This window comes from Acidiphilium rubrum (assembly GCF_900156265.1).
GTDB lineage: Bacteria > Pseudomonadota > Alphaproteobacteria > Acetobacterales > Acetobacteraceae > Acidiphilium > Acidiphilium rubrum.
This window is the reverse complement of record NZ_FTNE01000014.1, coordinates 1-55,606: the sequence shown is the minus strand read 5'-3', so window position 1 is coordinate 55,606 and position 55,606 is coordinate 1. Positions and strand designations below refer to the sequence as shown.

Here is a 55,606-nt window from a genome sequence, read left to right as displayed (position 1 = left end):
CAAGCGCGCGCGTCGTCTTTCGCTCTGCTTCGGCCGCGAGCCTGCTGGCGGCTTCGGTCGTCGTTCGGGTTTCGCCGCGCGCTCGATCAAGCTGATGATCGGCTGTTTTGCGGGCCGTCCTGGCAAGTTCCTCGGCTTGGCGAGCGGCGTGCTCGGCCTGCTCGGCTTCGATGCGTTCGCGCTTATGCCGTGCCGCTTCAGTCGTCGCGGCGCTGAGGTCGTGTCGGAGTTGGTTCAGTCGGTTCCGTTGCGCGAGCCGGAGTCCCGCTTCGCTCGGCGCGCCGGCGCGCGTTACATAGCCGTCCCAGCGCCACACACCACCCTCGATCGATACCAGAGTTTCGCCGGGTTGCAGGGATTGTTGCAGCGTATCGCCGTCCGCCCCTTCGGGCAGAAGCAGGATATGATCGAGCGCGCGGCGCAGCGCCTCCGGTGCCTCGACATGGGCAGACAGGCTCGGAAGCGAGTGCGCGACGTCGACCGGCCGCAGAGCCCGCCAGTGCCGAGGGGCGGTTGGTTGCGTGCTCGCCGCAAGATCGTCGCGCAAGGCGGCACCCAGTGCGTTTTCGAACCCGATCGGCACAGAAATCTGATCGAGCAGCGGCTCGGCTTCGCGACCGAATTTTTGAGCGAGGACGGCGCCGAGCGCGTCGACTTCGACCTTGATGCGCGCCACGGCAGCATCGGCAGCTAGCGAATCCGTACGGAGCGCTGCCGAGACCACTGCGGCATCTCCGCGCGCCTGCTCGGCGGCTTGCACAGCCGTTTGCGCTTCGCGTTGCGCCGCCTCGGCCTGCTGGTAGGCGGCGACAGCCGCATCACGTGCTGCGTCGAGTGCGGCGGTTCGCTCCGACGGAATCAGCTCCGCCACGGCACGTTGGTGATCGACCGCGGCTTGTGCTGCCCGATTGCGCGTTTGTGTGGCTTGTTCGCGCGCGAGTTTTAGCCGCGCTGTGATGGCTTGATGTGCTGCTGCCAGATGGGCGGCGGCTTCCGTGGCGGATTGGACACGCGCTTCAGCTTCCTGAAGTGCCGCCGCAGCGTGATCGGCCGCCGTGTTTGCCGCCTCTAGACATTCAGGCGCTGCAAGACGCTCGACTTCCAGCCGGCTGCGCTCCTCGATCAGGCGCTGTTTCGCGTCATTCGAATCCGTGGCGGCCCGCTCGGCATGCTGATGATCCCGGATCAACGCGGCCAGCCTTGTCTCGGCTTCGGTGCGGGTCGTCCTGATCCGCTTGATCTCGGAATCGATATGCTCGAGTTGAATGCGCGCACGTTCGAGCGCGGTGCGCGCCTCGCTCTCCCGGGCGCGCAGCGCTGGAAGGACATCCGTTTGACCACGCTCGCTTTGCGTTGCGTCGTCACGCTCACGTTGCGCGACGACAACGGCGGTTTGGGCGGCGGCCAGGGCGGCTTGTGCACCACGCTGGCGGAATTCGGCGATATGGTGCTCGGTTGCCAGATACTCGGTCTCGGCATCGCGGATGGCACCCGACAGGTTTCGATAGCGGTTGGCCTGACGCGCTTGTTTTTGCAGATCAGCAAGCCTTGCTTCCTGCTGCGCCCGCAGATCTTCAGCCCTTGTCAGGTTCTGCTCAGCCGCCCGTAGTTTCAGTTCGGCCTCGTGACGCCGGGAGTGCAGACCCGTGATACCGGCCGCTTCCTCGAGGATCGCGCGCCGTTCATCAGGGCGCGCATTGACCAATGCGGAGACGCGGCCCTGGCTGATCATCGCCGAGTTGCGGGCACCGGAGGCAAGATCGGCAAACAGGGTTGCCACATCGCGCGCGCGGGTTTCGCGCCCGTTCACGCGGTAGGTACTGCCCGAACCGCGTTCGATCTTGCGGGTGATCTGGAGTTCCGCATCGGCCTGAAACGGCGCTGGTGCCAGCCCTGCCGTTTCCGTGAGCGAAATGGCGACTTCCGCCACACTCCGTGCGGCGCGGGACAGCGTTCCGGCGAAAATGACATCGTCCATTTCGCCGCCCCGCATCGATTTGGCGCTGGCTTCACCCATCGCCCAGCGCAGGGCGTCTACCACGTTGGATTTGCCGCATCCGTTGGGTCCGACGATGCCGGTCAGCCCGGGCAGGATTTCGATCGATGTCGCATCGGCAAAGCTTTTGAAGCCGGCAATCCGGATGCGGGCAAACCGTGCGGGCAACGCGGGCCTACGCTTCGTCGATCCAACGCGAGAACTGCTTGAAGTCGACAGCACCCTCGCGTTTACGGCCATTAATGATGAAGGTCGGGGTCGCGTTCACATGGTACTGCTTTTCGCCGACATTCAGCTCGTTCAGAATGAACGCCTCGAGTTTTTTATCGGCGAGAGCCGCATCGAAGGATTTGCGGTCCATACCGGCAAGAGCGGCGAACCGGAACAGGGCATTTGCGTAATCCTGCTTGGTCTTCAGATTGGGATCAAATGCCCATTGATCCTGGGTGCGGAATAATTCCGAGATGAAGGGGAAATATTCATGCGCAGGCAGTGTGCGAGCGACCTGCGCGGCCATCACCGCGTCTTCGTTCAGCGGGAAATCCTTGAAGACGTAGTAGATTTTTCCGGTCTTGATGAAGTTGGTGACAACGTCGGGCAGCACGCGGGTCCCGAAATAGGCACAATGTGGGCAGTTCATCGAAAAATACTCGTGAACGGTCACGGATGCGCCGGGTTTGCCGAGGCTTCGAACGCCGAACGGCGACGATGAGGCCGGCAGCGCCTCGGATGCTGCGGCACGCCCCGTGTCTAAAAGGCCGAGCCCTGCCGATATGCTGAGACCACCAACAAAATGTAGTAGGCTACGACGGTCCATGAGTATTATATCCCCAGATTTAGTGTATCGCAAAACGCGCTGTCAGGTCGAGAAAAAGTCTTTGGGCGATTCGGCCAGCCCCGCCAAGCGTGTCCTACATATCGAACGGATCGCAAACTGACGAGATCAACCGGGTCGATTTGATCACGGTTGCGGGAGGCGTCACGCCACTGGGCACACGTTGGTTGTCCAGCGCTTGCGATTTGCCAGCCGCGCAGCCTCCGCTATACGGGCGGCATGGACCTGAAAGACCACATTCGCGGTGTGCCGGATTTCCCGAAACCCGGCATTTTGTTCTACGATATTTCAACGCTGTTGCGGAATGCCGACGCCTGGCAGGTTGCGATGGGAAGGTTGGCCCGTATCGTCGGTGCCTACCGGCCTGATGTTCTGGCCGGCGTAGAAAGCCGTGGTTTTTTGCTCGCAGCCCCGTTGGCACTGAAGCTCGGCTGCGGGTTCGTCATGCTGCGCAAACGGGGCAAATTGCCCGGCGATACGGTTGGCCTGAACTATGATCTGGAATATGGCTCCGACCGGATCGAAATCCAATCCGATGCGGTCACGCCCGGCCAACGGGTTGTCGTGGTCGACGACCTTTTGGCGACCGGAGGCACCATGGCGGCTGGCATCGCTCTGCTCAAAAACGTGAAAGCAGAGGTCCCGGCGGCAATCGCCCTGATCGAACTCGGCTTTCTGCATGGACGGGATCGTCTCGATGTGCCGTTTGAAGCGCTTGTCCGCTACGACCAGTAAGCTTCGATCGTGCGCGCCATGATGCGACGGCGCGTAGTCCTGGGTGGCCTCGGGATGGCAGGCCTCATGCTGAGGGACGGAATCGCCGCACCACCGATGGTGATCGCGGATCAGGTCGATCGGACAATGCCCGACTACGCGATACTGGTGTGTGGGCCGCACGGCGGAAGGATCGATCGTTGGTCACTCGCATTCGCTCAGGGAATCCGCGGAGCTTTATCTCCACATCGCGCCATTCAACTCCAGCGGGTCGGGGGTGAGGATGGCGTCACCGGTGCGAACCGGCTGCAGACCATGGTTGTGCCAGATGGTCGGACGGCGGCGGTTTTGCCGAACGAGGCGATCATTGCCTTCCTGACCGGCGACCCCCGCGTGCATTTTCAACCTGGTGATTGGATTCCGATCATGGCAGGTGTCACTGCCGCCGTTTTGGTCGTCCGGGGAGGGTTGCCGCGCCTTGCCGATGCTGCACCGATCCGGCTTGCTGCGGCGTCTCCCGAAAGCCCCGATCTGGCGGCGTTGCTGGCGTTCCAGCGCCTTGGCGTCTCGACTGCACCGATTTTCGGCCTGCGCGGGGCCACGGCGATCGCTCGCGCGTTTGCCGCGGGCGAAGCAGATGCGGTTCTGCTGACCGGGGAAGACGTCCCGGCGGATGCCGCCTCGTTGTCGGCTTATGGCGGTGTCGCGATCGGCACCTTGGGCGTGGTCGATGAGCGTGACCGCGTCATGGCTGATCCGTTGATGAACGATCTGCCCACGATTCACGCGATCGCCGAGAAGCGGGGAGGCGCACCGCTGCCGCCGGCGTTGGAGCAGGCCTATCGGGCGGTCGCTGCAGCCAGCCGGATCGACTTCATGGCAGTTCTACCGCATCTGACGACACCGACGACCGTGGCAGCGTGGCGGCAGGCGGCGGAAAGCGCTGGCGACATGCAGGCGATGCAGGCGGCCGCGGCGGCAAGCGCCATCAGCCTGACCGTGACGGGCGCAGCCGCTGCGGCGGCACCGTTCGATGTGGCGGCGGATGGTTTGCTCGCTTTGCGTCAGTTCTTGTTTCAGCACTTCGGATGGCATCCATCCTGACCCTGCACTGGACCGCCACATGAAATCGATCGATCGGGCTTGCTGCTGAATGGCGCGATTGGCAACTCGCTTCGTCTGCACAGAGTGTGGGGCAGCAGCACCCAAATGGACCGGCCGCTGTGAAGCGTGTGGTGCCTGGAACACGCTGGAGGCCGAGGCGCCCAGCCCCGGCGCCGGCGCCCGCAAAGCCGGCCGGGCGGCGGGCCGTGGCGTGGAGTTTGTCGGTCTCGCCGGTGAGACACCGCTGCCCGAGCGGATTCCGGTCGGCATTTCCGAGTTCGATCGAGTGCTCGGCGGCGGCATGGTGCAGGCCTCCGCAATCCTGGTGGGCGGCGATCCAGGCATCGGCAAGTCGACGCTCCTGTTGCAGGCGGCGGCCCGTCTGGCGAATGCAGGCAAGCGCGTCCTTTACATTTCGGGTGAGGAGTCGGTCGCGCAGATTAGGTTGCGGGCCGACCGGCTCGGGCTGCGGGATGCGCCGGTCAGTCTCGCCTCGGCCACCGTGCTGGCCGATATTCTCGGCGCGCTGGAGTCCGAAAAGCACGCGAGCCTGGTCGTGATCGATAGTATTCAGACGATCTGGGATGAGACGATCGAATCGGCGCCCGGTACTGTGGCGCAAGTGCGATCAAACGCGTTCGCGCTGATCAGGGCGGCGAAAACACAGGGGTTTGCCTTGATGTTGGTCGGTCATGTGACCAAGGAAGGCGCTCTCGCGGGGCCGCGGGTGATGGAGCACATGGTCGATGTCGTGCTGCATTTCGAAGGCGACCGCGGGCATCAATTCCGCATCCTGCGCGGCGCCAAGAACCGTTATGGCGCGACCGATGAGATCGGTGTGTTCGAAATGACCGGGCGGGGCCTGGCTGAGGTTGCCAATCCATCCGCGCTGTTTCTAGCAGAGCGACACGGGCATGTAGCCGGAAGTGCCGTGTTTGCCGGGCTCGAGGGATCGCGACCGGTGCTGATGGAGGTGCAGGCGTTGCTCGCATCGAATGCCGGTGGGTCGGCACGACGGTCGGTAATCGGATGGGATTCGGGACGATTATCGATGCTGCTGGCCGTGCTCGATTCGCGGTGCGGCGTAAAGCTGGCAGGTCATGACGTCTATCTGAACGTGGCGGGCGGGCTGCGCGTTTCCGAGCCCGCCGCCGATCTTGCGGTGGCCGCGGCGTTGGTCTCCGCAGCAACCGGCGTGCCGACTGATCCCGAGACGGTATTTTTTGGCGAGATCGGCCTTTCAGGCGAGTTGCGTCAGGTCGCTCAGGCGGACCTGCGCCTTAAGGAGGCCGCAAAGCTGGGCTTTAGCCGCGCAACGCTGCCGCGACGCGTTGCCGGCGGTAATCGCAGGCTCGCTACGCCGGATGGCATTGTGTTGGCCGAGTACGGCCATTTGAGCGATCTGGTGGCCGCCACTGCGGGACGGGCATCCCGCTCAGGAGACGAGATATGACATGGGTCGATGGAATTGCGCTCCTGATTATTGTGCTGTCGGGGTTGCTGGCGCTGGCTCGCGGCCTGGTCCGCGAGATTCTCGGTGTCGGTGCGTGGATCGGCGCCGGCCTGGCCGCGTTCGAGTATTATCCCGATGTCGAGACTCTGTTGGCAGGCTACGTGCACCAACCACTGCTGATCCTGCTGCTGTCGTTCGGGTTGATCTTCATTATCGTACTCATCATTCTGTCGATCCTCAGCGCTTGGCTGGGGTCGATGATGCGGGATTCGGTGCTTTCGGGGATCGATCGCACATTGGGACTGGCGTTTGGCCTTGCGCGGGGCGTGGTCATTGTTTGCTTGCTCTATAAGGGCCTCTCGATGTTTCTCCCACCATCCGAATGGCCTGCCGGTATCAGCAATGCCCGGTTGTTGCCTTATGCCGAAAGCGGGTCGCAGGTTTTGGTGGGCTTGTTGCCGGCGGCCTATCAGCCCCATATCGACCATATGCCGGTTGCGCCTACACCTGCCGTGCAGCCTGCTGCGCCTGCGGCAAAAGGGAGTGGCCAGTAGGTTCAGCCATGTGAAACGATGCTCGACATGCCAATGCGGGCGGATTAGATGACAGGCTCAAGTCGTAAAGGATGCACCGGCGTGACGCAGTCGATGAACACGACGACCGCGATCGATGATGACAAATTCCATGAGGAATGCGGGGTCATCGGGACCTGGAATGTCACTGATGCAGCAGCGATAACCGCGCTCGGCTTGCATGCTCTACAGCATCGCGGCCAGGAGGCGACAGGCATTGTCACCCATGATGGCGTTCGGTTTCACGCGCATAAGGGTATCGGGCTGGTCGGCGATAATTATGGCGATACGAAAGTCATGGCTGGTTTGCCTGGCACCCGAGCCGTCGGCCATAACCGTTACGCGACCACCGGCGCGACACTTTTGCGTAACGTTCAACCGCTATTCGCTGAATTTGAATTCGGCGGATTTGCCGTCGGCCATAATGGTAATCTGACGAATGCCCACACCCTTAAGCGGGCGCTGGTCAAGCGCGGTTGCCTGTTCCAATCGACGACGGATTCTGAGGTATTCGTTCACCTGATCGCGATCAGCCTGTACGCGACCGTGCTGGACCGGTTGATTGATGCACTCAAACAAGTGACCGGTGCGTATTCGCTGGTTGCTCTGACCAACGATATGCTGATCGGCGTCCGCGATCCGCTGGGTGTCAGGCCGCTGATCCTGGGCCAGACCAACGGTGCGGACGGGATCAGTCCCGGCTGGGTGCTGGCGTCGGAGAGTTGCGCGCTTGAAATGGTTGGGGCCGAATTCGTGCGCGACATTGAGCCCGGTGAGATCGTCGCGATCGACCGCAGCGGCGTGCGTAGTCTCAAGCCGTTTTCGCCGCAGAAGCCGCGGTTCTGCGTGTTTGAGTATATTTATTTTGCTCGGCCGGATTCGATTCTCGAGGGCCATTCGGTCTACGCCGCACGGAAGCGGATCGGGCGGGAACTTGCCCGGGAATCCCCGATCGAGGCCGATCTGATCGTGCCGGTACCCGACTCCGGCGTTCCGGCCGCTATGGGGTTTGCCGAACAAAGTGGTGTTCCGTTCGAACTGGGGATTATTCGAAACCACTATGTCGGGCGTACCTTCATCGAGCCGACCGATCAGATCCGACACCTGGGCGTGCGGCTGAAGCACTCGGCGAACCGTGCAATTCTGGAAGGTCGGCGCGTCGTGCTGGTCGATGATTCGATCGTGCGTGGCACGACATCGCAGAAGATCGTCGAGATGGTGCGCGGCGCGGGAGCGCGTGAAGTTCACATGCGGATATCCTCACCGCCGACTACTCATTCGTGTTTCTACGGCATCGACACGCCCGAGCGCGGCAAATTGCTTGCGGCACGGAATAGCGTGGCCGAGATGGCCCAGTTGATCGGGGTCGATAGTCTCGCATTCATCTCGATGGACGGATTGTATCGCGCGCTGGGTCAACCTGGGCGCGACGCGGCGGCCCCTGCGTTCTGTGATGCGTGCTTCAGCGGTGATTACCCGATCGCGCTGACCGATCACGCAGAGCCTCGTCAAGCCCAGTTGTCGTTGCTCGCCGAACTCGCCTAGCTCTTCACGGACCTCGAAACCTTCGAATGTTGCGCTATATCCAGATGATGTTCAGCAAATCAAAATCGACGATGCCGACCGCGTCCGAGGCGTTGCCCGGTCGGGCGGCCATGACCCCGGTACCGGAATTTCATTACGTCAGCGGCGCACGGATGCAGGAACCCTACCCGCCGCATTCCGAAATGGCGCTGTTCGGGCTGGGGTGCTTCTGGGGTGCGGAACGCAAGTTCTGGCAAACCAACGGCGTTTTAGTGACCTCAGTCGGTTACGCCGGGGGGTTCACGCCAAATCCCACCTATGAGGAGGTATGCTCGGGGCGCACGGGTCATGCCGAGGTGGTTTTGGTCGTGTTCGATCCTGCAATCATAAGTTATGAGGGATTACTGAAAATATTCTGGGAAAATCACGATCCTACGCAGGGTATGCGCCAGGGCGGCGATATCGGCACGCAATATCGATCTGTGATTTATACGTTCAACGACCGCCAACTCCATGCCGCAAAACAATCCTGTGCTGCATATCAGAGCCGTTTGAACGATGCCGGATTTGGTACAATCACCACAGAAATCATTCCGGCGCCTCCGTATTTTTTCGCGGAAGCCTATCATCAGCAGTATCTCGCGAAGAATCCGAACGGCTACTGCAACCTCGGTGGCGTTGGTGTTTCATGCCCGATCGGGCTCGCGACGGCCGATTGACCAATCCGCCGTCCGCAGTGGATACACTACGGACGGCATTTTCGCCGGCTAATGAACTGAAACCGGCGCCATTTCGTTTTGGACGATCGCCGCACGTGCCAGATTTCCATCGGTCGCAATCGCCATCGGTGTACCATTGGCCGAAAACACGCCGAAAGCCGGCCCGTTTGGTGTCATGATCGGTCGCACATATGCGATCTGCTCGAGACCGAGGTCGGCGAGTTGTGCTTCGGTCATGTGGTGCGGATCGAAAAAGGCGCGAAGCGGGAATGCATCGGTCGAACCATCATGGGTTTTGACGTTCATGGTCGTTACTCCTGTTCACGGTCGCGTTCGTAAATTCGTGTCGTCACGGCATCGCTATCCAGAGACCGAGCCGGGTTGATCCCAGACGGGCTGGAAGCACCTTTTTTGATCGCGATCGTTTTGATCTTTGCCTCGGGCAACGGTCGGACGAGATCGATATGCAATAATCCGTTATCAAGCCACGCCCCCTTCACCTCGATGCCCTCAGCCAGAACGAAGGCCCTTTGAAACTGTCGCGCGGCTATGCCGCGATGCAGGAATATTCGGCCCTGTGTTTCGTCATTCTGGCGGCCACGTATGACCAATTGGTTATCTTCCTGCGTTATTTGCAGGTCGTCCATTATGAATCCTGCCACGGCGATCGTTATGCGCAAACTCGTCGTGCTGAGTTGTTCGATGTTGTAGGGCGGATATCCCTCGGATGACGTTTTGGCGGCGCGTTCGATAATCTGTTCCAGGTGATCGAAACCGAGAAACAAGGGCGATGTAAACACTCTGGTCGTCATGGCCTCCTCCTTTCGAGCGAGACAAGCGGAGCCCAACAGGCACTCCAGCTTTCGAGAATTGGGCATATTTGGCAGATTTTGCAAGCGGCGATTGATCGCAGCGCGGGGCAGGGGTAAATCGCGCGCATGAGTGATGCGATCGACCTGCCGCTAGGGGCACTGCCTGAGATATTAATCGTGCCGGATAAGCGGTTGCGGGTGAAGGCGCGTCGCATCGGCACCGATGATCGCACCAATGTGGCTCGGCTGGCGGAAACCATGCTGGGCGTCATGTATAAGGCCCCGGGAATTGGGCTTGCCGCGCCGCAGATCGGCGTCTCGCTCAGGTTGGTCGTCATCGATCTGGCACCGGATGGTGCACCTGCGCCGATGGTGATGATCAATCCTGAGATCATGCGGGTCAGCCATCAATTGGTCTCGCGCGAAGAGGGGTGTTTGTCGCTGCCAGGGCAGTATGCCGATGTCACGCGACCGGCCGAACTTGTCGTGGCGTTCGAGAGCGTGACCGGCAAGCGGGAGAGCGTCGAGGCGGATGGATTACTTGCCGCCTGTATTCAGCACGAAATCGACCATCTGGATGGCGTTCTGTTCGTTGATCATCTGTCGGCACTGAAGCGTAACATCCTGCTGCGCAAACTCGCGAAGGAGCAACGTGACAAGCTCAGCGCGGTAAAGCCGGTCCGCTGATGCGACTGGTCTTCATGGGGTCGCCGGCGTTCGCAGTGCCCGCCCTGCGGGCTTTGTGTTCTGCCGGGCACGAGGTCGCAGCCGTTTACTGCCAGCGCCCCAAGCCGGCAGGCCGCGGCCAACGGGTGACGCGATGCGCGGTTCATCAGGTCGCTGATGAGTTGGGACTTCCGGTTCGTACGCCGCAGCGACTGCGCGGCAACACCGAAGAAGAAGATCATTTGCGATCGCTCGGCCTCGATTACGGCGTGGTCGTTGCGTACGGGCTGATTCTTCCGGCCGCACTTCTGCATGCGCCGCGACGTGGATGCCTGAACATTCACGCCAGCCTGTTGCCGCGATGGCGCGGCGCGGCGCCGATCCAGGCCGCGATTCTGGCAGGCGATAGCGAGACCGGCATCACCATCATGCAGATGGATGCCGGATTGGACACCGGTCCGGCCTTGTTTGCCGAGTCGGTGCCGATCGGCCCGGACGACACCTCGGCAACTCTCCATGATAGATTGTCGGAGATTGGCGGCCGAATGATCCTGCTGGCCCTCTCCGGAGAGTGGCCGCGTACCCCGCAGCCGGAGGACGGCACCTATGCGCCCAAGCTGTCGAAGGTCGATTCGGTGGTCGACTGGAGCCGACCTGCCGGCGAAATCGAACGCCGGATCAGGGCGTTCACGCCTTGGCCAGGCACGGAAACTATCCTCGGTGGCGAGGTGTTGAAAATTGTCACGGCGGAGATTGTCGATGCTGGCGGCGAGCCCGGAGTCGTTCTGGATGATAATTTCACCATCGCCTGTGGCGATCGGGCCCTGCGGTTGACGCGCATCAAACGGGCTGGCGGTGCCACAATGGACGGGGCGGCCTTTCTGCGCGGCCACGATGTTCCGATCGGGACAAGATTAGGGTGACACTGTTCGCCCTTAAACTCGAGTATGACGGCCGTGCGTTCGTCGGATGGCAGCGACAGGTAAACGGCGTCTCGGTACAACAAATTGTGGAGCAGGCGGCGGCTCGTTTGAGCGGTGGCCCTGTGGCACCGAGCGTCGCGGCGGGCCGAACCGATTCCGGCGTGCACGCGGCGGGTCAGGTTGTCCTGGTCGATCTGCCTGATCGGTTTAACGTCCATGCGGTGCGCAATGGGCTGAATTTTCATATGCAACCCCACGCGGTCGTGGTCCTCGCCGCCAGCGTGGTCGGCGACCCGGCGTGGAGTCCACGTTTCTCGGCGATCGAGCGGTCCTACCGCTACGTAATTTTGAACCGGCCCGCGCGACCGGCGCTGGTCGCCGGGTTTGTCTGGCATGTACGAGATCCGCTTGATATCGTCGCGATGCAACAGGCTGCCGATGTCCTTGTCGGGCGGCATGATTTTACCAGTTTTCGTGCGTTGGCGTGCCAGGCGGCTTCTCCGGTACGAACCGTCGATCGCCTGAACATCAGCCGTTTTGAAGACAGGGTCATTATAGATGTGGCCGCTCGCAGTTTCTTGCACCACCAGGTTCGGAATTTTGTGGGCACTTTGAAGTTAGTCGGAACCGGGCACTGGTCGGCAGCCCGGGTGACCGACGTGCTGTTAGCGCGAAACCGCGCCGCAGCAGGCCCGACGGCGCCTGCGGGGGGGCTGACATTGATGCGTGTCCGGTATCCGGAGGATCCATTTGCCGACCAGCAATGACGATGCGTGCCTTGTTCTGTTGCTTCAATCGACCGATATCGTCTAGAGGCATCATAAGACAAATTTATTTCGTCACCACGACAGGAGACCGACATAGCCAGACTACCTGCTCCGCCGACCCCGCCAAGCCGCGAAGGGCCGCGCGTCAATGAAGATATCCGTGTGCCCCAGGTTCGATTGATCGACCAGGACGGCGAAATGATGGGTGTTTTGACAACCCGGGAAGCCCAGCGTCGCGCCACGGAAGTGGGGCTCGATCTGGTCGAGATCAGCCCGAATGCCGATCCACCGGTCTGCAAATTGCTCGATTATGGCAAGTTCAAATACGAGCAGCAAAAAAAGAAAAATGAGGCGCGTAAGAAGCAGAAAGTCATCGAGATCAAGGAGATCAAGGTCCGCCCGAACATCGATGAAAACGACTATCAGGTGAAGTTGCGAGCGATGAAAAGCTTTATCGGCGAGGGCGACAAGGTCAAGGTTACATTGCGGTTCCGTGGTCGCGAGATGGCCCATCAGGAGCTTGGCGTGAAGGTTCTGGAGCGAATCAAGATCGACATGGAAACCGAAACCAAGGTTGAGCAGATGCCGAAGATGGAGAATCGCCAGATGGTGATGGTTCTCAGTCCGAAGTGAAGCGACTGGGTTTCGTCGTTTGATCGGCTTTGTCACCGGGCTAAGCGCCGAGGCGCGGTTGCTTACCAGGTTTAATGTGTTGGTCGAAGCCGGCGGCGGCACACCCGGGGGTGCTCAGCAGGCGGCCCTACGGGCTATCGCGCGCGGGGCGACGATTCTTGTCAGTTTCGGACTGGCAGGCGGGCTTGATCCTGGCTTGCGACCGGGCTCACTTCTGATTCCGAACTGGATCGTATCGGGACAGACACGCTATCGCTGCGACCCGGAACTCGTACGCCATATGGGCGGAGCGACGGTCGAGCGACTGACCGGCGCGGATGCCGTTGCCATAACAAGCGCTGAGAAAGCCGTACTATACGAAACGACCGCCGCGGCTGCGGTGGACCTTGAGTCAGTCGGTGTGGCGCGAGTCGCCGCACTTCGCCAGATACCTTTTGCTGCGATGCGTGCAATCGCCGATCCTGCTGATCGGGCGTTGCCGCCGGCCAGCCTTGTGGCATTGGACGATCGAGGGCGGATTGTGATCTCCCGCGTGATCGCCAGCGTTATGCGTCGTCCAGGACAAATCGTGGACCTGATCCGATTGGCCCGCGATGCGTCGGCAGCCAGGCGTACCTTGTCACGGCAAGCTGCTCTATATTGCCAGCGTGAGGACGACGGGGACGTGATCTGAGCCGCGCGGCCAGTCGCGTGCGTCACTCAGAATGCGGTGGCGGGACAAGCATGTCTCGAGATCGCGCGACACCCAGATGTGATCAAGTCTCCGACCTCGGTTCGAAGCGCGCCAGTCGCGGTTGCGGTACGACCACCATGTGTAAAGTTTCTGGTCGTGTGGCACAAAGTAGCGGATTGCGTCGATGAAACCCTGCTCACGCCATTCGTCGAGGCCGGAGGTTTCCGCGGGTGTGTGGCTGACGACGCCAAGAAGTTGTCTGTGGTTCCACACGTCATTCTCAAGCGGTGCGATATTCAGATCGCCCACAAGAACGGTCCGCATAGGTGGGTTGGACGCGAAATGTGCTTTCGCCTCTGCGATGAAATCGAGTTTGTGCCCGTATTTTGGATTTGCCTCCCGGTCGGGGATGTCACCGCCGGCGGGTATGTAGAAATTGTGGACCGTTATCGGATGATCGCCGGTGAGTGCATTGGCGGCTATGTGGCGGCAATCGGATTTGCCACACCAATCTGGCATTGCCTCGATGAGTTGCAGTTCGAGCCGCGATAGAATGGCGACGCCGTTATACCCTTTCATCCCGCGCGTCAGGACGTGGGGTAGTCCCAGTCGGCTACCCAGATCGGAAGGGAACAGGGGATCCGGTGCCTTGGTTTCCTGGAGACACAAAATATCCGGCGCGCCATCGGTCATCAGCGTCGTAAGCAGGTCCTGCCGCAAACGGACCGAGTTAATGTTCCAGGTTGCAACGGTCAGCGTCTTGGTCATACCAGTTCGAACGATACCGCGCCGACACCTTCGACGGATCCATGAATACGACTGCCGCGCTCAACAGCGCCGACACCGTCCGGCGTGCCGGTAAAAATCAGATCGCCGGGCATCAGCGCAACCAGATTGGATAAAAAGACGATAATGTCTGGCACTGGCCAGATCATGTCGGCGAGATCGCCGGTTTGTTTGGTGACGCCATCAACCGACAGCGTGATCTGACCACGCGACGGGTGTCCGGCCGTCGCAGCGGGCGAGATCAGGCCGATTGGAGCCGATGCATCAAAGCCCTTGCTCATATCCCAAGGGCGTCTTAGCGATTTAGCCTCGTCCTGCAGGTCGCGCCGTGTCAGATCAACCCCGGCGGCATAGCCGTAAACGTGGCCAAGTGCTTCACTTGCCGCGATGGCTTCGCCCGCTCGCCCGATTGCGACCACCAGTTCCATCTCGAAATGCAGCGACCGTGTTGCAGTTGGAAATGGCACGTGATCGGACGAAATAACCGCGTCGGCTGGTTTGGAAAAAAAGAATGGAGGCTCGCGGTCGGGGTCTGCGCCCATCTCGCGCGCGTGTGCGGCATAGTTACGCCCAACACAAAAAATCCGCCGCACCGGAAACTTGCCGCCGCCGGCGACAGGGACGCTCGGCAATGCGCTTGGATCGATAACCCAGTCCGACATGTAAAATCCCCCGAAATATTGTTCTGGTGCGTGCCTTAAACACCCCGTACCGCGGCACCAAAGCTCTCAAAAACACGTTGCGAGGCGATATCGCGATCAAAGTCGTACTCCGGGTGCCATTGTACGCCGAGCAGGTACCCTCGGCCGGTTCCCGAAATTGCCTCGATCGTGCCATCGATCGCGCGAGCCTCTACGAGCAATCCCCGCGCCATCCGTTGAATGCCCTGATTGTGCAGCGAGTTGACGGCCAGACGCGTGCTTTGGACGATAGTATCGAGCACACCTCCTGGTCTGATTGCGATAAAATGTGCTTTTCCGACGCGAACAGGCCCATGCGCCTGCATGGGCGTAGAATGATCTATTTTGCCCGGCATTTCTTGCAGGCGCTGATGCAGGGTACCCCCCAGAGCGACGTTTAACTCTTGCAAACCGCGGCAAATTGCTAACACCGGGAGGCCGCGCTCGATCGCGCCGCGAACGAGCGGCAACGTGACCTGATCGCGGGCGGGATCCTCCGGAGCGTCATCGGAGATCTGCGGTGGCCCGCCGTAGAACTCTGCCGCTACGTTGCTGCGGCTACCGGTCAGGATAAGACCATCCAGCCGGTCGAGCAGGGTCGACACGTCGGCGCATTTTCCATTCGCGGGAATCAAGATCGGTACCGCGCCAACCACCTGATCCACAGCGCGGACATACGTATCGGACGCAGCATGATTGACCATCCCGAAAACCCCGAAGGCCTTCTGACAACAAGAAATACCAATCAGTTTTGGATACCTGACAGCCATGCTGACTACTCCCAAATTTCACGCGGCGTGTCACCACCCACACCGCGGCAGTCAGGAATGCGCCACATGCTAGTTTGGTGTGATGCCTTGAATATATTCAAAGTCTTTATTTGGGAACGGCTTGGCGGAATGCAGATCGTAGAGAGTAACCTGGGTTAGTTGGCCCTGAGTATCGGTGACGCGCCATTGACGCAGTTCCATCGGGTCGGTGGAGAATATCAGCGTGATATGACCCTGCTGTGCTTTGCCGGTTCTGATCAGACTTACCTGCACCTCACCCGGTGGCTGCGATACTTTCGTCACCGTCACCTTACCGGACAAGCGAACGGTCTTATCGAGCAGGATCCCGAGTGGGGTGGAGGCAAGCGGGATATTTGTCGTTTGATCGAGTTGCGGATCGTGGTAGACGAGCAGCCCGAATCCCGCGACAAGCAACTGAGCATTCGGCTTGTCATACTGAAACCGCATCTTTCCGGGCCGTTGGACAATCGCCTGACCGGTGCGAACAGAGCCATCGGGTCCGACTTGCATAAATTTCGCAGTTATCGTTTTCAAGCCATTCAGATAGTCGGCGACCTTGGTCAATACAGCGCTATTTGCGCCAGAAGGCGTCGGCGTGGCTGCCGAATACACTGGACCCGCGCCCAACACGAGGCCCAGTGCGACGAACGCGATTCGCAACATGGTCGTCAAAATTGCACCGTAATGATGACCATTCGAACTCAACCAGCTACCGCAGACCGGCGTGGTGCCACATCGACGGGCGCACGGCCGGCCGCGATCAACTCACCCATGACCGAGCGGATTTCCCTGAGAAATGCCGACCCTTTCGTTGTGCGTTGCACCAGGACGCTGCGACGATCAGCGGGGTCTACTTTGCGGCGCGCCAAGTCGAGGTCGGAGAGGCGATCGAGGGCGCGTGTGATTGCCGGTTTCGACACGTTGAGTTGCTGGGCCAGGCCGCGAACGGTGTGCGCTCCTTCGTTGAGATAGCATGTTAGGAAGACACCAAGTTGCCGCGCGGAGAGGTCGACGCCGTCGCGCCTCACCAACGCGACGACCGTATCGCGCAGGACCCCAACAAGGTCATCTGACGTCATTTGTGCTGCCATGAGTTAAACTCCTCTTCATTTGCGAACGGCGGAAATTTCCGAAGACCGCTCACCGGCCTCATACCGTATGGTATCGTAAGATCATTTCTTAACCACCGAGCATTAAGACGTCATGCCGGGTCAACAACGATCGATCCTGCAACAGTTATGAGACTTCACAGGGTAGAACAAGACACCGAAACATGAAAACATTGCAACACCGTTGCAAGGCCGCATGCCGTGATTTTGGCATAATTCAATCGCGGCCCTTTTCGCCGAGGCGTTCAATCGCCGAGACCGTTGCTAAAAGTGATTGAGCTTCGCCGCCTTCTGGCCGCGCGGGCCGGTTCTGGTCGTTCCATGCGTAAGTGTCGATATGTGCCCACGACACATCCCTCGGTACAAAGCGGTTGAGGAATAGGGCCGCAACGATCGCACCGGCCATCGGTTTGGCACCCACCGTGTTGCAATCGGCGATGCTGCTGTCGAGCCACGAATCATAGCCGGACCAAAGGGGAAGGCGCCAAAGCGGGTCGTGTGCTGCGTTGCCGCCCGCAAGCAGGGCGTTGGCGAGACGATCACTGTTGGAAAACAGGGCGGGGATATCCGGGCCAAGAGCAACGCGAGCGGCACCGGTAAGGGTCGCGAAATCGATCAGCCAGTCGGGTTTGGCGGCAGCGGCATCAGTTAATAAATCTGCGAGCACCAGGCGGCCTTCCGCGTCCGTGTTGCCGACCTCGACCATCAGCCCGGCGCGCGTTTTTAGGACGTCGAGCGGCCGCATTGCGTGTCCGGATATGCTGTTTTCTACGCAACCGATCCGGACATCAAGGCGGACCTGCAGGTTCAGCGCCATCACGGCCTGAGCGACGCCGAGTGCAATGGCGGCGCCCCCCATATCCTTTTTCATGCGAAGCATCGCGCCGCTTGGCTTGATGTCGTACCCGCCGGTATCAAAGCAGACGCCTTTACCGCAAAGCGAGATCAACGGCAGGTCCTTGTTGTCGCCCCACTGAAATCGTAACATTTGCGACTGCCGAGACGATCCAGCGCCCACGGCGGCCAACGCCGGGTAGCCATCGTTTAAAGCATCACCGGTAAATCGCTCGATTTTGGCGTTAAAGCGCGATGCAAGGTTAGCGCCGGCGTCTGCTAATTCCGCAGGGCCCAATATGTTAGCAGGCGCGTTAATCAAGTCACGTGCTTCATAGATCGCTTTTGCCAAAACAGATGACCTGGAACGCGAGTTGGGGATAACGATGTGCGCCAATCCTGGTGTCTGTGGTTTGAAACGATTATACCGATACGCACCTCGTTCGATGGCCAGGAAGGCTTGCTCGGAGTCGTAACTCCCGGACACCAAACCCCACCGCGTGTTGGACGGTAAGGCCTCGCTCAATATCCCGAACGTGAAATGCGTGTGATCGTCTCCAAGTCCAAGCAGGGCACAGGCGATGCCGTTTTGACCAGGTATCAGAACAATCCTCCGCTCCTGGCCAGTGAAGCCTTGCGCTGTGATAAACGCCGCGGTGGGACCATCGCAGGTTTTGAGGAAATCTTGCAGTTCGGACGGACGCAGGGGATATATGGGCAACACTGCTGGTTCCGGACTTATGGTTTCGACAGCGATGGTTGAAGCGTTCATGTATTGCCTCTTTTGTGTCAGGGAACTCATAGCGTTTAGCGCTCCAAGCGAAAGCGTGTCGACTGGCACCGATCACGCCTTTCAACCGGGCGCCAGATCGGTAGGCCAAAAAATTGTGGTTAAACACCGGGGATGACGGAAATGGACCGTGCTTTCAGGGACGGCGAGTGGCCGAATTGGGGCGCTTCCTCAAGCGTTAGGAAAAAAGTTGTCCACCAGATAAAATATCGCACAAAATCAGGCCGCTAGCTCACAGGTATGTAACGCCAGTGTCATATATGAGGGATGAAATACCATATGATTCAATATGTTGTGACCATTTTGCTAAAATATTGGTGGATTGGAGGCGAGTCTTGAAACGCGTGCCCGTACAAGGTTGGGTTTCAGTTACGCACAGAGTTATCCACAACAAACAAGCATCGATAACTTGGTGGACTGTCGCGTGACGGAAACTATCACGAAGGCGGGAGTCGAGGTCATTTTGTCTGCGTTGTCGACGCTGCCCGCTGGGCCAGGTGTTTATCGGATGCTTGATGCAGGCGGAAACGCACTTTACGTCGGGAAGGCGCGAAGCCTGAAAAAGCGCGTAATCGCTTATACGCAACCGTATCGACTGCCGGAGCGCCTTCGGCGAATGGTCGCAGAGACCGTCGGGGTCGAGGTTGTCACAACGCACACTGAGGCCGAGGCCCTGCTGCTTGAGGCCAACCTGATCAAGCGGCTGAAGCCCCGCTACAACATCTTGTTGCGTGACGACAAGTCATATCCTTGGCTTATGATTACTGCGGACGGTGCGTTTCCTCAGCTGACCAAGCATCGTGGCGCGCAAACCCGCAAAGGTGATTACTGGGGGCCGTTTGCGTCTGCCTGGTCGGTAAATCAGACCATTCAGGCATTGCAGCGAGTGTTTTTGTTAAGGACGTGTGCCGATACGGTTTTTGCCAACCGGTCGCGTCCTTGCCTACTGCATCAAATCAAGCGTTGCTCGGCACCTTGTGTTGGCCGAATATCGCCCAGCGAATACGGCGTGACGGTCAATCAGGCCAGAGCATTTCTCTCGGGTAAGGCGGGTACCGTGCAACGAGATCTGGCCGCGGAAATGGAGGCTGCTTCCGCGGCGCTGGCGTTCGAGCGCGCCGCAGCGATTCGCGACCGCATCCGCGGCCTTACCCACATCCAGGGTTCTGATGTTATCAATCCTGAAAGCATCGCGAATGCTGATGTGATTGCAATATACCAAGCGGCCGGACAGTTCTGCGTTCAGGTATTTTTTATTCGCGGGGGACGAAACAACGGCAATCGCAGCTTCTTTCCGTCGCAAGCCAGGGGTGAGGGCGCGGCCGACGTGCTCGCGGCATTCATCGCCCAGTTCTATGACGATAAAACACCGCCGCCACTGATTTTGCTTAACGAATCGGTGTTTGAAGTCGACTTGCTCGCCGAGGCTTTGACGTTGCGGGCTGATCGCAAAGTCGAGATAGCGGTGCCGCAGCGTGGCGAGAAGCGCGACGTTGTTCTTCACGCGGAGACGAATGCGCGTGAAGCGATGGAGCGCAAACTTGCGGAGTCCGCTGGTCAGGAAAAGCTCCTGGCTGCTACCGCGGCATTGTTTGGCCTAGATCAACAGCTTACCCGTATCGAGGTCTATGACAACTCGCACATCATGGGCACCAGCGCCTATGGCGTAATGGTCGTCTCAGGGGCAGATGGATTTGTGAAATCTGCCTATCGAAAATTCGCGATAAAGGGACCGATTACGCCCGGCGATGATTTTGCCATGATGCGTGAAGTTCTGACACGACGCTTCTCGCGGATTATGGCGGAAGATCCAGATCGTACCAATGGGACTTGGCCGGACCTTGTGTTGATCGACGGTGGCATCGGGCAGTTGTCGGCCGCGCAGGCGGTCTTTGATGATTTAGGCATTCGCGATGTGCGATTGGTCGCCATTGCCAAAGGACCCGACCGGGATGCCGGCCGCGAATGGTTTTATCAGAAAGACCGGCCGCCTTTCCAACTGCCGGCGCGAGATCCGGTTTTATATTTCTTGCAGCGGTTGCGGGATGAAGCACATCGCTTTGCCATCACGACCCACCGCGCCGGCCGGAGTAAGAAAATCACAACGAGTGAGCTTGATGAAATTGAAGGTGTGGGGGCGGCGCGAAAGCGGGCATTACTCAATCACTTTGGATCTGCTCGTGGAGTCAAGCAGGCTGGCCTTCGCGATCTAGAGGCTGTTTCAGGTATTAATAAGGCAATAGCCAAGCTGATCTATGCGCACTTTAACATAGGAGCAAGCGTTGAATAATATAGATTTATCTATTAATAAATACTAAGTATTGACAAAGATTTTGCGTGACACAACTTAAGATTTAATGTCAAATACATCCTCAGGTTGCGAATTGTCCGTTCGTAACGATTGGGGGATTAGATGTCCGGAACGCTCAACGCAACTGTCGATCACGGTATCACTCTAGTTTCGCCGACTTACGGAAATCCGCTTACCGTCTCAGGCGACGTTTCAGCTAGCGCTGGTGATGGGATTTTTGCAGCGACAAATTGGACCGTCGATAATGGTGGTACCATATCCGCAACGAGCGGAGAAGGAATATTTCTTAAGGGCGGCGGTTTCATCGATAACTCGGGAATCGTTATCGGCGTAAACGCCTACGGCATCACATCGACTTCAGCGCCACTGACCCTCTTGAACAGCGGCTATATTCATGGCGGTAAGGCCGGTATTGCGGTTAATCAAGGGCAGCTAATCGTTGATAATCTGATGGGAGCCACGATCAGCGGAGGCTTGGCTGCGCTGGAGGGTGTAAAGTTTTCGGGTGACGGACCAGCAACGTCAACTATGGTCAATGACGGGGTGATAAGCAGCGGGAATACGTCCGCGGGCGGGGGCATCGGCGTTTGGGTAGCTCTGGGGTCGTTCACCAACACATCGACCGGCGTCGTCTCCGGGGGCAGCATTGGGATTAATGTTGGCGACTATTCAAACTTTTCAAATTTTGGTGTTGATACTGGACAGGTAGGCGTCGTTGTAGGAGCGGGTCAGAATGATGTAACTATTATCGATGGAGGCACGATTACGGGCGCTGGCGGAGAGGCTGTTTCGTTTGCAAAAGGGGTTATCGCCGATTCTTTGACCTTGCTGCCTGGTGCGGTCCTTAATGGATTTGCGAACGGTGGAGGTTCTGCGAATCTGATTTTCGGAGGAACATCGGTTGGGACAATAGCGAATCTCGGCCACGAGGTTTCATTGTTTCCGACAATTTCGCTGAGCAACGGTGCCGCGTGGGAGTTCGCGGGCACTTCGGACATGGCCGGCCAGGCTTTATTTGATAACAACGGAACATTGATCGAGAGGAACGGGGACTCGCTGTCAATCACTTCTTCCATGTCCGGAACCGGCACCATCGATCTATCTGGCGGCACGGTGGCGCTTGGTAACGTGGTCGGAGCAGGTCAAGTGGTTGATTTCCAGGGTGGACAATCTGCTTTGCTGCTCACGGATAGTCACAGTTTTTCCGGTGAGATCGCGAGCTTTACCTCCGGCGATACGATTGAGATCACGGGCTTCGGCGTGAACGAGACCGTAACCTCACACCAATCGGGCAACCTTTTCACGTGGACTGCTGGCGGTCTATCCTCATCAACAATCACGTTTGCGACAGATCCTGGCACGCTTGCTCTGGTGTCGATGGGGCCAGTTTCGTCGGTGACGGCGGCGTATGAAATCGTCGCTCCCCCTTGCTTCCGCGCAGGAACACAGATTCTAACGCCAGACGGCCCCCGTGCAGTCGAAGATCTTCGAACGGGCGATACTGTCGTTACCCACGATGGTCGAGCTAGACCGTTGATATGGGTTGGTCAGCGATGGGTCGATTGCGATCGCCACCCAAACCCAGAAATGGTACTGCCGATCGTGATCGAGCGGAGCGCGTTCGGACCCGGTGTGCCATCGCGGGATTTATACGTGTCGCCAGATCACGCAATTTATTGTGCAGGGTTGCTTATCGCAGCCAAGCATTTGATCAATGGCATTTCGATCAGGCAGATCGATGTGCCGGAGGTGATATACCATCACATTGAACTGATGGAGCATAGCGTGGTCTGGGCGGAAACGCTCCCCGTTGAAACCTACCTGGACTGCGGCAACCGACATAATTTTGTGGGGTCAAAAGGGCTGGTATCGCTCCATGCGGATTTTGCGGCACCGCATTGGGATCGTGAGCGAGCCTTCGCTCCCTTGGTCTCCGAAGGGGCTGATTTGACCGCAGTCCGGCTGCATTTACATGAGCGTCTATGCGAACGGGGTGTTCACCCGGTTGCGGGGCGATTTGATGTGTTCGCCGATGGTCGTCTCCTTACTGCAAAAGGTGCGGATAACGGACAATGGATTTTTCGCCTTCCGATTGAGACACATCGCTTCGCAGTCAATTCAACATCATCACGGCCTGCCGATCTCGATCCGGCGTCGCTGGATTGTCGTCGTCTGGGGGTAGCCATTACGGATGTTACGGTGGACGGCAGGCTGGTTGATGCAGGCGATACACGCTTCATGTCAGGCTTTCACATGCCGGAGCTCCGCGGTCGCCGTTGGTTTCGCTGGACCGATGGTGCGGCGGTTTTTGATGCCTCGGGCGCGCGGGAGATTGCCTTCAGGGTGCAGGCGGTCTCACCGGTTTGGCAGACTCCCCTGACGTTGCCGCAGCCAAAGGGACGACTGCGCGCTTTGGAATTGCATTCACAATAACCTGCTTAATTCCTAGAGCGGCCTGCTGAGCAGCCGCGACTGCGACGTCGCCCCAGTACGGTGCCACCTGAGCAGGAGCGAGATCGTGCAACTGACTGACCTTGCCGATAAATGCACCGCTCTGGCTGTGGACGAGCCAGTCCAGTTCGACGATATCGGACTCTGAAACCGCTGATTGATGAGGGCTTGGCGATACCTTGACGACGCCGGAAATGATGAAATCGGCATCCTGTTTGTGCTCAACGAGGACGACGCCCAGTTGTGCAAGGTCTCGCCGGACATCAAGTGCGAGGGCGTGATCGCCGTCGCCTGGCGCGCCTGACACTTGAGCGAGCAGCGCGCGGGCCGGACGATTTTCGAGCGATCGGGGGTTGCTTTGCTGCACACTCGCATTGATGGTTCCCAGTTGCTGCGCCAGATCAGGCGCGGCCGATGTGGCTGCGGCGTTGAGTGTTGCAGCATTTCCGTCCGACCATGCTTGACCGGACACGGCCGCGCCAGTGGATTGGCCATAGACTTTGCCGGTTGGCCCCATGATGGTGAACGTGGGGATAACCTGATCGCCGGAAAGTTTGGCGCGAGCGATCAGGCGCCAGTCGAACTTGCCAGCAGGGCGCATTATGCTGGGAACGTCTTCGGCCACTAGCGCTTTGGCTAGATCGTTGGCGTAAAGGTGGGATGCCGAGTTGCCCAGCAACGCGTCATGCGGCGGCGGGATGATGAGGACTGGAGGCGGCGGTACCGATAAAACGGCACCTTCGCGACCTGGGCGCCCAAGAAAGGGCTGTGGCAGCGTGCCACAACCGACAAGGAGTGCCGGCACAAGGAGAAAGAGGTAGCGATTCATGCCTGGTTCCGAATGATGGAAATTTGGTGTCCGCCGACACCTTCGGCACGTTTAGTGCGACGGCGATGTGAAAAGAACAGATCCTCTTCGGCGTAAGTATCGTGCGGTATGATCGAAGTCCTGATACCGATCAATGCCAGACGTTTGGCTGCGTAGCCGGATAGATCAAACTGCCAGTGATCCTCGCTGGTCTGACTGAAAAAACAGATATGTGCGGGTTCGCGTGAAACGATCGCGTTGTGGAGATCGGCGCCAACCTCATAACTGTCGCGCTGGATACAGGGACCAATGACCGCTGAGATCGTCTCCGCGCCCAAGGCTTGCATGGCTGCTACCGTAGCTTCAAGCACGCCGGCAGCGGCGCCCCGCCAACCCGCATGAGCCGCGCCAACGATGCGATTTGTAGAGTCGGACAAGAGCACCGGTGCACAGTCGGCAGTGATCACGCCGAGCGCAATGCCAGCGCGGTCGGTGACCATTGCGTCCGCGACTGGACCATCGCCGGCCGCCCAACCTTTGGTTACGATTATGACATGTGTACCGTGCACTTGCTTCAGTCCAACCAGGCACGATGGATCGGCACCGATTGCCCACGCGGCGCGGGCGCGGTTCTCGATGACGTGAACTGGGGCATCCTGTCCCGACATGCCGCAGTTGAGACTTTGGTAGGCTCCGGTCGATACGCCGCCTTCACGGGTAAAAAAACCATGAGGAACCATCATATCGCCCGTCAACATTCTGACCATGATGAAAATCCTGCAAGATGTTGAATAGAAGGATGGCTAATCGCGATCGCCTTAAACAGACTGCCCATCGCTTCTGGTGCGGTTAGACGCTGCGACGCCGCGATAAGGTTCAGCGTTTGTTCCATTGGTGCATGCCGGCCCAATTGATTGGTTCTTTCATGGATTCCCAGGGTGGTTAGGAAATGGCCCTGGGCGACCGGGCCCCAGGCTTTCGCCCCGGTACGGCCGATGGCGTTCACCAGTCGTTCGAAATCGACGTGAGCGGTGAGGTCCGTGGAGCCTGGATCGCAGGTGGGACTAACCGGTTGCCGGTTGCTGATCGCCTGGAGGCTCTCACCCGGCCCGCTCTGCATCGGTCCATAGTCGATCATCAAGGCCGCACCGGTTGACTGAAAAAGGCGGTCAGCGAGAGTGGTGACAAATGCTTCGGCGGTCGGGCTTCGTTCGTAGATCGTGCCATAAGTCTCATCCGGCATAATGAAATCGGTTGGTCGCTCGACAAATCGGCTGTCGCCAACGTGGCGCTCCATCCAGCCATCAGGCCGGCGGATGAATTGGCGGATGGGCAAAGCATCGAGAAATTCATTCGCTAAAAAAATCATCGGGCCTTTGGGAAGTGTGGTCAGATCGGTATGAAAGGTCGCCTCTGGATGTTTTTGTTTTAGGTTCAATATGAGGCGGGGTGATATTTCAATGAAATGCAGCGATAGCGCGGATCGAAAAGCAGGAACTGCGCGCCCTATCGCGCGAAGGGCATCATTCATCAGTGTGCCGTTTCCAGGACCAGCCTCGACCAGCAGTATGTCTCGCGGCGCTCCCATAGTCTGCCAAGCCAGTGCAGCCCAGAGGCCGATCAATTCACCGAACACCTGAGATATTTCAGGCGACGTCGCAAAATCGACGAAAGGATCGTGCGTTGCATAATAGGCCGCGTTGGCGCGGGCCATGAAATGGTCGAGTCGTTCTTCCGTCACGCTGCGATTGTCACATGATGGCTTGACACGCGCCTAGCGCGCCAGATCATTACGGCACCAATAATAATCATTGGCAATGACAGAAGCTGGCCCATGGTCAATCCGAACATAAGATAGCCAAGGAACCAGTCAGGTTGGCGAAAGCACTCTGCCGTGGCCCGGGCGATGCCATAGCCCATCACAAACACGCCGGCCAGATAGCCTGGTTGGCGGCGAATTCCTTCGATACGGGAAAGCGTGAACAGGACGATAAACAGCACCAGTCCTTCCAGCGTGGCTTCTATCAACTCGGACGGGTATCGCGGGACATTGGACCCGGATTGCGGATAGATCATGCGAAACGGAAACCAGGCGGGTGCCGGGCGCCCCCATAGTTCGCCGTTGATGAAATTCGCGATGCGGCCGAGGAACAAGCCTATGGGAACCGGCACTGCAACACGATCCGCAAAATACCAGGGGTCCAGCCTATGGCGATGGCAGTAAATCAGGATGGCTACCGCAACACCGATCATACCGCCGTGAAAGCTCATCCCGCCATCCCACACCGCATACGTACGATTGAGATGATCCAGAAAATACACAGGCTGATAAAACAGGATATAGCCAATCCTGCCACCGAGAACGACACCAAGCGTCGCCCAGGAGAGGAAATCATCAACCTGTTCGTGAGTCGCAACGACTGGCGCTTCGCGAACCAAACGCCTGATCAGGCGCCATCCCACGACCAGTGCGGTGATATATGCTAGGGCATAATAATGGATCGCGAAGGGACCGAATTTGACCAAGATCGGGTCAAAATGCGGCCAGACGTACACGTTGGTCATCGATAGGGGTCCGGTTGGTTCAGGAAATCGCTCACGTAGCAGGTGATGCCGTCTTCAAGAGATGTGAAGATCGGGTTAAAGCCTGCGGCGCGGAAACGCTTCATCGACGCCCGAGTGAAGGATTGATATTGTCCGAGCAGCCGGTCAGGCATTGGGATGAAAGTTATGCGCGGCTCGGTACCATGGGCAGCACAAACAGCGCGCGCCAGATCAACATAGGAACGGGCTATGCCTGTCCCAAGGTTGAACAATCCATTGACCACGGGATGGTCGAGTAGAAATATCAAGCCGGCGATCACATCGTCGATCCAGATGAAATCGCGCGATTGCTCGCCGTCTGCAACGCCAACTCGATCGGAACGGAACAGCGTTATGGGATCGCCGGCCCGAATCTGATCGTGCTTGACCTTCACGACCGACACCATCGATCCTTTATGATATTCGTTTGGTCCGAAGACATTGAAGAACTTGAGTCCGGCCCATTGCGGTGGCCGGTTTCGTCCGGCGGCGCATTCGCGGGCGACCCAAAGATCGAATGCGTGTTTCGACCAACCGTAGAGGTTGAGAGGGCGCAGCCGCTCCAGCGCTTCAATATCTTGCGAATCATCGAAGCCGGCTGAGCCGTCACCGTATGTGGAAGCTGAGGATGCATAAATGAACCTGACGCCTCGGGCGGTGCACCAGTTCCAGAGCTCCTGGCTCAGCCTGACGTTGGTGCGCCAAACCAGATCACCGTCGTTCGCGGTGGTCTCGCTGATCGCGCCGAGGTGGACTACAGCCTCAATCGGTGGATGGGTGGCGAGGTAGTCGGTCAGTTCGTCAGGGTGAATGACCTCGGATGGCGGGTGCTTTTGTAAATTCCGCCATTTTCCGGATTGTCCCAGCTCATCGACGATGACGATCTCCGTCATGCGCTGATTTAAGGCAGCATGAAGATTCGACCCGATGAAACCTGCGCCGCCCGTGACCAATATCATGCACGGGCTTATAGTCAGTCGCCGGTGATCAGTCATCACCGGAGCAACAGGAGATCGATTAATGACCGAGCGACCTAAATTTTTCGATGATCTGGCTGGTGTTGCCGGCGGTGCGTTGTCAGCATTCAGCGGGCTACGCGACGAGATGACCGCGCTGATCAGGGCTCGAGTCGATGAAACAATCCGGATGCTCGACTTGGTCCGGCGGGATGAGTTCGACGCGATTGCAGATGTCGCTGCTACGGCGCGCTCGGAGGTTGCCCACTTAACCGACAGAATTGCTGCGCTGGAGGCGCAGGTCGTACCGGCGCCGCCGCGCGAGATCGAGTTGCCGGGGACGGATTCCAGTCAAGATGGAGGTGCACCCACCTGAAGGAGAAAGGCGAGCAGAGGCAGCAGCGGTAATCCGAGAATTGAGTGGTAGCTGCCTTCAATTCTATCGCACAGCTGTGCACCGCGGGACTCCAGCATGTAGGCCCAGACTGCGGCGAGCACGGCGTTACCTTCCAGGTTGACGTTACGGTTGATGAGCTGATCACTCACTTCGCGTGTTGTCAGGGTGGGTGACTCGAATCATTCCCAACTGATTGTCATTTCCGTTATGCAGATAACTGCGGGCGCCAAAAAATGGGGTTGGCCGCGTAATCACTGGAGGTGTGATTTGGCTTCGCGCCGATCGCGCGGTTTGTTGAAGCGCACATCCGCGCAGTGGGGAACCTGATCCGCGCCGTTCACGAGAGCATCTGGCCGCAGTTGTGATACTTGTTGTGCTTTCTGGGTCGCGAGCGATAGCGCGAGTTCGGCAGTGGAGAGGCCATTGGCGGTCGCGACGCATTTGATCGATGATTCATCGATGGGCGGCTATGGCTCTGAACTCAACTCCCCGACGCTGTAAAATTTCGCGGCGAATTGCCGATGCGCTTGCAAGAATGACCCGCAACTCAGAAACCTTCGAGCACAATTTTGCCGCGCGCTGAGCCGGATTCGATTGCGGCATGGGCACGGCGCAGATTGGCCGCGTTGATCTGCCCCATCGGAGTCGTCATCGTCGTTCTTAAGATGCCTTGATCAATGAGGCGGCTCACTGTCTGCAGGATGTTGTGCTGTTCGATCATATCATCCGACTGATGCAGCGATCGCGCAAACATATATTCCGTATGAACTGAAGCAGATTTATTAAAAATACCACTTAGATCCAGCGAGGTGGTCGACTCGATCAGCCCGATCCGGCCATGCGGTGCAAGCAGCGCCGTGAGCGCGCGCCAGTGGTGCTCAACTTGATTGGTGCAGAAAATATAAGTAGGCGCAATAAGTTGAATCGTGTCCAGCTGCGCTGCGAGGTCGTGGTGATGATTGATTACATGGTGCGCGCCAAGTGCACTGCACCATTCAGCCGTTTCGGTCCTTGAGGCTGTGGCCACTACCGTCAGGCCCGTCAGGCGCCGTGCCAGTTGGATCGCCATTGATCCCACCCCGCCCGCTCCACCGATAATCAGAAGCGTGTCGCGGCGCACTCTATCGCGAGGGATGGAAAAGCTCTCGAATAGCATTTCCCACGCTGTAAGGGTGGTTAGCGGAAGTGCTGCAGCTTCAGCGAATGTTAATGTCTTCGGTTTCCGTGCGGCAATGCGCTCGTCGACAACCTGAAACTCCGCATTGCTACCGGGGCGATCAACGGCGCCGGCGTAATAAATTTCGTCTCCGATCCCAAAATTTGTAACGTTCGAGCCGACCGCCCGCACGATGCCTGCGGCATCAAACCCGAGTATGCGTGGTTCGCCGAGCGGCTCGCTGCGCCGGCGGACCTTGGTATCGACGGGGTTGACAGAGACCGCCTTCACCTCGACGAGAACATCGAAGCGCCTCGGCGTCGGTTTCGGTAAATCGAGATCGATCAGGGCGTCTTCGGCCGCGATCGGCAGCGAATGAGTGAATGCGACTGCTTTCATTGGACGATCCAGAGCTGTGATTGGTGGTCTTTTGTGCGCTGCGATCAGCCGACGCGCAACAAGCCGGCACCGTAGGCATGCAGCCAAGCGGTTGCGGCGGCGCGATGAGGGGTCAGACGATCGGTAAGAGCCCAGAACGCAGGCGCATGATTCATGTGCCGCAGGTGGGCGACCTCGTGCGCGATCACGTAATCCTGAACGAAGTCAGGGGCCATGACCAGACGCCAGGAGAACATCAGGCTGCCGTCGGCGGTGCAACTGCCCCATCGTGATGTCGTGTCCTTGACCCGGACGCGACGGAGCGCCGCAGGGATCAGGCTTGCCTTGGCTGCGGCGCTCAGCCTGAATTTTTCGCTTGCCAGGCTTTGCAGTGCATCGCGAACGCGCCGGGCGACGAATTCGGGTTGGCCGGAGAGGCGTATTTGCGAGTCGGCGATCACCGCGGCCCCGCGATGCTGCGGGTCGATGACGATGAGGTGGGATGTTCCGGACACCGGGATCGTGCCGCCGGGCGCAATCATCATGGGAGCGGGCAGGGCGGCGAGCCGTTCGGCGACCCATGTTTCGTGGCCGCGGAGCAAGGCGAGTCCGGCGCGCCGTGAACCCTTCGGGGGCAGGGTGATCACGACGGCGCCAAGTTGCGGGTCGATCTTCAAGGCGATTCGACGGGCCCGCGCGCTGCGCCGCCACCGGATCGATGCGAGTATGCCACCGACGACGACTGACTCATCGGTCGATTCCAACAATGCCGTCATTGGCGCGGTTTTGGCCAACGGCAAGGCCAGTCGACGATATGATGTTCGAGGGGACCGGCGTCGTCCTCGCTGATCACCCTGTCCGATACGGACGCACCGGCCTTGAAGGTGCTGCCGGCATCACCGGTGATGAGCGGATGCCAGTCCGGCAGAGGTTTGCCATCGGCGATCAGACGGTAGGCGCAGGATGGTGGCAGCCAGTCGATTTCCGTCAGCGCGGCGGAGGTCAGCGAAATACAGTCGGGCACTTCACGCGAACGGTTGGCGTAATCACTGCACGCGCAGCTGTGCGTATCGAGGAGGCGGCAGGCGACGTTGGTGAATTCCAACTCGCCGGTTTCATCGTCGCGCAGTTTGTGCAGGCAACAGCGGCCGCAACCGTCGCAGAGGGATTCCCACTCCACCTCGGTCATCTGATCGAGGCTCTTGACTACCCAAAACGGCCCGGCACCCGATTGCGACATGGCAGCAATCTAGCGCCGATCGCATCATGAGGGAATGACTATCCGCCGAACTTCGCCAACATCGCGCGGAGCGGATTTGCGCCGGCATTGTTGGCCGACATCGTGACAACGATCTGGCGTGGGTCGATCATTCGGCCATAATACTGCTGATCAAACGCCGCATCGTTGGAGAAGACCGAGCCTGACAGCGAAATGCCGCCATACAGGCCGCGCGACTTGGCAAAGGTGATGATGTCGGCCCCAAGGGCCGTCCCCGTCGAGCCGCCGACACCGGCGCCGATCGTCGCGACGGAAATTCCTGCGTCGGCACCGATTTTGAACTGGCTGTTCAGGAAGGCATTCAGAGCGGTGTCGTTCATCAACATCATGATCACTTCGGCATCCTGCACGCCGATCTGCAAGCCAAAACTACCGCTTCCCATCGTGTAGAACGCCGGGGCCGACCAGGAACCGGTGGCGGCCCGGGATACCAGGACGCAATCGCCGCCCTCGCCGCCGATGAAAAATCCGGCTTTGAAGATCCGCGGACAAACCACGACCGCCTTGGCGCGCCGCAGAAACTGCGTTGCCTGATTGGCCTGTGATGAACCGTTGCCAAGCATGGTCTCGACCGACAGGGTCGATCGGTCGACCAGTTCCTGCGCGCTGTTCGAACTGCTGGACCCGCTGGCACAAGCAGACAGCGGCAGAGCCAGGATAAGAGCAGAAAGTCCAATGTGTGCCGCTCGCCAACTATAAGGCGGGGGAGTGGTTTGCGCTGACGTTTCCGACGATTGACCCATTGTAAGACTCCGGAATTTGTTACTGCACACAGATATAGGCGATGTCAGGGTGATTTGCTTCAGATGGATATTTGTTCATTCAGCGATACCACACGCCAGGCGTGGCCATGGCGTTCGACGCGGGATACGGAGAGATTGTCGATCGCGAGGCTCAGCGCCTGATCAGAGGTCAGCCCGAGGGCTTCGGCGATAGCCGCGCGGATCGCGCCGCCGTGCGACACGACGACGACGGTCTCCCCCGCGTATGATTTCGCCAAAGTCTCCATGGTGGCGCCCACCCTGGCGCGCAGATGTTTGAAACTCTCGCCTTCCGGCGGTATTTCTTCGCCGCCCACCGGCCAGAACGGGTGCTGTGTCGGGCGATTGGCAAAATCGCTCATCGGCAGGCCTTGCCAGGTTCCGAAATCCTGCTCGATCATGCCGGACTCGACCTGCACTTCGGCGGGGCCGTAGCCTGCGCGCATGATCGCTTCGGCTGTGGCTCGGGTGCGTGACAGTGGGGTGATGACCCATTTTGCAGGCTTTGGCAGAACCGCGCCAAGCGCCGCGTAGCGCCGACCGTCGGAGGCCAGGCGGGATGGACAGATCGGAACGTCCATCTGCCCGTAGAGGATCGGAAGATATTCAGGGGCGACGACGGCATGACGAATGAGGCAGAACCGCGTTGGAGCTTTGGCTTGGGACATCTGCTGAAAAATCCTTATTCGCCGATGGAAATCAATGCGCCGCTGGTTCGTGCGGCGCGAAACTGGAGCGAGAAGATGCCGATTGCGGCCAGCATCCAAATACCGTTGAGCCCGAGAGCCCACAGGAATTGCGCCCAATTTATTTGATTGATGTATAAAATTTCGCGCATCGCGGAAAATATATGTTCGGCCGGAATGATTTTCGCGATCGGCCGCAACCATCCCGGTAAAACAGCGACCGGATAGAACACGCAGGCCAGCGGCGTTATGCCAAACGCCAGCGTCCAGGCGAGCGCTTCGGCCGATGCGCCGTATCGAAACAACAGCGCGATCACGCCGAGCGACATCCACCAGCCCATCAGCATCAGATTGAGCAGCAGGAGCAGCAGCGGAAGTCCGAGCGAAAAGATGTTGAAGGCATAGAGGAAAACCGCGAGCAGGGCGGCCGGGGCCAATCCGATCATCGTGCGCATGACGGACACGCACAGGAGCGCGGCCACCAGTTCGCTCGGGCGCAACGGGCTTACGAAGATGTGGCCCAGATTGCGCGACCAGATTTCTTCGAGAAATGAAATCGTCACGCCCATCTGCGCGCGAAGCGCAACTTCCCAGAGCAGAACCCCGCCGATCAGGGCGCCACCGGCCTTCAGGGCTACGCTGGCCTGGCCGTGGACCACGAATTGGGCGGTAAATCCCCAGATCAGCAGTTCGAGCGTGGGCCAGTACGCAAGTTCGACGATCCGCGGCCACGAGCGGCGATAAAGACAGAGGTGGCGATAGACCAGCCCCCAGATCCGGCGAAGCGAGGCTTTCATGCTGATGTCGCCGCGCGCGCGATCGCGACAAAAACCTGCTCCAGATCGTCGCGACCGTATCGGGCGATCAGGGCGTCCGGCGTGCCTCGATCGACGATTTTACCATGTTTCATCATGAGGACGCGGGAGCACAATCGTTCGACCTCGCTCATGTTGTGGGACGCGAGCAGGATCGCTGCACCTGATTCGGCGCGGTAGGCCTCCAGCCGGCTTCGGACATAATCCGCCGTATCAGGATCGAGGCTGGCGGTCGGTTCATCGAGGAGCAGCAGGTCGGGGCGGTTGATCAGGGCTTTGGCGAGCGCGACCCGGGTTTTCTGGCCGGCCGACAGCGCGCCGGCCCGCCGGTCCAGCAGGGATTTCAGATCGAATTCATGAGCGAGGTCGCTGATCCGGGTGCTGAGATCGGGCACGTTGTACAGATGGCCGTATACGGCGAGATTTTCCGCGACCGTCAGCCGCATCGGCAGCGCCACGTAGGGCGATGAGTAGTTCATGCGCGCGAGGGCGGCAAAGCGATCATGCGCCATGTCGTGACCGAGCACTTCGATCGAGCCTTGATCAGGCACCAAAATTCCCAGCAGCATCGAGATCGTCGTCGTTTTGCCGGCACCGTTGCCGCCGAGCAAACCGATTGTCGCACCGTTCGGCACTGTGAAGCTGATCCGATCCACCGCGGTCACCGCGCCGAAACATTTGCTCAGGTCTCGCACGATGACGGCGCTCATCGAGCGGGATCGGTGGTCTCGGACCGGTTGGCATGCGCCCGTTGATCGTGGCGCAGCAGGAACAAACCCTGCTCGCCGAACAAATTGGCGAGTAGCGGCGCCCGGCGCCAGGGCGCGCGCCGGCCGGCCTCATCGGCGGCGAGCCAGTGTTCGACCCGATATCCCTCCCTGTCGCAAAGATCGAAGAAATCGCGGATCGTGCATGGATGGATGTTCGGTGTTTCGTACCACATCCGGCTCCAGGCCTTGGTCATGGGCATCCTGCCGGTCGAGAGTAGCTGCCAGCGTAAACTCCAATGTCCGAAATTCGGGAAACTGACGATGGCGCGCGTGCCGATCCGGAGCATCTGGCGCAGCACTTCGCGAGGTCGCTCGACGGCCTGCAAGGTGCGCGATAATACGACATAATCAAACGCATCATCGGGGTAGTGCGACAAGTCGGTATCGGCGTCGCCCTGCATGACCGGCAGGCCATGGGCGACGGCGCGCGTCACTTCGGCCATATCGATCTCGATGCCGCGCGCATCGCAATGACGGGTGCGAAACAGGTGGTCGATCAATATGCCGTCGCCGCAGCCGATATCGAGCACGCGCGAGCCCGGACTGATCATGCCGGCGATCAATTCGAGGTCGACCCGCATGTTCTTTGCGACGAATCGCACCGGCGCCGGTTCGATCACGACAGGCCCGCGGCTTCGGCGGCACCGGTGAGGAAGCCGGCGACAGTCCGATGAAAATCGGGCTCGTCGAGCAGGAACGCATCGTGGCCCTTGTCACTCACGATTTCGACGAAGCTGACATTGGCGGCCGCCTGGTTCAGCGCGCGCGCCATCGCGCGACTTTCGGCGGTTGGAAACAGCCAGTCCGAACTGAACGAGACGAGCAGGAACCGCGTTTTGGACCCCCGAAACGCGGTCGCCAGCGACCCGCCGTGATCGGCCGCAAGGTCGAAGAAATCCATCGCGCGGGTGATGCAGAGGTAGGAATTGGCATCGAAGCGCCGGACAAAGCTCGACCCCTGGTGTTCGAGATAACTCTCGACGGCAAACCGTTCGCCGAACAGGACCGGGGTCTTGGCATTGCCGCCTTGCAGCCGCCGACCGAATTTGCGGGTGAGCGCTGCTTCCGAGAGATAGGTGATATGCGCGGTCATTCGCGCGACGGCGAGGCCGCGCGCCGGGATGACGCCGTGCGATGCATAAAACCCATCGTGAAAATCGGGATCGGCGAAGATGGCCTGTCGGCCGACTTCGTGAAACGCGATGTTCTGCGCGGAATGATAGGGGGCGGTGGCGACCGGTACCGCGGCGAACACCGCATCCGGGAACATCGACGCCCACGCCAGAACCTGCATCCCCCCCATCGACCCGCCGACGACGGCGAACAATCGCGTAATCTGGAGAGAATCCACCAGCTTCTTCTGCGCCCGAACCATGTCCTGCACGGTGATCGGCGGAAACTCGATGCCCCAGGCATCTGATCCGCCGGGTGTTCGCTCACTGCGGGGTCCGGTGGACCCCATGCAGCCGCCGAGCACGTTCGAACAGATGACGAAATAACGATCGGTGTCCACCGGTTTGCCTGGTCCGACCAGCGTGCCCCACCAGGCGGGCTTGCCGGTCAGCGGATGGGGTTCGGCGACGTATTGATCGCCGGTCAGTGCGTGGCACACCAGGACGGCGTTCGTGCGGGCCGCGTTGAGGGTTCCATAGGTCCGGTATGCAATCGCAAGTGGTGCGATCCGAATGCCGCAATCGAGCAGCAATCCATCCGCGAAGGCCTCGTGCCGATGTGGTATTTCGGGGAATGGCGTTTGATCCATGGCGCGCCCGCTATGCCCTCAACCAGCCTGTGTCGCAAGAACCGGGTCTTGCCGTGCGCCGCGCCTCCTGTATCAAAGAGGTCCGCCACCACGATTTTGGGTTCGCATGTCTGATACGTCATCTGTCTCGCCGCCGTCCGATGCGGCTCCGGAAGCACTTGCGCGGTTGCGCGCGGAGATCGATGCGCTGGACGAACGGCTGCATGATCTGTTGATGGACCGGGCTGAAATCATCGAGCGTGTCACGCGGGATGGCGGCAAGCGCGGTGTGCCGATCAGGCCGGGTCGCGAGGCCTCGATGCTGCGTCGACTGCTTGGCCGCCATCATGGTGCGCTGCCGCCACAGACGGTTTTGAGAATATGGCGTGAATTGTTTTCCGGCGCCCTGATGATCGAGGGTGGCTTGACTATCGCGGTGGCGGATGGCGCGCAAGCCGAACTGCCGGCGGTCGCGCGCGAACATTTCGGGCCGCTGACGGGTTTGCGGCGGCACCGGACATCGTCGCAGGCGCTGGCCGATTTGACCAACGGTGCGGCGCACGCGGCGGTGCTGCCGCTCCCCTCGGATGAGGACGACGATCAGGCGGCCTGGTGGGTTGGGCTGATGCACGGCGGTGTGCCGCGCTTGGCAATTGTCGCGAAACTGCCGTTTTGGGCGCGCCGCACGGAAGGCGTGCCGCAGGCAGGCGCGTACGTAGTTGCCGCGCTGACGCCTGATCCGAGCGGGTCCGACCGCAGCCTGATCGGGATCGAGATTGCGCCGGATACCAGCACCGCGCGGATTGCCGGCTTGCTGACGGAGGCGGGGTTCGATGTCGGCTCGATTCTGCCGCGCCGGGCGGCGAAACGCGAGGTGGGCTATGCGCTTGCCGACGTCGAGGGGCTGGTCGCGCGCGATGATTCGCGGCTTGCGACCATTACCGGGTTTCTGGCGACGCCCGTTATTCTGGGGGCGTATGCGGTGCCGTTCGGCGCGGCGGGTCTGTCACGGTGAGGGCGGATCCGCGGCCACGCCCATCGATTTTTTCGGTGCCACCGTATGTCGGCGGTGAGTCCGCGATCGGCGGCGTCAACCGGGTGATCAAACTATCGTCCAACGAGGGCGCATTCGGCCCGCCACCCGGCGCGATTGACGCGATGCGGGAGGCGGCGGGTTCGGCTTATCGCTATCCGGATGGCGCCTCGACTTCGCTGCGTCGTGCCATCGGCAAGGCGTTCGATCTCGATCCCGCCCGGATCGTGTGTGGCAACGGGTCGGATGATCTGATCGGGTTGCTGATACAATCGTACGGCGGTGCGGGCACCGAACTGGTCATGAGCGCGCATGGGTTCCTGATTTACGAGATTGCCGCGAAACTGGCCGGGATGGTGGTTCGCAAGGCTGCGGAACGCAATCTGACGGCGGATATCGATGCCATGCTGGCGCAGGTGACGCCGGCGACCCGGATGGTCTTTCTGGCCAATCCGAACAATCCGACCGGCAGCCTGGTTCCCGCCGCGGCGGTGAGACGACTGCGCGACGCCCTGCCGGGCGATGTCCTTCTGGTGCTGGACGCGGCCTATGCCGAGTATGTCGATCGTGCGGATTACGATCCGGGCATCGAGTTGGTCGATGCCGGTCACAACACGGTGATGACCCGCACATTTTCGAAAATGTTCGGACTGGGTGGGGCGCGGCTGGGCTGGGCCTACGCACCCGAAGCGGTCGTCGATGTTCTCAATCGAACCAGGATGCCGTTCAATGTCAGCAGCCTGGCCGCCGCGGCCGGTATTGCTGCGTTGACGGAGGCCGGTTGGGTCGAAAAATGCAGGAGCCATAATAGACAGGCGCGCGCGACGCTGCGGGAGAAACTGGTCCGGGCGGGGCTGACCGTGCATCCCAGCGATGCGAATTTCGTGCTCGTCGATCTGGCGACCGCCGCCCGTGCAACGCTCGCCGATGAGCACCTGCGGCAACGCGGGATCATCGTCAGAAACGTCGCCGCCTATGATTTGCCGCAGTGCCTGCGGGTGACGATTGGCACGGATGAGCAATGCGACGCCGTGGCCGAGGCGTTGACCGCGTTTGTGGCTTTGCATGGCTGAGCCGGTCTTTGAGCGGCTGGCCCTGGTGGGGGCCGGGTTGATCGGTTCATCGATCGCGCGGATTGCCCGTGCGCGGGGTGATATCGCGCGGGTCGTCGTGGTCAATGCCCGAACGGAGAAGACGCTCGGGCGGATTGCCGAGTTGGGGATTGCCGATGTGTGTGAGATCGATCCGGTCCGGGCGGTCGAGGGCGCTGATTGCGTGGTTCTGTGTGCGCCGGTCGGGGCTTATGCGTCCTTGGCGGCCGCGATCGGGCCGCACCTCGCACCGGGCGCGATCATCACGGATGTCGGATCGACCAAGCAATCGGTCATTCGCGACGTTGGACCGCATGTGCCGCAAGGTGTGCATTTCGTGCCGGGCCATCCGATGGCGGGTACCGAGTTTTCCGGCCCGGATGCGGGTTTTTCCGAGTTGTTCGAGGGCCGCTGGTGTCTGCTGACGCCGCCTGTCGGGACTGATGCCGCCGCGGTGCAGCGGATCAAGGCGTTTTGGGAGCGATGCGGCGCGACGGTGAGCATCATGGACCCCGAGCATCATGATCGGGTCGTAGCGATCGTCAGCCATCTACCGCATCTGATCGCATTTACGATCTGCGGCACCGCCGACGATCTGGCCGATGAGACGCGCAAAGAGGTTTTGCAGTTCGCAGCGTCCGGGTTCCGCGACTTTACCCGGATCGCCGCCTCCGATCCGGTGATGTGGCGAGACGTTTTCTTGAACAACCGCGAAGCCTTGCTCGAGATGCTTGCACGCTTTACCGAGGACGCCCAGGCGATGGCCCGGGCCGTACGGTGGGGTGATGCGTCATATATCGAAGATAAAGTGATGCGCGGGCGGAAAATCCGCCAGGCGCTGATCGACATCAATCAGGCCTGATCATCGCGCGCCGGTCGATTGCTCGACCGGCTTTGACGCTCTATCAGCACAACTCTCCAGATAATTCAGGATTTCTCATGGCAGGGCCTCAGGCACGGCACAGGCGCGGACAGAAGATCGATGGTTGGATCATCCTCGACAAGCCGCAAGGTATCACGAGCGCTCATGCCGTCGCGAAAATAAAGCGTCTGCTGGACGCGGCCAAAGTGGGCCACGGCGGCACGCTCGATCCGCTTGCGACCGGTGTTCTGCCGATCGCGCTGGGTGCGGCAACCAAAATGGTGCCGTATGTGATGGACGGTACGAAATTGTACCACTTCACGTTGAAGTTTGGTGAAGCGCGCGACACGGATGATGCGGAAGGCGCGATCACGGCAACGAGTGACATACGCCCTGAGGCGGCCATGATCGATGCGGCGCTGGTGGCGTTCCGCGGGCTGATCATGCAGGTGCCGCCGGCGTTTTCTGCGATCAAGGTCGGCGGTGAACGGGCTTATGATCTGGCCCGCGCCGGCGCCCCGCCGGACTTGCCACCGCGCCCGGCCCAGATCGACCGGTTCGCGTTGATCGGTCGTCCTGACGCCGATCACGCGCTGTTCGAGGTGGCGTCCGGCAAGGGGGTCTATATGCGATCGCTTGCGCGTGATCTGGCGCGGTCTCTTGGTACGGTCGGGCATATCGCGGCGCTGCGGCGGCTTTCAGTGGGGCCGTTTGAGATCGGCAATGCCGTTACGCTGGACAATCTGGCCGATTCGCTGCATAGCCCGGATAGTGTTCCGGACATCGTGCTTCCGGTCGAGACCGCGCTGGCCGACATCCCGGCGCTGGCCCTGACGGAAGCCGAAGCCGCCGCCCTTCGAAACGGCATGGCGTTGAGCCTGGTCGATCTGATGGGTCGGATTCCGACTGCGACCAACCCGGATGGCGGGTTGGTTCGGGGTTTGGCGGGGCACCGTTTCGTGGTTCTAGGTAAGCTCCATCAGGGCATGCTGCGACCGGAACGTGTTATTTAACCCCCTATTCAGGAGTATATGCGATGTCGATTACTGCGGAACGGCGCCAGTCTTTGATTGGCGAATACGCCAACGGTGAAAACGATACCGGTAGCCCGGAAGTTCAGGTGGCACTTCTGTCTGAACGGATCACCAATCTGACCGACCACCTGAAAACGCATGCGAAGGATTTTCATTCGCGCCGCGGACTTCTGATGTTGGTCGGCCGCCGTCGCCGGTTGCTGGACTATGTGAAAAAACAAGATCACAAGCGTTATGAGGCGCTTATCGGCCGCTTGGGTCTGCGCCGGTAACGGTAACGATACGATCCTGATGTCATCGTTACGCCAATATTATCTGTGCCACGCCGATTATGCTTGATCGGCGTGTCAGAATGGCCAAAATAAGACCGGAAATGCGGCAGTCCCGCCGCCTTTGAGGAGTGACGAGCAATCATGGCTATTGGTCCTGACATGCGATCCTATCGCGGCGCGAGCGCCGCAGCGGGCGCTGGCGTTTTGGACGAGGGTCTGCGCGCCTATATGTTGCGGGTCTACAACTGGATGGCTTCAGGGCTGTTCCTGACAGCGATCGTCTCGCTGGCAATCTCGCAAACGAGCCTGATCGATATTTTTTATCCGTTGGTCACGACGGCCAGCGGCGCCGTTGTCCGTCAGCCAGGCATTCTGGCTTATGTGACGATGTTTGCGCCCATCGGTTTCGTCATGATCATGAGTTTCGGGGTCAACAAGCTCTCGACGACGCAGGCTCAGGGTCTGTTCTGGGCGTTTTGTGCGTTGATGGGCGCGAGTTTGACGAATATCTTTCTGATCTACACCGGGACATCGATTCTTGCGACTTTCTTCGTGACGGCTGGAACGTTCGCTGCCATGAGCGTTTATGGCTACACGACGAAAGCAAATCTGGCGAAATTCGGCAGTTTCCTGATCATGGGCGTGATCGGACTGCTGATTGCGATGGTCGTCAACATGTTCCTGCATTCATCGGCCTTGCAGTTTGCCATCAGCGCGATCGGTGTCTTGATATTCACCGGTTTGGCGGCTTACGATACTCAGCGGATCAAGGCTGATTATGTTCAGTATGGCTATCGGTTCGGCGCTGATGTCGCTTCGAAGCGGAGCGTTTACGACGCGTTGCAATTGTATCTGACATTCATCAACTTGTTCATGTTTCTCTTGCAGTTCATGGGCAACCGGCGCAGCTGAAGCTGGACTGGCGCATCTGATGCAAGGAACCCCGGAAACATTGTTTCCGGGGTTTTTTCATGAATTATTCGACCGTTACGGACTTGGCGAGATTGCGCGGTTGATCGACGTCCGTCCCTTTCAGGATCGCGACATGGTATGCCAAGAGCTGCACTGGAATTGCGTAGAGGATTGGTGCGACGAATGGGTCGCAGTCCGGCAGGATCACGCTGTGAGTGGTGATGTTCGCTAGTTTTGCCGCGCCCGCGGCATCGCTGAACAAGATGATCCGTCCGCCACGTGCTGCCGCTTCCTGGAGATTCGAGGCGGTCTTCTCAAACAACGGCCCCGAGGGTAGCACCGCAATGACCGGCACGCTGGGGTCGATCAGGGCGATCGGGCCGTGTTTCATCTCCCCGGCCGGATATCCTTCGGCGTGGATATAGCTGAGTTCCTTGAGCTTCAGCGCACCTTCCAATGCGATCGGCATCATCGATCCACGACCGAAGAACAGGACGTCGCGCGCATCCTGGATTTGAGACGCCAGCGTGCGGATCGTCTCATCGTCGTTCAAGACTTGAGCCGCCTTTGCCGGCAGTTCCATCAAGGCTTCCACCAGCGATGCTATTTCGGCGATCCCGAGCGTACCGCGCGCTTTGGCTAGGGCGAGAGAGAATCCAGCAAGAACGGTTAGTTGCGCGGTAAACGCCTTGGTGCTGGCGACGCTGATTTCCGGTCCGGCGATTGTTTCGAGCATCAGGTCCGATTCGCGTGCCATGGTGCTTTCGGGCACGTTGACCACCGACATAACCTTGCAGCCCTGTTGCTTCATGTAGCGAAGGGCGGCCATCGTGTCGGCGGTTTCGCCGGATTGGCTGACGACGAGACCGAGTTGGTCTGGGCTGAGAGGCGGCTCGCGATACCGAAATTCGCTCGCGACATCGGCATCGACCGGTATCCGGGCATAGCGTTCCAGCCAATAGCGGGCGGTCAGGCCGGCATAAAAGGCCGAGCCGCACGCCGATACCGTCATGCGGGAAATCGCACGCAGGTCGATCGCCAGCTCGGGCAGCACCGGCATCCGCGTGGCGGGATCGATCATGCGATGGAGCGTGTCGCCGATGACGACGGGATTTTCGTGCAACTCCTTTTCCATGAAATGTCGAAAATTGCCCTTGCCGATCGCTGCACCCGTCAGGCGGGTCAGTTTGATTTCGCGATCGATCGGCCGATCGAGGCTATCGTAAAACGCCGCACCCGTCCGGGTGACGACAACCCAGTCGCCGTCCGTGAGGTAGGCGATGCGACGGGTCAGGGGGGCCAGGGCCAACGCGTCCGACCCCAGGAACATTTCATCGTCACCAAACCCGACGGCGAGGGGTGCTCCGCGTTGTGCGCCGATCATCAGTTCCGGGTGACCTGCGAAAATCAGGGCGAGGGCGTAGGCGCCTTCCAGCCGACGAAACGCGGTGGCGGCCGCGGCAATCGGCTCCATTCCCCGTGCGAGGTGGAGGTCGACCAGTTGGGCGACCGTTTCGGTATCGGTTTCGGTGACGAACACCTGACCTTCAGCTTCAAGCTCCGCACGCAAGGCGGCATGATTTTCAATGATGCCGTTATGAACGACGGCGACTCGTTCGGTGCCGTGCGGATGCGCATTGGTTATCGTGGGAGCGCCATGGGTTGCCCAGCGGGTATGCCCGATACCGGTCGTGCCATCGAGCGGCCGTTGTGCGAGGGATTCGGCGAGGTTCGGCAGTTTGCCTTCGGCGCGCCGCCGATCGATCGTGTTGCCGACCAACGTCGCTATGCCCGCGCTATCGTAGCCACGATAGGCGAGGCGGGATAATCCATCCAACAACAACGGCGCAGCGGCGCCTTTGCCGATCACCCCGACGATACCACACATTACGATTTATCCTTCGCGCGTTTATAACGGGCGGCCCCGCCTGGCTTGTTGATCTGCCGCGCGCGGCCGATCGCGAGCGCGCCGGCTTCGACTTCGCTGGTGATCACGCTTCCGGCGCCGATCACGGCGCCATCGCCGACGGAGATCGGCGCGACCAAGGCGACATTCGATCCGACAAAGACATTTGATCCGACCGTTGTGCGGTGCTTGCTCTGGCCATCATAGTTGCACGTGATGGTGCCCGCGCCAATGTTGCTCCGCGCGCCGATCGTCGTGTCGCCAAGGTAGGTCAGATGATTGGCTTTCGCGCCGGCGCCGAGGTGAGTGGCCTTCAGTTCGACGAAATTGCCGACGTGAGCGGCTTCGTCGACGACGCTGCCCGGCCGGATGCGCGCGTAAGGACCGATGATTGCGCCCGTACCGATCGTGCAACCCTCGAGATGCGAGAAGGCGCGGATCACCGCTCCCGATGCGATGGAAACGCCCCGTCCGCATACGACGTGCGGCTCGATGGTGACATCCGGCGCGATCATGGTGTCCGCCGACAGGAAAACGGTTTCCGGCGCAATCAGGGTGACGCCGGCGTCAAGCGCGGCACGACGCAGCCGGGCCTGGATCACGGCTTCAGCCACCGCGAGTTCGGCCCGCGAATTGACGCCACGGCACTCGTCCCAGGGCGCTTCGACCACGGCGACTGGCCTGGCGTCGGCATTTGCGACTTTGACGATATCGGTCAGGTAGTATTCGCCCTTGGAATTGCGGTTGCCGATCTGCTTGAGCCATCGCAGCATGTCGTCGGCATGCGCGGTAAAGCCGCCCGCGTTGCATAAATCGATCGTTCGCTCCTGTTCCGATGCGTCGGCATACTCCACGATCCTGGTGGCGAATCCTGCGGCGCCGACGATGCGCCCGAATGTGCCCGGATCGGTCGGCCGGGTGGCGAGCAGCGACATGCCGATCGTCCCGGCCGACAGCTGCCTGCCGAGTTGGGCGAGTGTATCGGAGGTCAGAAGAGGGTTGTCGCCGTAGATGATGGTTACGATACCGGTTCCAAACAGCGCCGCTGCCGCCATGGCCGCATCGGCTGTGCCGTGGCGCTCATGCTGGACGACCACCTGATGCGGTGCGGCGGAAGCGGCGACGTTCGGCATGTCGGGCCCGGTGACCACGACGATCCGGTCGAACACGGGTTTGCAGGCTGAGATGAGATGATTGAGCATCGGTGTGCCGGCGAGCGGGTGCAACACCTTGGGGAGCGCCGACTTCATGCGGGTGCCGAGGCCGGCGGCGAGGATGATCACGACAGTATCCATGAGCGCAGCGGTAGCCTTGCCAAGCGGTTTATGTCAAAGGGTTAGGCGTCACATCGGGTTTCGGAGTATGTCAGTGCCATGGATGCAAAAGCTGTCGTGTTCGATCTGGACGGTACGCTGATCGATAGTCTGCCGGATCTGGCGGCTGCGTTGAACCGGTCGTTGTCACGCCATGACTACCCCCCCCTTTCGAGATCAGACGTTGGCCCGATGGTGGGCGACGGGGCCAAGGTCCTGCTGCAGAAGGGCTATGCCGCGCGGGGCAGCCAGCCGACGGCTGAGGACGAGTTGATCTTTCTCGCGGATTACGAGGCGCATGTCACGGATCTGACGGAGCCATATGCCGGCGTACCCGAGGCTTTGGCGCGTTTGACCGCACTAGGGTATCAACTGGGCCTGTGTACCAACAAGCCGGAAGTGTCCGCGCGCAAGGTGCTGGCGGCACTTGATCTTGATCGATTTTTTCCGGTGGTGATCGGTGGCGATGCGACACCCTATCGCAAGCCCGATCCGCGTCATCTCGCGGCGGTGCTTGCGGCGATGTCGATCGAGAAAGATCAGGCGATCATGGTCGGTGACCACGCCAATGATATGGCGACCGCAGCCGGGCTTGGCGTCGCGACTATTTTTGTCAGTTGGGGCTACGGACAGGCCAACGGCACGATCACGATACAAAGTCCCGCCGCGTTGGTGCCTGCGGTTCAGAGTATATTTGCGAAAGATTGATTACGGTTTCGGGTCAATCCTTGCGAAGGGCCGGCGCGGTTTTGTTTCAAGGTTTCGCCGGCGCGGCGATCATGGCTGGTGGGACTTCGGGCACCAACTCGATTGAGGGCGGGACCGGCGCGTTGTTCGCGGTTGGCCTTTGTTCCAACGCGACCGTGATCGCCAATTCGTCACAGACAAATTATCTGGGTGCAGGCCAGGCAATGAAACCCTGATCGCGTATGCCAAGCCCTGCAAGACCGGATCATCGGCCATGGGCCGGTCTTGACGACTGAGGCTCATTAGACCATCTGAGTAATCAGGACCGTTGTTGTCCGTAATGAGGTGGTCCATGCTCAGATTGTCGCGTTTGACAGATTATGCCGTTGTCGTTCTGGTCAGGCTCTCCAGCGCCGTTACGGTGGAGACTGCGCCGAGCATCGCGGCGGCGACCGGGATTCCGGAGCCGACCGTTTCGAAGGTTCTGAAAGGCCTGGCGCAGGCCAATCTGGTCACGTCACAGCGTGGGGCGCATGGTGGCTATCGGTTGAACCGGACGCTTGCGGCGATTCCGGTCGCTGACGTCATTGTCGCAATCGATGGACCGATTGCGCTGACGGCTTGCGTCGAGGGTTCGGTTGGAAGCTGCGAAAGCCAGTCGCTCTGCCCGATGGCCGGCCGATGGGGTGTCGTCAATGACGCCATAAGCGAAGCCCTGACCTCGATTACCCTTGCCGACATGCAGAGGGAGGCCGTCCCGAAATCGTTACGCATCGGTTTGTCGGTCGAAGCCGGCACGTTCGCGTCATCCATCGTAGAATAGAGGATTTCATGCCCGCGGTTACTGAAACAATTGAAGCCATCGATCGCCTGACCGATGGTGGGTATAAATACGGTTTCGAGACGAATATCGAAATGGAGTTCGCCCCGAAAGGGCTGAGCGAGGATATCGTACGCCTGATTTCTGCCAAGAAGGGCGAACCCGACTGGCTGCTCGAATGGCGGTTGAAGTCCTATCGGGCGTGGCTCACGATGGAGGAGCCGAATTGGGCACGCGTTCGGCACCCCAGGATCGACTATCAGGATCTGTATTATTATGCCGCGCCGAAGCGCGAGGCACCGAAGTCGCTCGCCGACGTCGATCCCGAATTGATCAGCATGTATGACAAGCTCGGCATTCCGTTGAACGAGCGCGCGGCCTTGGCCGGCGTGGCCGTCGATGCCGTTTTCGACAGCGTTTCGGTGGCGACGACGTTTCGCGACAGTCTTGCCAAAGTCGGTGTCATTTTTGGATCGATCAGCGAGGCGGTGCGGGAGCACCCCGAGTTGGTTCGGAAATATCTGGGCAGTGTGGTGCCGCCCGGTGATAACTACTTCACGGCCCTCAACAGCGCGGTCTTTTCCGATGGAAGCTTTGTATATATTCCGCGCGGCGTTCGTTGCCCCATGGAACTTTCGACCTACTTCAGGATCAACGCCCGCAACACGGGTCAGTTCGAGCGTACGCTGATCATCGCCGAGGAAGGTGCGAGTGTTTCCTACCTCGAGGGTTGCACCGCGCCGATGCGCGATGAGAACCAGCTGCATGCGGCGGTGGTTGAACTCGTAGCGCTCGATGAGGCCTCGATCAAATATTCCACCGTGCAGAACTGGTATCCAGGAGACGCGCAGGGGCGCGGTGGGATCTATAATTTTGTGACCAAGCGTGGCGCGTGCCGTGGCCGGAAGTCCAAAATTTCCTGGACCCAGGTCGAGACTGGCTCGGCGATCACCTGGAAATATCCGTCCTGCATCCTGCAGGGCGAAGGGTCGTCCGGCGAGTTCTATTCGGTCGCGCTGACCAATAACTATCAACAGGCCGATACCGGAACGAAAATGATCCACCTGGCGCCGAACACGACCAGTACGATCATTTCAAAGGGGATATCCGCGGGGCATTCCAACAACACGTATCGCGGCCTGGTGCGCATCATGCCGAAGGCTCATGGCGCGCGGAACTTCACGCAGTGTGACTCCCTGCTGATCGGTGATCAGTGTGGCGCGCATACCGTGCCCTATATCGAGAGCCGGAATCGGAGTGCGAAGGTCGAGCACGAGGCCACGACGTCAAAAATTGCCGACGATCAGCTGTTTTATTGCCGCTCACGCGGGCTTTCCGAGGAAGATGCGGTCGGGTTGCTGGTCAATGGTTTCTGTCGCGATGTTTTGAAGGAATTGCCGATGGAGTTTGCGGTCGAAGCACAGAAATTGCTTGCCGTGTCGCTCGAAGGCTCAGTGGGTTGAGGGACTGAATATGCTTGAAATCAAGGGACTTACAGCGAAAATCGACGATAAGGAGATTTTGCGCGGGATTGATCTGACCGTTCCTGATGGTGAAGTCCATGCCATCATGGGGCCGAACGGTGCTGGAAAATCGACACTGTCCTACGTGCTCTCGGGCCGTGAGGGCTATGAGGTTACCGGTGGTTCGGTGCTGTTCAATGGCCGCGATCTGCTGGCGATCGAACCGGAGGAACGTGCTGCGGCCGGGGTGTTTCTGGCCTTTCAATATCCGGTTGAACTGCCGGGTGTCGGCAATGCGAATTTTATTCGCACGGCCCTCAACGCGGTCCGGCGCGCCCGCGGCGAGCCTGAACTCGATGCTGTCGCGTTCCTGAAAGAAGCCCGGTCCGCCATCAAGGCGCTGAAAATGCCGGATGACATGCTCAAGCGGAACGTGAACGTGGGATTTTCGGGCGGCGAGAAGAAGCGCAACGAAATCCTGCAGATGGCGCTTCTCAAGCCTGCGCTGGCGCTGCTCGATGAAACGGATTCCGGGCTCGACATCGATGCGCTGAAAATTGTCGCCGATGGTGTCAACGCGCTGCGCGGGCCTCGTTTTTCGGCATTGGTCATCACCCATTACCAAAGGCTGCTCGACCATATCGTGCCGGATCGGGTGCATGTGCTCGCCGCCGGGCAGATCGTGCGTTCTGGCGGGCCCGAACTGGCGTTGGAACTCGAGGCGAACGGCTATGCCGGGTTAGAGGCAGCATGAGCGACACCGAATTTCTCGATCGGGTCGATTTTGCCGCGCGCACCGGAAACGATCCGCACCGTGTGAAGGCCGCCGAGACGTTCCGCGCCCACGGTTGGCCGACACGCGCCGACGAGGCCTGGCACTATACGGATCTGAAAGCGTCGCTGCGGTCGTTTGATCTTACCCTGCCCGGGCAAGGCGCGCCGGACGTTGGAGGAATGATCCCTCGCACCGCGATGCCGAAGGTGATTTTCGTAAACGGGCGCTTTGATGAATCCTTGTCGGACTCGTCGCGCTTCGTCCGGCGCTTTGACGATCATGCGTCCGCGCGTGCCGATGGCACGCGACCGTTGGTCAGTCTGAATACCGCCGTTGCGAACGATGGAATTCGGATCGACGTGCCTGGTGGGACGGATGGCGGGACGTTGTTCCTCGTCTCGGTTACCGACACGCCGTGCCAGGACATGCTTGCGCCGTTTCATCGTATTGCCGTCGGTGCCGCCGGATCGTTGACGGTGATCGAAGTTGTTCGTGGTGCGGGGCGTTATATGCATAACGTGGTGACGGAGATTGCGTTGGCGGAGGGCGCCGTGCTTCGCCATTACCGGTTGCAGGATGAATCGATCGACGCGGTGAACGTGACGACGGCGCTGGTCGATCTTCGTGAAGACGCGCGATATGAGGCTTTCACCCTGAATTACGGCGCGAAACTCAGCCGTTACGAAGCGCATGTTACGCTGTCCGGTCCGAACGCCGCCGTGCATTTGAATGCCGCTCAGTTGCTGGCGGGCACGCAGCATGGTGACATCACCACGGTTGTGGCCCATCGCGCCCCGCATTGTGCCTCGCGGCAGACCGTGAAATCTGTCTTGGCGGGCTCTGCGCGTGGCGTGTTTCAGGGTCGGATCGAGGTCGCGCAGTGGGCGCAAAAGACCGATGGCTACCAGATGAATCAGGCTTTGCTGCTGTCGCCCGATGCTGAAATCGATAGCAAGCCGGAGTTGGAAATCTTTGCGGATGACGTGAAATGCAGCCATGGCGCAACGATCGGCGCCATCGATCCGGAACAGATGTTCTATCTGCGCAGCCGTGGGATTCCTGAGGCTGAGGCGCGCGCCATGTTGATCAGGGCGTTTCTCGACGAAGCGCTCGAACCGGTGACGGATGATGAGGCGCGATCGATCTTCGAAGCTGCAATCGATGTCTGGTGGCAAAAGGGTGTGCTATGAGCGCCGCGGTGAAGCCTGTCGTTTTTGATGTCGAACGGATTCGGTCGGACTTTCCGATTTTATCCGAGTTGGTTCACGGCAAAAAACTGGTGTTTCTCGATAGTGCCGCTTCGGCGCAGAAGCCGCGTGCGGTGATCGACGCGATGGTTCGCACCATGGAGACGCGGTATGCGAATGTGCACCGCGGGCTGCATTGGATGAGTGAGCGGTGCTCTGACGATTACGAAAATGCGCGCGACAAGGTTGCCGCATTTCTGAACGTCGCGCGCGAGGAGATTGTATTCGTTCGCAATGCGACCGAAGGGATCAACCTGGTCGCGCAGACCTTTGGGCGTGCCAGCCTTAAACCCGGCGATGCGGTCGTTGTGAGCGAGATGGAGCATCACGCCAATCTGGTGCCCTGGCAGATGCTGCGTGACCAGCACGGCGTGGAGTTGCGGATCGTCAAGATCACGGGCGCCGGCGAGATCGATTGGGATGATCTGGAGCGCCAATTCGCCGATGGCCGGGTCCGCCTGCTTGCGGTCACCCATATGTCGAATGTTCTGGGTACATATACGCCGGTCGAGCGGCTTGCGAAGTTCGCGCATGACCATGGTGCTAGGATTTTGCTGGATGGTGCACAGGCTGTGGTGCATCGTGCGGTGGATTTGCGCGCGATCGATGCGGATTTCTACGTTTTCTCCGGGCATAAATTATATGGGCCGACCGGCATAGGGGTGCTGTACGGCAAGCGGGCGCTGCTCGATGCGATGCCGCCGTTTCTTGGCGGTGGCGATATGATTCGGAGTGTGACCTATGAATCCTCGACCTGGGCGGAGCCGCCGTATCGGTTCGAGGCCGGAACGCCGGCGATCGTCGAGGCGGTCGGGCTTGGGGCGGCAATCGACTATGTCCAGGCGATCGGGTTCGAGTCGATCGCTGCCCATGAGCGTAGCCTGACCGATCATGCCATGGCGGTTCTCGCAGCGATCGAAGGCGTCGAGACGCTGGGTCATGCGCAAGATCGTGGTGGCGTGGTCGCTTTTACGCTCGATGGCGTGCATGCCCATGACGTTGCCACGCTGCTCGATAAACAGGGTATCGCCGTGCGGGCGGGGCATCATTGCGCCGAACCGCTGACGCATCGGCTTGGGCTCGACAGCACCGCGCGTGCCTCGTTCGGCATTTATACCACGCATGCCGAGATCGACAGCCTGGCGGCCGGATTGCGCAGGGTGCAGCAGGTTTTTGGCCGATGAGCGAAACCGACGATCTGTATCAGGCGCTGATCATGGAACGGGCGCGCAGCCCTCATCATACGGGGGGGTTGGACCCGTTCGATGCCGAGGCGGAGGGCGACAACCCGATGTGCGGCGATCGGGTTCGCATCAGGATCAGCTACGATCACGGGCTGATCGGCGACTTACGCCACGAGACGCGTGGGTGCGCGATTTGCGTGTCGTCTGCGGATCTGATGGGGGATGCCGTCATTGGAAAGTCCGGACCGGAGATCGACGAACTCGCTGAGGCGTTCGATGCAATGGTGATCGACGGGCGCGTTCCGGATCGTTCGGATTTCGCCAATTTGCGCGCGTTGGCTGGCATTCATGCTTACCGGTCCCGGCACCGGTGCGCGATATTGCCTTGGCAGGCATTGAGAGCGGCATTGGGTAGAACGATGGAGTATCAGAATGGATGATCATACGGCCCGATCGGAACCCTTGACGACATGGACGCCCGACGGCGAGACGGCGCCGGCCATCACCGAGGAGGCGGTCATTGCGGCAATCGCAACCGTCTATGATCCGGAAATACCGATCAATATCTTCGAACTGGGTCTGATCTACGCCGTTGAGATTGAGGGGGGGCACGTGAAGGTTGAAATGACTTTGACGGCGCCCGCTTGCCCGAGCGCTCAGGAACTGCCTGAGTCCGTGCGCCTGGCGGTGGGAACCGTGCCGGGTGTGACGGAGGTTGACGTGGAGACCGTGTGGGACCCGCCATGGGATCAATCGCGCATGAGCGATGAAGCTCGTTTGGCATTGAACATGTTTTGAACGGTGATTGTGATGAGCACGATGAATACGACTGAAACACCAAAGCGGCGGAGCCTGCCGCCGCTGATGCAATTGACCGAGGGTGCGGCAAACCGCTTGAGGCACCTTTACAGCCGGGGCGAGGCCAATAAATTGTTGCGTATTGGCGTCAACACCAAAGGTTGTTCTGGTATGTCGTACCAGATGGACTGGGTTGGGGAAAAATCGTCGACCGATGAGTCGGTAACCGATAAGGACGTCACGATTTTAATTGATCGAAAAGCGACTTTGTTTTTGATCGGTACCGTGATGGATTACAAAGAAGACAAATTCACTTCAGGCTTTACTTTCGAAAATCCGAACGAGAAAGGGCGTTGTGGTTGCGGTGAAAGCTTTCATATCTGAGTGAGCTCGCCGCCTGCGCCGACTGTCTGGAAGAAGCAATTCGGATTGCCCGTGTGGCAGGCCGGACCTCTCTGGTCGACCCGCAGGAGAACGGTATCGCCGTCACAGTCCAAGCGCATTTCAATTAGTTTTTGGGTGTGGCCCGAGGTTTCGCCTTTGCGCCAGAGAGTGCTGCGGCTGCGACTATAGTAACAAACTTCGCCGGTTTTCAGCGTTTCGAGAATTGACTCGGAATTCATCCAGGCCAGCATCAACACTTCATGGGTATCGTGTTGCTGTGCAATCGCCGGGATCAGTCCAGCTTCGTTGAACCGTACGGCGGTCAGGATGTCGGGCCTCATTGTGGGCCGTTCGCTTCACCGATGTGCTGCATTTCATCGGCAAGGCAAGGGGGTGAAGCGCAGGCAGTCCGCTGCTGTCCACGCAACACGGTCAATCCCGCATCCAGATCGTTGATGAGGTCGTCGACGTGTTCCAAACCAATCTGTAACCGAAGCATTTCGCCACCGAACACGCCGGTTCCCTGGCTACGCGTGATCGTGAAGCTTGTTGGCAGAGCGAGGCTCTCATAGCCGCCCCACGACGCGCCGATGCCGAATAGACGCAAGGAATCGACCATCGCGCACACCGCCTCATAGTCGAACCGTGGCTCGAATACGATGCCAAATAATCCACACGCTCCTGAGAAGTCACGTTTCCAGAACGCGTGACCCGGGCAAGAGGGCAGGGCTGGATGCAGAACACGCTGAACCTCAGCGCGGTCGGCGAGCCATTTTGCGATCCTCAACGCGCTGTTGGCTTGTTGATCGAGGCGAACTTTCAAGGTTCGCGCTCCCCGCAACGCTAGCCAACAATCATCAGGCGATGCGTATTGACCAAGATCGAGGGCCCCCGCCCTGAGCCATGCCCAATCCGACTCGGATGCGACCGTAACGGCCCCCAGAATAATATCAGAATGGCCACCGATATATTTCGTGAGCGCCTGAATCGACACATCGACACCATGATTAAACGGCTGAAAAGTATGAATGCCCCAGGTGTTGTCCATGAACAGCTTGGCACCATGCTCATGGGCCACCCGCGCCAGCATCGGTACATCTTGCACCTCAAAGGTGTGGCTACCGGGGCTCTCGGAAAATACTACCTTCGTGTTTGATCGCATCAAAGCGCGCAGGTCCGGCTCAGAGAGCATGGGATCGTAGTACGTCACGGTCACGCCGTAGCGATGCAGAACACTATCGCAGAAACGCCGTGTCGGTCCGTACACCGAATCTGGCATCAGGATATGATCGTGAGATTTCAGAAATGCCAACATTGGAACCGTGATAGCAGCGAGACCGGATGACACGATTTGGCAGTGGGAGCCGCCTTCGATTTGGGTGATCATCGCTTCCAGAGCAAAATGTGTCTCAGTGCCGTACAATCCGTAGATCTCTTCTTGCTCGAGACGCCGCTTGCCAATTTCCCGGCGATCGGCGCAACTCGGGTACAACACAGTCGAGCCACGGACCAGTTTTGGGTTGACGTACCCATGTGATTTTACGGGGCGACGTGAAGCCAGTGTCAGTTTTGTCTCAAATCGATCATTGCTCATGCTGTTCTCTCTATCGGAGTATCGGTTGCGCCACCCCATTCGGCCCATGAACCGTCATAGAGTGCGCCAATCGGCAGACCTGCCCTTGCCAAGCCAAGCGTCAGAACAGCGCCGGTGACACCCGATCCACACATTGTGACAGGTTTACTGCTGTCCGCCACGCCGCGGGCCGCGAACAGGCTACGCAATGTTGCCGGGTCATGCATTGTCTGGTCAGACCGAATCAAGTCGCTAAAGGGTAACGAAACGGCTCCAGGCACGTGTCCGCTCCGCATGCCTGTCCGAGGCTCGGCGACCTCACCGGCGAATCGTCCTCTTGATCGGGCGTCGAGAACGAGCTCAGCTTTGGTATTGAGATTCGCCTCGACTTCGGCGCGGCTTCGAACCAAGTTGGCCCGAACATGCGCGTGGAACGATTTCTTTGGCTTTGATTTTGTCGGGCCACTTTCTAGCTTGCGGTTTTCGGCTCGCCATTTTGGCAACCCGCCATCGAGAACCCGGACATCATCATGACCGAACAGCATGAACAGCCACCAGATCCGGGCTGCGGAGAAAAGTCCGCGTTGGTCGTACACGACGATCGTGCTGCTGTTTCCGACGCCGAGTTCGGAGACCGTTCTAGCGAATTGGTCGGCCGAAGGCACCATATGGGGGAGAGGACTTGACGGATCAGAAATGATGTCGATGTCAAGAAAGATCGCGCCTGGGATGTGGCTTTCTAAAAATAACGCAGCCGCATCGTGGGGCTCATTCGGAAGATAGTAAGACGCATCAAAAATCAGAGTTTCGGCCCTGTTACGGCGCTCGTCGAGTTCATCCGATGAAATAAGCGTACGCATAACTTCAGTTTACCGCACGGGCAGCCGTTTGTCTGCCCGTGCGCTTGACAATTGTGCTTAGTTATTAACCTTTCGGTGCCAACAGCGCTCGCATCTGTTTCGCGGCGGCTTGGCCTTTGATCGCATCGCGCCACGTGGCTTCCGCGATTCGCTGGTGGGTCATCACCGCATCTTCCGCGCTCGTGATCATCGCGACCCCCGATTGCGCATTTGGCGTCGAATCGGTTGGAAACGGATTGATTGCAAGAGATGCGCGTTCCCGTGTCCGCAGCAACATGAACGGACCATTTAATTCAGCGCCCGAAATCAATCCGAACTGCAACCCGATCGGTTCGCTTTCCATCAGATCAGTCATGCGTTCCACTTCGTGACGAGCAACTTCACGGCTCTGGGCCCGTAGCCGATCTGACGTATCTGCTCAACCCGGCAGGAGTTCGATCGGCATTGATGCTCCGGTGACGGCGTTTTTGATGGCGGTATAGGCATCAACACCGTGCCGAGCGGCGGTGCCGACGACGGATCGGACGTTGGCGAAGAAATCGGCGGCCCAGTTGGACCGGAATCCTCCGGTGACCTTGCGATATGTCGCGGTGGGCCGGAGTTCGCGTTCCGATCCGTTGTTGTCGGCAGCGACCTCGGGGTGGTCGAGAAAGGTGAACAGATGATCACGAACCTTGCCGTATCGTCGGCGTAATCGTCTGCCGTGGCGGTTGATCGGGGCGAGCGCCATGACGGCGTCGAGGTCATGGTCGAGGCGACGCCGCCAGGCACGCCTTGTGGCATCCGCGAGGGTGCGATGGCGCCGTGCCAGCACGACGGCGCGGAGCAGGAGAGCCTTCATTCGGGGTGCGAAGATCTCATCGCCGGCTTCGATCGCGAATTTGCAGTCACGGAGTTGGTGGGCGAGGCAAATCTGCCAGTTATCGGCATGATTGCGCTGGGCGCCATAGAGATCGGAGACCCAGATCGCGGGGCGATGGCCGTCCATGATCTCCGCGACGACGTTGGCGCCCCGGCTTGGCCGGATGACATGGATGACGACGTCGTCGTTCTGAAAGACCCAGTTCCAATGGGTCCGGCCGTTGATCCGCACTGAGGTTTCGTCGGAACAGACGACGCGTGCGCGGCGCAGCCGAGCGAGGATGGCGCCGACATCGGCATCGAAGCCCGGCTTGGCGCGTCGGAATGCGGCATCCAGCGCGCCTTCACTGATCGCCAGGGCGAAAAGTTCGGTGAACAGGCGCGACAGCCGCCGGTAGCTGACAGCATGGATAACGCGCAGGTAAATCGCGAGCGCCACGAGGTTGAGGCTGAAGGGGGTACCGGCTTCCATGCCTTCCGGGACGGCGGCCAGCGTGGTCGCCCCACAGCACGGACAATGGCCGGCATAGCGTTCGACGCGGGTGACGACCGGCTTGATCGGCGGCAGATCGATCTTGTCATAGCGCTGCGCGAGGCGCTGATCCGCATCAGTCAGCCCGGCACGGCAGTGCTGGCAATGCCCGGCTTTCGCGATCACCGTCTGGTCGGGGGTCTCGGCAAGCAAGCGACCGCCACCCGCACGGCCGAGACTGCCTTTGCGTGGCCCCTTGCGCGGAGATTTCTTAGGCCGGTTTGGCTTCTGCCCGCGCGATGGCGGCAGGCTCGAATTATCCGGCCGCTTCGCCGGCTCGTTCAGCCGCGCCTCCAACTCTGCAATCCGGCGTTCCGCAGCAGCAAGCCGGACCGTCAGTTCCTCGTTCCGCCGCTCCGAAACTTGCAGTGCATCCCACAGAGCGCGGATCAGCGCGTCTTTCTCAGCGTGCGACAGAAGGGATAAATCAGGAAGCTCGGTCACGCCTCCGTCGAATCCCATCCGACGTGGTCACGTCAATTCACAATCGATTCAACACGCCGCCCGGCGGGGATGAGCAGCTACG

Annotated in this window: 60 protein-coding genes and 1 pseudogene (1 of these 61 cut by a window edge); 29 read left to right on the top strand and 32 right to left on the bottom strand. The window is 59.6% G+C overall.

Going from position 1 to position 55,606, the window contains the following annotated elements; genetic code table 11:
- On the bottom strand, nt 1-2,164 hold the 5' portion of the coding sequence (gene smc / locus BW994_RS11610) for a chromosome segregation protein SMC (RefSeq protein ID WP_029311846.1). It extends 1,334 nt beyond the left edge of the window; only the first 2,164 of its 3,498 coding nucleotides appear in the window; it begins with the start codon at nt 2,162-2,164; its stop codon lies off the left edge, out of view.
- A gap of 7 nt (nt 2,165-2,171) precedes the next feature.
- Nucleotides 2,172-2,813: a DsbA family protein gene (locus tag BW994_RS11605; protein ID WP_029311845.1), complete on the bottom strand. Its 642-nt coding sequence runs from the start codon at nt 2,811-2,813 to the stop codon at nt 2,172-2,174.
- Nucleotides 2,814-3,050: 237 nt separating this feature from the next.
- Here BW994_RS11605 and BW994_RS11600 point away from each other — a divergent pair, with 237 nt between their 5' ends.
- From BW994_RS11600 to msrA, 6 genes are all read left to right on the top strand, one after another.
- Nucleotides 3,051-3,566 (top strand): adenine phosphoribosyltransferase, encoded by a 516-nt coding sequence (locus tag BW994_RS11600; protein WP_029311844.1) that lies wholly within the window; start codon nt 3,051-3,053, stop codon nt 3,564-3,566.
- A 66-nt stretch (nt 3,567-3,632) separates the two neighbouring features.
- Nucleotides 3,633-4,649: a hypothetical protein gene (locus BW994_RS11595; protein WP_245594113.1), complete on the top strand. Its 1,017-nt coding sequence runs from the start codon at nt 3,633-3,635 to the stop codon at nt 4,647-4,649.
- A 49-nt stretch (nt 4,650-4,698) separates the two neighbouring features.
- Nucleotides 4,699-6,102 carry a DNA repair protein RadA gene (radA, locus tag BW994_RS11590; RefSeq protein WP_029311842.1) on the top strand — a complete coding sequence of 468 codons (1,404 nt, stop codon included), beginning with the start codon at nt 4,699-4,701 and terminating at the stop codon, nt 6,100-6,102.
- Nucleotides 6,099-6,656 carry a CvpA family protein gene (locus BW994_RS11585; RefSeq protein WP_029311841.1) on the top strand — a complete coding sequence of 186 codons (558 nt, stop codon included), beginning with the start codon at nt 6,099-6,101 and terminating at the stop codon, nt 6,654-6,656. The genes radA and BW994_RS11585 overlap by 4 nt, the downstream gene beginning before the upstream one ends.
- Nucleotides 6,657-6,749: 93 nt before the next feature.
- The gene (gene purF, locus BW994_RS11580) at nt 6,750-8,219 is read left to right on the top strand and encodes an amidophosphoribosyltransferase (RefSeq protein WP_139334097.1); all 1,470 of its coding nucleotides are present in this window, start codon (nt 6,750-6,752) and stop codon (nt 8,217-8,219) included.
- A gap of 26 nt (nt 8,220-8,245) precedes the next feature.
- The gene (msrA, locus tag BW994_RS11575) at nt 8,246-8,917 is read left to right on the top strand and encodes a peptide-methionine (S)-S-oxide reductase MsrA (protein WP_245594112.1); all 672 of its coding nucleotides are present in this window, start codon (nt 8,246-8,248) and stop codon (nt 8,915-8,917) included.
- 48 nt (nt 8,918-8,965) lie between these two features.
- Here the strand turns inward: msrA and BW994_RS11570 are convergent, their stop codons facing one another.
- Together BW994_RS11570 and BW994_RS11565 are read right to left on the bottom strand one after the other, a co-directional pair.
- Nucleotides 8,966-9,223: a DUF1150 family protein gene (locus BW994_RS11570; protein WP_029311838.1), complete on the bottom strand. Its 258-nt coding sequence runs from the start codon at nt 9,221-9,223 to the stop codon at nt 8,966-8,968.
- A gap of 5 nt (nt 9,224-9,228) precedes the next feature.
- Nucleotides 9,229-9,729 carry an Hsp20 family protein gene (locus BW994_RS11565; RefSeq protein WP_029311837.1) on the bottom strand — a complete coding sequence of 167 codons (501 nt, stop codon included), beginning with the start codon at nt 9,727-9,729 and terminating at the stop codon, nt 9,229-9,231.
- 126 nt (nt 9,730-9,855) lie between these two features.
- On the opposite strand from BW994_RS11565, the gene def reads away from it, so the two are divergent.
- From def to BW994_RS11540, 5 genes are all read left to right on the top strand, one after another.
- On the top strand, nt 9,856-10,416 hold the full coding sequence (gene def / locus BW994_RS11560) for a peptide deformylase (protein WP_029311836.1): 561 nt from the start codon (nt 9,856-9,858) through the stop codon (nt 10,414-10,416).
- Nucleotides 10,416-11,318, top strand: coding sequence for a methionyl-tRNA formyltransferase (gene fmt, locus BW994_RS11555; RefSeq protein ID WP_029311835.1), 903 nt, complete (start codon nt 10,416-10,418; stop codon nt 11,316-11,318). The genes def and fmt overlap by 1 nt, the downstream gene beginning before the upstream one ends.
- Nucleotides 11,315-12,085, top strand: a complete 771-nt coding sequence (truA, locus tag BW994_RS11550; RefSeq protein ID WP_035228838.1) for a tRNA pseudouridine(38-40) synthase TruA — start codon at nt 11,315-11,317, stop codon at nt 12,083-12,085. Before fmt ends, truA begins: the two co-directional genes overlap by 4 nt.
- 93 nt (nt 12,086-12,178) lie before the next feature.
- Nucleotides 12,179-12,718 (top strand): translation initiation factor IF-3, encoded by a 540-nt coding sequence (gene infC, locus BW994_RS11545; RefSeq protein WP_029311833.1) that lies wholly within the window; start codon nt 12,179-12,181, stop codon nt 12,716-12,718.
- A gap of 19 nt (nt 12,719-12,737) precedes the next feature.
- Nucleotides 12,738-13,391, top strand: a complete 654-nt coding sequence (locus BW994_RS11540) for a phosphorylase family protein (RefSeq protein WP_076454591.1) — start codon at nt 12,738-12,740, stop codon at nt 13,389-13,391.
- On the opposite strand, the gene BW994_RS11535 is transcribed toward BW994_RS11540, so the two are convergent.
- The 6 genes from BW994_RS11535 to BW994_RS11510 form a co-directional block, all read right to left on the bottom strand.
- Nucleotides 13,353-14,159, bottom strand: a complete 807-nt coding sequence (locus BW994_RS11535; RefSeq protein ID WP_029311832.1) for an exodeoxyribonuclease III — start codon at nt 14,157-14,159, stop codon at nt 13,353-13,355. The two genes, BW994_RS11540 and BW994_RS11535, sit on opposite strands and share 39 nt — an antisense overlap.
- A complete protein-coding gene (locus tag BW994_RS11530; protein ID WP_029311831.1) occupies nt 14,156-14,839 on the bottom strand; it encodes a fumarylacetoacetate hydrolase family protein in 684 nt (227 codons plus the stop codon). The genes BW994_RS11535 and BW994_RS11530 overlap by 4 nt, the downstream gene beginning before the upstream one ends.
- A gap of 35 nt (nt 14,840-14,874) precedes the next feature.
- Nucleotides 14,875-15,627 carry a gamma-glutamyl-gamma-aminobutyrate hydrolase family protein gene (locus BW994_RS11525; protein WP_029311830.1) on the bottom strand — a complete coding sequence of 251 codons (753 nt, stop codon included), beginning with the start codon at nt 15,625-15,627 and terminating at the stop codon, nt 14,875-14,877.
- Between the two features lie 69 nt (nt 15,628-15,696).
- On the bottom strand, nt 15,697-16,311 hold the full coding sequence (locus BW994_RS11520; RefSeq protein ID WP_035228836.1) for a LolA family protein: 615 nt from the start codon (nt 16,309-16,311) through the stop codon (nt 15,697-15,699).
- A gap of 38 nt (nt 16,312-16,349) precedes the next feature.
- On the bottom strand, nt 16,350-16,739 hold the full coding sequence (locus tag BW994_RS11515) for a MarR family transcriptional regulator (RefSeq protein ID WP_029311828.1): 390 nt from the start codon (nt 16,737-16,739) through the stop codon (nt 16,350-16,352).
- Nucleotides 16,740-16,974: 235 nt separating this feature from the next.
- The gene (locus BW994_RS11510) at nt 16,975-18,363 is read right to left on the bottom strand and encodes a leucyl aminopeptidase family protein (protein WP_029311827.1); all 1,389 of its coding nucleotides are present in this window, start codon (nt 18,361-18,363) and stop codon (nt 16,975-16,977) included.
- Between the two features lie 442 nt (nt 18,364-18,805).
- Between BW994_RS11510 and uvrC the strand changes: the two genes are divergently transcribed.
- Both uvrC and BW994_RS11500 read left to right on the top strand, forming a co-directional pair.
- Entirely contained in the window at nt 18,806-20,671 is a 1,866-nt protein-coding gene (gene uvrC, locus BW994_RS11505) for an excinuclease ABC subunit UvrC (RefSeq protein ID WP_029311826.1), read from the top strand.
- Between the two features lie 123 nt (nt 20,672-20,794).
- Nucleotides 20,795-23,125 (top strand): Hint domain-containing protein, encoded by a 2,331-nt coding sequence (locus BW994_RS11500; RefSeq protein WP_076454589.1) that lies wholly within the window; start codon nt 20,795-20,797, stop codon nt 23,123-23,125.
- On the opposite strand, the gene BW994_RS11495 is transcribed toward BW994_RS11500, so the two are convergent.
- The 5 genes from BW994_RS11495 to rfaD are packed head-to-tail and all read right to left on the bottom strand — an operon-like array spanning nt 23,031 to nt 27,493.
- The gene (locus tag BW994_RS11495) at nt 23,031-23,972 is read right to left on the bottom strand and encodes a hypothetical protein (RefSeq protein WP_076454587.1); all 942 of its coding nucleotides are present in this window, start codon (nt 23,970-23,972) and stop codon (nt 23,031-23,033) included. The two genes, BW994_RS11500 and BW994_RS11495, sit on opposite strands and share 95 nt — an antisense overlap.
- Nucleotides 23,969-24,718 carry a peptidoglycan editing factor PgeF gene (pgeF, locus tag BW994_RS11490; protein WP_029311824.1) on the bottom strand — a complete coding sequence of 250 codons (750 nt, stop codon included), beginning with the start codon at nt 24,716-24,718 and terminating at the stop codon, nt 23,969-23,971. Before pgeF ends, BW994_RS11495 begins: the two co-directional genes overlap by 4 nt.
- Nucleotides 24,703-25,692 carry a class I SAM-dependent methyltransferase gene (locus BW994_RS11485; protein ID WP_245594111.1) on the bottom strand — a complete coding sequence of 330 codons (990 nt, stop codon included), beginning with the start codon at nt 25,690-25,692 and terminating at the stop codon, nt 24,703-24,705. Before BW994_RS11485 ends, pgeF begins: the two co-directional genes overlap by 16 nt.
- Entirely contained in the window at nt 25,689-26,516 is an 828-nt protein-coding gene (gene lgt, locus BW994_RS11480) for a prolipoprotein diacylglyceryl transferase (RefSeq protein WP_029311822.1), read from the bottom strand. The genes BW994_RS11485 and lgt overlap by 4 nt, the downstream gene beginning before the upstream one ends.
- Entirely contained in the window at nt 26,513-27,493 is a 981-nt protein-coding gene (rfaD, locus tag BW994_RS11475) for an ADP-glyceromanno-heptose 6-epimerase (protein WP_029311821.1), read from the bottom strand. Before rfaD ends, lgt begins: the two co-directional genes overlap by 4 nt.
- Nucleotides 27,494-27,554: 61 nt before the next feature.
- On the opposite strand from rfaD, the gene BW994_RS11470 reads away from it, so the two are divergent.
- Nucleotides 27,555-27,866, top strand: coding sequence for an accessory factor UbiK family protein (locus tag BW994_RS11470; protein WP_076454585.1), 312 nt, complete (start codon nt 27,555-27,557; stop codon nt 27,864-27,866).
- Here the strand turns inward: BW994_RS11470 and BW994_RS20230 are convergent.
- The 10 genes and pseudogenes from BW994_RS20230 to metX all read right to left on the bottom strand — a co-directional run bounded on the left by BW994_RS20230 (nt 27,842) and on the right by metX (nt 35,494).
- Nucleotides 27,842-28,348 (bottom strand): annotated as a pseudogene (locus BW994_RS20230) (Maf family protein). The gene BW994_RS11470 and the pseudogene BW994_RS20230 sit on opposite strands and share 25 nt — an antisense overlap.
- Before the next feature lie 86 nt (nt 28,349-28,434).
- Nucleotides 28,435-29,442: a zinc-binding alcohol dehydrogenase family protein gene (locus tag BW994_RS11460; RefSeq protein ID WP_029311819.1), complete on the bottom strand. Its 1,008-nt coding sequence runs from the start codon at nt 29,440-29,442 to the stop codon at nt 28,435-28,437.
- Nucleotides 29,443-29,486: 44 nt separating this feature from the next.
- Entirely contained in the window at nt 29,487-30,197 is a 711-nt protein-coding gene (locus tag BW994_RS11455) for a M48 family metallopeptidase (protein ID WP_029311818.1), read from the bottom strand.
- Nucleotides 30,194-30,661, bottom strand: a complete 468-nt coding sequence (locus BW994_RS11450; protein WP_029311817.1) for a YcgN family cysteine cluster protein — start codon at nt 30,659-30,661, stop codon at nt 30,194-30,196. Before BW994_RS11450 ends, BW994_RS11455 begins: the two co-directional genes overlap by 4 nt.
- A gap of 38 nt (nt 30,662-30,699) precedes the next feature.
- Entirely contained in the window at nt 30,700-31,443 is a 744-nt protein-coding gene (locus tag BW994_RS11445; protein WP_081849076.1) for a lipid-binding SYLF domain-containing protein, read from the bottom strand.
- Nucleotides 31,444-31,502: 59 nt separating this feature from the next.
- Nucleotides 31,503-32,129: a histidine phosphatase family protein gene (locus BW994_RS11440; protein ID WP_029311815.1), complete on the bottom strand. Its 627-nt coding sequence runs from the start codon at nt 32,127-32,129 to the stop codon at nt 31,503-31,505.
- Nucleotides 32,130-32,143: 14 nt separating this feature from the next.
- Nucleotides 32,144-32,944 (bottom strand): ABC transporter permease, encoded by an 801-nt coding sequence (locus tag BW994_RS11435; RefSeq protein ID WP_029311814.1) that lies wholly within the window; start codon nt 32,942-32,944, stop codon nt 32,144-32,146.
- A complete protein-coding gene (locus BW994_RS11430; RefSeq protein ID WP_029311813.1) occupies nt 32,941-33,672 on the bottom strand; it encodes an ABC transporter ATP-binding protein in 732 nt (243 codons plus the stop codon). The genes BW994_RS11435 and BW994_RS11430 overlap by 4 nt, the downstream gene beginning before the upstream one ends.
- On the bottom strand, nt 33,669-34,313 hold the full coding sequence (gene metW / locus BW994_RS11425) for a methionine biosynthesis protein MetW (protein WP_051657334.1): 645 nt from the start codon (nt 34,311-34,313) through the stop codon (nt 33,669-33,671). Before metW ends, BW994_RS11430 begins: the two co-directional genes overlap by 4 nt.
- A 35-nt stretch (nt 34,314-34,348) precedes the next feature.
- Complete coding sequence (gene metX, locus BW994_RS11420) at nt 34,349-35,494, bottom strand: homoserine O-acetyltransferase MetX (RefSeq protein ID WP_029311811.1); 1,146 nt, start codon at nt 35,492-35,494, stop codon at nt 34,349-34,351.
- 106 nt (nt 35,495-35,600) lie between these two features.
- Here metX and BW994_RS11415 point away from each other — a divergent pair, with 106 nt between their 5' ends.
- The 6 genes from BW994_RS11415 (at nt 35,601) to BW994_RS11390 (ending at nt 40,677) form a co-directional block, all read left to right on the top strand.
- Nucleotides 35,601-36,488, top strand: coding sequence for a chorismate mutase (locus tag BW994_RS11415; RefSeq protein ID WP_029311810.1), 888 nt, complete (start codon nt 35,601-35,603; stop codon nt 36,486-36,488).
- On the top strand, nt 36,485-37,579 hold the full coding sequence (gene hisC / locus BW994_RS11410; protein ID WP_029311809.1) for a histidinol-phosphate transaminase: 1,095 nt from the start codon (nt 36,485-36,487) through the stop codon (nt 37,577-37,579). Before BW994_RS11415 ends, hisC begins: the two co-directional genes overlap by 4 nt.
- Nucleotides 37,572-38,459 (top strand): prephenate/arogenate dehydrogenase family protein, encoded by an 888-nt coding sequence (locus BW994_RS11405; RefSeq protein ID WP_029311808.1) that lies wholly within the window; start codon nt 37,572-37,574, stop codon nt 38,457-38,459. Before hisC ends, BW994_RS11405 begins: the two co-directional genes overlap by 8 nt.
- Nucleotides 38,460-38,536: 77 nt before the next feature.
- On the top strand, nt 38,537-39,472 hold the full coding sequence (gene truB / locus BW994_RS11400) for a tRNA pseudouridine(55) synthase TruB (RefSeq protein WP_029311807.1): 936 nt from the start codon (nt 38,537-38,539) through the stop codon (nt 39,470-39,472).
- 23 nt (nt 39,473-39,495) lie between these two features.
- Nucleotides 39,496-39,765 (top strand): 30S ribosomal protein S15, encoded by a 270-nt coding sequence (gene rpsO, locus BW994_RS11395; protein ID WP_029311806.1) that lies wholly within the window; start codon nt 39,496-39,498, stop codon nt 39,763-39,765.
- A 141-nt stretch (nt 39,766-39,906) separates the two neighbouring features.
- A complete protein-coding gene (locus tag BW994_RS11390) occupies nt 39,907-40,677 on the top strand; it encodes a Bax inhibitor-1/YccA family protein (RefSeq protein WP_029311805.1) in 771 nt (256 codons plus the stop codon).
- Between the two features lie 64 nt (nt 40,678-40,741).
- Here BW994_RS11390 and glmS read toward each other — a convergent pair whose 3' ends face one another.
- Both glmS and glmU read right to left on the bottom strand, forming a co-directional pair.
- Nucleotides 40,742-42,565 carry a glutamine--fructose-6-phosphate transaminase (isomerizing) gene (glmS, locus tag BW994_RS11385; protein WP_029311804.1) on the bottom strand — a complete coding sequence of 608 codons (1,824 nt, stop codon included), beginning with the start codon at nt 42,563-42,565 and terminating at the stop codon, nt 40,742-40,744.
- Entirely contained in the window at nt 42,565-43,878 is a 1,314-nt protein-coding gene (glmU, locus tag BW994_RS11380) for a bifunctional UDP-N-acetylglucosamine diphosphorylase/glucosamine-1-phosphate N-acetyltransferase GlmU (RefSeq protein ID WP_029311803.1), read from the bottom strand. Before glmU ends, glmS begins: the two co-directional genes overlap by 1 nt.
- A gap of 78 nt (nt 43,879-43,956) precedes the next feature.
- Between glmU and BW994_RS11375 the strand changes: the two genes are divergently transcribed.
- The 9 genes from BW994_RS11375 (at nt 43,957) to BW994_RS11335 (ending at nt 51,254) form a co-directional block, all read left to right on the top strand.
- On the top strand, nt 43,957-44,604 hold the full coding sequence (locus BW994_RS11375) for an HAD family hydrolase (protein ID WP_029311802.1): 648 nt from the start codon (nt 43,957-43,959) through the stop codon (nt 44,602-44,604).
- Between the two features lie 331 nt (nt 44,605-44,935).
- A complete protein-coding gene (locus BW994_RS11370) occupies nt 44,936-45,406 on the top strand; it encodes an SUF system Fe-S cluster assembly regulator (protein WP_029311800.1) in 471 nt (156 codons plus the stop codon).
- An 8-nt stretch (nt 45,407-45,414) separates the two neighbouring features.
- Entirely contained in the window at nt 45,415-46,866 is a 1,452-nt protein-coding gene (gene sufB / locus BW994_RS11365; RefSeq protein ID WP_076454583.1) for a Fe-S cluster assembly protein SufB, read from the top strand.
- A 10-nt stretch (nt 46,867-46,876) separates the two neighbouring features.
- Complete coding sequence (sufC, locus tag BW994_RS11360; RefSeq protein WP_029311798.1) at nt 46,877-47,620, top strand: Fe-S cluster assembly ATPase SufC; 744 nt, start codon at nt 46,877-46,879, stop codon at nt 47,618-47,620.
- Nucleotides 47,617-48,831, top strand: a complete 1,215-nt coding sequence (gene sufD / locus BW994_RS11355; protein WP_029311797.1) for a Fe-S cluster assembly protein SufD — start codon at nt 47,617-47,619, stop codon at nt 48,829-48,831. Before sufC ends, sufD begins: the two co-directional genes overlap by 4 nt.
- The gene (locus BW994_RS11350) at nt 48,828-50,072 is read left to right on the top strand and encodes an aminotransferase class V-fold PLP-dependent enzyme (protein WP_029311796.1); all 1,245 of its coding nucleotides are present in this window, start codon (nt 48,828-48,830) and stop codon (nt 50,070-50,072) included. The genes sufD and BW994_RS11350 overlap by 4 nt, the downstream gene beginning before the upstream one ends.
- A complete protein-coding gene (sufU, locus tag BW994_RS11345) occupies nt 50,069-50,512 on the top strand; it encodes a Fe-S cluster assembly sulfur transfer protein SufU (protein ID WP_029311795.1) in 444 nt (147 codons plus the stop codon). The genes BW994_RS11350 and sufU overlap by 4 nt, the downstream gene beginning before the upstream one ends.
- Nucleotides 50,505-50,870: an SUF system Fe-S cluster assembly protein gene (locus tag BW994_RS11340; RefSeq protein ID WP_029311794.1), complete on the top strand. Its 366-nt coding sequence runs from the start codon at nt 50,505-50,507 to the stop codon at nt 50,868-50,870. The genes sufU and BW994_RS11340 overlap by 8 nt, the downstream gene beginning before the upstream one ends.
- A 12-nt stretch (nt 50,871-50,882) precedes the next feature.
- Nucleotides 50,883-51,254 carry a HesB/IscA family protein gene (locus BW994_RS11335; RefSeq protein ID WP_029311793.1) on the top strand — a complete coding sequence of 124 codons (372 nt, stop codon included), beginning with the start codon at nt 50,883-50,885 and terminating at the stop codon, nt 51,252-51,254.
- Here the strand turns inward: BW994_RS11335 and hisI are convergent.
- From hisI to tnpC, 5 genes are all read right to left on the bottom strand, one after another.
- Complete coding sequence (hisI, locus tag BW994_RS11330) at nt 51,245-51,595, bottom strand: phosphoribosyl-AMP cyclohydrolase (RefSeq protein ID WP_029311792.1); 351 nt, start codon at nt 51,593-51,595, stop codon at nt 51,245-51,247. The genes BW994_RS11335 and hisI overlap by 10 nt on opposite strands.
- The gene (metC, locus tag BW994_RS11325) at nt 51,592-52,848 is read right to left on the bottom strand and encodes a cystathionine beta-lyase (RefSeq protein WP_029311791.1); all 1,257 of its coding nucleotides are present in this window, start codon (nt 52,846-52,848) and stop codon (nt 51,592-51,594) included. Before metC ends, hisI begins: the two co-directional genes overlap by 4 nt.
- Nucleotides 52,845-53,687: a sulfurtransferase gene (locus tag BW994_RS11320; protein ID WP_076454581.1), complete on the bottom strand. Its 843-nt coding sequence runs from the start codon at nt 53,685-53,687 to the stop codon at nt 52,845-52,847. Before BW994_RS11320 ends, metC begins: the two co-directional genes overlap by 4 nt.
- 64 nt (nt 53,688-53,751) lie before the next feature.
- On the bottom strand, nt 53,752-54,042 hold the full coding sequence (locus BW994_RS11315; protein ID WP_245801562.1) for a hypothetical protein: 291 nt from the start codon (nt 54,040-54,042) through the stop codon (nt 53,752-53,754).
- A gap of 63 nt (nt 54,043-54,105) precedes the next feature.
- Complete coding sequence (gene tnpC, locus BW994_RS11310) at nt 54,106-55,542, bottom strand: IS66 family transposase (RefSeq protein WP_029311979.1); 1,437 nt, start codon at nt 55,540-55,542, stop codon at nt 54,106-54,108.
- Nucleotides 55,543-55,606: the final 64 nt, after the last annotated feature.

Bases quoted from the DNA above. Each gene is read 5' to 3' on its own strand.
- rpsO (WP_029311806.1), top strand. From the start codon at position 39,496: ATGTCGATTACTGCGGAACGGCGCCAGTCTTTGATTGGCGAATACGCC.
- BW994_RS11375 (WP_029311802.1), top strand. From the start codon at position 43,957: ATGGATGCAAAAGCTGTCGTGTTCGATCTGGACGGTACGCTGATCGAT.
- BW994_RS11350 (WP_029311796.1), top strand. From the start codon at position 48,828: ATGAGCGCCGCGGTGAAGCCTGTCGTTTTTGATGTCGAACGGATTCGG.
- glmU (WP_029311803.1), bottom strand. From the start codon at position 43,878: ATGGATACTGTCGTGATCATCCTCGCCGCCGGCCTCGGCACCCGCATG.
- msrA (WP_245594112.1), top strand. From the start codon at position 8,246: ATGTTGCGCTATATCCAGATGATGTTCAGCAAATCAAAATCGACGATG.
- radA (WP_029311842.1), top strand. From the start codon at position 4,699: ATGGCGCGATTGGCAACTCGCTTCGTCTGCACAGAGTGTGGGGCAGCA.
- glmS (WP_029311804.1), bottom strand. From the start codon at position 42,565: ATGTGTGGTATCGTCGGGGTGATCGGCAAAGGCGCCGCTGCGCCGTTG.
- sufD (WP_029311797.1), top strand. From the start codon at position 47,617: ATGAGCGACACCGAATTTCTCGATCGGGTCGATTTTGCCGCGCGCACC.
- metW (WP_051657334.1), bottom strand. From the start codon at position 34,313: ATGCGGGTCGACCTCGAATTGATCGCCGGCATGATCAGTCCGGGCTCG.
- BW994_RS11435 (WP_029311814.1), bottom strand. From the start codon at position 32,944: ATGAAAGCCTCGCTTCGCCGGATCTGGGGGCTGGTCTATCGCCACCTC.
- sufU (WP_029311795.1), top strand. From the start codon at position 50,069: ATGAGCGAAACCGACGATCTGTATCAGGCGCTGATCATGGAACGGGCG.
- BW994_RS11320 (WP_076454581.1), bottom strand. From the start codon at position 53,687: ATGCGTACGCTTATTTCATCGGATGAACTCGACGAGCGCCGTAACAGG.
- BW994_RS11570 (WP_029311838.1), bottom strand. From the start codon at position 9,223: ATGAACGTCAAAACCCATGATGGTTCGACCGATGCATTCCCGCTTCGC.
- BW994_RS11520 (WP_035228836.1), bottom strand. From the start codon at position 16,311: ATGTTGCGAATCGCGTTCGTCGCACTGGGCCTCGTGTTGGGCGCGGGT.
- BW994_RS11530 (WP_029311831.1), bottom strand. From the start codon at position 14,839: ATGTCGGACTGGGTTATCGATCCAAGCGCATTGCCGAGCGTCCCTGTC.
- BW994_RS11515 (WP_029311828.1), bottom strand. From the start codon at position 16,739: ATGGCAGCACAAATGACGTCAGATGACCTTGTTGGGGTCCTGCGCGAT.
- BW994_RS11525 (WP_029311830.1), bottom strand. From the start codon at position 15,627: ATGGCTGTCAGGTATCCAAAACTGATTGGTATTTCTTGTTGTCAGAAG.
- BW994_RS11495 (WP_076454587.1), bottom strand. From the start codon at position 23,972: ATGAATCGCTACCTCTTTCTCCTTGTGCCGGCACTCCTTGTCGGTTGT.
- rfaD (WP_029311821.1), bottom strand. From the start codon at position 27,493: ATGATATTGGTCACGGGCGGCGCAGGTTTCATCGGGTCGAATCTTCAT.
- BW994_RS11595 (WP_245594113.1), top strand. From the start codon at position 3,633: ATGCTGAGGGACGGAATCGCCGCACCACCGATGGTGATCGCGGATCAG.
- BW994_RS11455 (WP_029311818.1), bottom strand. From the start codon at position 30,197: ATGACGGCATTGTTGGAATCGACCGATGAGTCAGTCGTCGTCGGTGGC.
- BW994_RS11460 (WP_029311819.1), bottom strand. From the start codon at position 29,442: ATGAAAGCAGTCGCATTCACTCATTCGCTGCCGATCGCGGCCGAAGAC.
- lgt (WP_029311822.1), bottom strand. From the start codon at position 26,516: ATGACCAACGTGTACGTCTGGCCGCATTTTGACCCGATCTTGGTCAAA.
- BW994_RS11405 (WP_029311808.1), top strand. From the start codon at position 37,572: ATGGCTGAGCCGGTCTTTGAGCGGCTGGCCCTGGTGGGGGCCGGGTTG.
- def (WP_029311836.1), top strand. From the start codon at position 9,856: ATGAGTGATGCGATCGACCTGCCGCTAGGGGCACTGCCTGAGATATTA.
- BW994_RS11445 (WP_081849076.1), bottom strand. From the start codon at position 31,443: ATGGGTCAATCGTCGGAAACGTCAGCGCAAACCACTCCCCCGCCTTAT.
- fmt (WP_029311835.1), top strand. From the start codon at position 10,416: ATGCGACTGGTCTTCATGGGGTCGCCGGCGTTCGCAGTGCCCGCCCTG.
- sufC (WP_029311798.1), top strand. From the start codon at position 46,877: ATGCTTGAAATCAAGGGACTTACAGCGAAAATCGACGATAAGGAGATT.
- BW994_RS11585 (WP_029311841.1), top strand. From the start codon at position 6,099: ATGACATGGGTCGATGGAATTGCGCTCCTGATTATTGTGCTGTCGGGG.
- BW994_RS11440 (WP_029311815.1), bottom strand. From the start codon at position 32,129: ATGTCCCAAGCCAAAGCTCCAACGCGGTTCTGCCTCATTCGTCATGCC.
- BW994_RS11390 (WP_029311805.1), top strand. From the start codon at position 39,907: ATGGCTATTGGTCCTGACATGCGATCCTATCGCGGCGCGAGCGCCGCA.
- BW994_RS11535 (WP_029311832.1), bottom strand. From the start codon at position 14,159: ATGACCAAGACGCTGACCGTTGCAACCTGGAACATTAACTCGGTCCGT.
- BW994_RS11335 (WP_029311793.1), top strand. From the start codon at position 50,883: ATGAGCACGATGAATACGACTGAAACACCAAAGCGGCGGAGCCTGCCG.
- truB (WP_029311807.1), top strand. From the start codon at position 38,537: ATGGCAGGGCCTCAGGCACGGCACAGGCGCGGACAGAAGATCGATGGT.
- BW994_RS11450 (WP_029311817.1), bottom strand. From the start codon at position 30,661: ATGTCGCAATCGGGTGCCGGGCCGTTTTGGGTAGTCAAGAGCCTCGAT.
- sufB (WP_076454583.1), top strand. From the start codon at position 45,415: ATGCCCGCGGTTACTGAAACAATTGAAGCCATCGATCGCCTGACCGAT.
- hisI (WP_029311792.1), bottom strand. From the start codon at position 51,595: ATGAGGCCCGACATCCTGACCGCCGTACGGTTCAACGAAGCTGGACTG.
- BW994_RS11605 (WP_029311845.1), bottom strand. From the start codon at position 2,813: ATGGACCGTCGTAGCCTACTACATTTTGTTGGTGGTCTCAGCATATCG.
- BW994_RS11510 (WP_029311827.1), bottom strand. From the start codon at position 18,363: ATGAACGCTTCAACCATCGCTGTCGAAACCATAAGTCCGGAACCAGCA.
- metX (WP_029311811.1), bottom strand. From the start codon at position 35,494: ATGGATCAAACGCCATTCCCCGAAATACCACATCGGCACGAGGCCTTC.
- BW994_RS11430 (WP_029311813.1), bottom strand. From the start codon at position 33,672: ATGAGCGCCGTCATCGTGCGAGACCTGAGCAAATGTTTCGGCGCGGTG.
- BW994_RS11340 (WP_029311794.1), top strand. From the start codon at position 50,505: ATGGATGATCATACGGCCCGATCGGAACCCTTGACGACATGGACGCCC.
- BW994_RS11565 (WP_029311837.1), bottom strand. From the start codon at position 9,729: ATGACGACCAGAGTGTTTACATCGCCCTTGTTTCTCGGTTTCGATCAC.
- BW994_RS11315 (WP_245801562.1), bottom strand. From the start codon at position 54,042: ATGACTGATCTGATGGAAAGCGAACCGATCGGGTTGCAGTTCGGATTG.
- tnpC (WP_029311979.1), bottom strand. From the start codon at position 55,542: ATGGGATTCGACGGAGGCGTGACCGAGCTTCCTGATTTATCCCTTCTG.
- BW994_RS11470 (WP_076454585.1), top strand. From the start codon at position 27,555: ATGACCGAGCGACCTAAATTTTTCGATGATCTGGCTGGTGTTGCCGGC.
- BW994_RS11415 (WP_029311810.1), top strand. From the start codon at position 35,601: ATGTCTGATACGTCATCTGTCTCGCCGCCGTCCGATGCGGCTCCGGAA.
- metC (WP_029311791.1), bottom strand. From the start codon at position 52,848: ATGAGCAATGATCGATTTGAGACAAAACTGACACTGGCTTCACGTCGC.
- BW994_RS11600 (WP_029311844.1), top strand. From the start codon at position 3,051: ATGGACCTGAAAGACCACATTCGCGGTGTGCCGGATTTCCCGAAACCC.
- purF (WP_139334097.1), top strand. From the start codon at position 6,750: ATGAACACGACGACCGCGATCGATGATGACAAATTCCATGAGGAATGC.
- BW994_RS11500 (WP_076454589.1), top strand. From the start codon at position 20,795: ATGTCCGGAACGCTCAACGCAACTGTCGATCACGGTATCACTCTAGTT.
- pgeF (WP_029311824.1), bottom strand. From the start codon at position 24,718: ATGGTCAGAATGTTGACGGGCGATATGATGGTTCCTCATGGTTTTTTT.
- BW994_RS11370 (WP_029311800.1), top strand. From the start codon at position 44,936: ATGCTCAGATTGTCGCGTTTGACAGATTATGCCGTTGTCGTTCTGGTC.